At 62.3% G+C, this 56,863-nt stretch carries 48 protein-coding genes (1 of these 48 cut by a window edge); 12 read left to right on the top strand and 36 right to left on the bottom strand.

Going from position 1 to position 56,863, the window contains the following annotated elements:
• The 6 genes from iolD to iolC form a co-directional block, all read right to left on the bottom strand.
• Positions 1–1,892 carry the 5' portion of a 3D-(3,5/4)-trihydroxycyclohexane-1,2-dione acylhydrolase (decyclizing) gene (gene iolD / locus HX869_RS03510; RefSeq protein ID WP_178902742.1) on the bottom strand. The gene continues 40 nt to the left of window position 1, outside the view, so 1,892 of the gene's 1,932 nt are visible here — the first part of the coding sequence; the start codon lies at positions 1,890–1,892; its stop codon lies beyond the left edge, outside the window.
• 10 nt (positions 1,893–1,902) lie between these two features.
• Positions 1,903–2,718: a TIM barrel protein gene (locus tag HX869_RS03505; RefSeq protein ID WP_178902741.1), complete on the bottom strand. Its 816-nt coding sequence runs from the start codon at positions 2,716–2,718 to the stop codon at positions 1,903–1,905.
• Positions 2,719–2,745: 27 nt separating this feature from the next.
• Positions 2,746–4,248 (bottom strand): CoA-acylating methylmalonate-semialdehyde dehydrogenase, encoded by a 1,503-nt coding sequence (locus HX869_RS03500; protein WP_178902740.1) that lies wholly within the window; start codon positions 4,246–4,248, stop codon positions 2,746–2,748.
• A gap of 22 nt (positions 4,249–4,270) precedes the next feature.
• A complete protein-coding gene (gene iolB / locus HX869_RS03495) occupies positions 4,271–5,065 on the bottom strand; it encodes a 5-deoxy-glucuronate isomerase (protein WP_178902739.1) in 795 nt (264 codons plus the stop codon).
• Positions 5,062–5,955: a myo-inosose-2 dehydratase gene (iolE, locus tag HX869_RS03490; protein ID WP_003214685.1), complete on the bottom strand. Its 894-nt coding sequence runs from the start codon at positions 5,953–5,955 to the stop codon at positions 5,062–5,064. The genes iolB and iolE overlap by 4 nt, the downstream gene beginning before the upstream one ends.
• Before the next feature lie 150 nt (positions 5,956–6,105).
• Positions 6,106–8,043, bottom strand: a complete 1,938-nt coding sequence (gene iolC / locus HX869_RS03485; RefSeq protein WP_102605499.1) for a 5-dehydro-2-deoxygluconokinase — start codon at positions 8,041–8,043, stop codon at positions 6,106–6,108.
• Positions 8,044–8,346: 303 nt separating this feature from the next.
• Here iolC and HX869_RS03480 point away from each other — a divergent pair, with 303 nt between their 5' ends.
• Positions 8,347–9,243 carry a MurR/RpiR family transcriptional regulator gene (locus HX869_RS03480; RefSeq protein WP_003214679.1) on the top strand — a complete coding sequence of 299 codons (897 nt, stop codon included), beginning with the start codon at positions 8,347–8,349 and terminating at the stop codon, positions 9,241–9,243.
• 142 nt (positions 9,244–9,385) lie between these two features.
• Here the strand turns inward: HX869_RS03480 and HX869_RS03475 are convergent, their stop codons facing one another.
• The 10 genes from HX869_RS03475 to HX869_RS03430 all read right to left on the bottom strand — a co-directional run bounded on the left by HX869_RS03475 (position 9,386) and on the right by HX869_RS03430 (position 23,385).
• Positions 9,386–11,089: an AMP-binding protein gene (locus HX869_RS03475; protein WP_008437152.1), complete on the bottom strand. Its 1,704-nt coding sequence runs from the start codon at positions 11,087–11,089 to the stop codon at positions 9,386–9,388.
• Between the two features lie 31 nt (positions 11,090–11,120).
• A complete protein-coding gene (locus tag HX869_RS03470) occupies positions 11,121–12,419 on the bottom strand; it encodes an acetyl-CoA C-acetyltransferase (protein WP_177123338.1) in 1,299 nt (432 codons plus the stop codon).
• A complete protein-coding gene (locus tag HX869_RS03465; RefSeq protein ID WP_178902738.1) occupies positions 12,416–13,306 on the bottom strand; it encodes a MaoC/PaaZ C-terminal domain-containing protein in 891 nt (296 codons plus the stop codon). The genes HX869_RS03470 and HX869_RS03465 overlap by 4 nt, the downstream gene beginning before the upstream one ends.
• 2 nt (positions 13,307–13,308) lie before the next feature.
• The gene (locus HX869_RS03460) at positions 13,309–14,652 is read right to left on the bottom strand and encodes a 3-oxoacyl-ACP reductase (protein WP_087694129.1); all 1,344 of its coding nucleotides are present in this window, start codon (positions 14,650–14,652) and stop codon (positions 13,309–13,311) included.
• Between the two features lie 159 nt (positions 14,653–14,811).
• The gene (locus tag HX869_RS03455; RefSeq protein ID WP_177041717.1) at positions 14,812–17,349 is read right to left on the bottom strand and encodes an acyl-CoA dehydrogenase; all 2,538 of its coding nucleotides are present in this window, start codon (positions 17,347–17,349) and stop codon (positions 14,812–14,814) included.
• A gap of 284 nt (positions 17,350–17,633) precedes the next feature.
• The gene (locus tag HX869_RS03450) at positions 17,634–19,079 is read right to left on the bottom strand and encodes an outer membrane protein transport protein (protein WP_177117207.1); all 1,446 of its coding nucleotides are present in this window, start codon (positions 19,077–19,079) and stop codon (positions 17,634–17,636) included.
• Between the two features lie 450 nt (positions 19,080–19,529).
• Positions 19,530–20,015 (bottom strand): alkane oxidation protein activator PraB, encoded by a 486-nt coding sequence (praB, locus tag HX869_RS03445; protein ID WP_177022784.1) that lies wholly within the window; start codon positions 20,013–20,015, stop codon positions 19,530–19,532.
• Between the two features lie 131 nt (positions 20,016–20,146).
• Positions 20,147–20,641 (bottom strand): alkane oxidation protein activator PraA, encoded by a 495-nt coding sequence (praA, locus tag HX869_RS03440; RefSeq protein ID WP_008437144.1) that lies wholly within the window; start codon positions 20,639–20,641, stop codon positions 20,147–20,149.
• A 146-nt stretch (positions 20,642–20,787) separates the two neighbouring features.
• Positions 20,788–22,068: an alkane 1-monooxygenase gene (locus tag HX869_RS03435; protein WP_178902737.1), complete on the bottom strand. Its 1,281-nt coding sequence runs from the start codon at positions 22,066–22,068 to the stop codon at positions 20,788–20,790.
• Positions 22,069–22,386: 318 nt separating this feature from the next.
• Positions 22,387–23,385, bottom strand: a complete 999-nt coding sequence (locus HX869_RS03430; RefSeq protein ID WP_177047375.1) for an alpha/beta fold hydrolase — start codon at positions 23,383–23,385, stop codon at positions 22,387–22,389.
• Positions 23,386–23,688: 303 nt separating this feature from the next.
• Between HX869_RS03430 and HX869_RS03425 the strand changes: the two genes are divergently transcribed.
• From HX869_RS03425 to HX869_RS03415, 3 genes are read left to right on the top strand one after another with little or no spacing between them, the layout of a single operon-like run.
• Entirely contained in the window at positions 23,689–25,224 is a 1,536-nt protein-coding gene (locus HX869_RS03425) for an NAD(P)/FAD-dependent oxidoreductase (protein ID WP_178902736.1), read from the top strand.
• Positions 25,221–26,120, top strand: a complete 900-nt coding sequence (locus tag HX869_RS03420) for an SDR family oxidoreductase (protein WP_178902735.1) — start codon at positions 25,221–25,223, stop codon at positions 26,118–26,120. Before HX869_RS03425 ends, HX869_RS03420 begins: the two co-directional genes overlap by 4 nt.
• Before the next feature lie 15 nt (positions 26,121–26,135).
• Positions 26,136–26,978 (top strand): metal-dependent hydrolase, encoded by an 843-nt coding sequence (locus tag HX869_RS03415; protein WP_003214649.1) that lies wholly within the window; start codon positions 26,136–26,138, stop codon positions 26,976–26,978.
• 6 nt (positions 26,979–26,984) lie between these two features.
• Here HX869_RS03415 and HX869_RS03410 read toward each other — a convergent pair whose 3' ends face one another.
• Positions 26,985–27,623: a ribonuclease T2 gene (locus HX869_RS03410; RefSeq protein WP_003214647.1), complete on the bottom strand. Its 639-nt coding sequence runs from the start codon at positions 27,621–27,623 to the stop codon at positions 26,985–26,987.
• Between the two features lie 36 nt (positions 27,624–27,659).
• Positions 27,660–28,640: a Gfo/Idh/MocA family protein gene (locus HX869_RS03405; protein WP_087694134.1), complete on the bottom strand. Its 981-nt coding sequence runs from the start codon at positions 28,638–28,640 to the stop codon at positions 27,660–27,662.
• A 141-nt stretch (positions 28,641–28,781) separates the two neighbouring features.
• On the opposite strand from HX869_RS03405, the gene HX869_RS03400 reads away from it, so the two are divergent.
• On the top strand, positions 28,782–29,144 hold the full coding sequence (locus HX869_RS03400; RefSeq protein ID WP_102369305.1) for an NUDIX hydrolase: 363 nt from the start codon (positions 28,782–28,784) through the stop codon (positions 29,142–29,144).
• Here HX869_RS03400 and HX869_RS03395 read toward each other — a convergent pair.
• The 9 genes from HX869_RS03395 to HX869_RS03355 all read right to left on the bottom strand — a co-directional run bounded on the left by HX869_RS03395 (position 29,141) and on the right by HX869_RS03355 (position 41,561).
• Positions 29,141–29,854 carry a transporter substrate-binding domain-containing protein gene (locus HX869_RS03395; protein WP_003214641.1) on the bottom strand — a complete coding sequence of 238 codons (714 nt, stop codon included), beginning with the start codon at positions 29,852–29,854 and terminating at the stop codon, positions 29,141–29,143. The genes HX869_RS03400 and HX869_RS03395 overlap by 4 nt on opposite strands.
• Positions 29,847–32,498 (bottom strand): aconitate hydratase AcnA, encoded by a 2,652-nt coding sequence (acnA, locus tag HX869_RS03390; RefSeq protein ID WP_178902734.1) that lies wholly within the window; start codon positions 32,496–32,498, stop codon positions 29,847–29,849. The genes HX869_RS03395 and acnA overlap by 8 nt, the downstream gene beginning before the upstream one ends.
• Positions 32,495–33,688 (bottom strand): ornithine--oxo-acid transaminase, encoded by a 1,194-nt coding sequence (rocD, locus tag HX869_RS03385; protein ID WP_177041700.1) that lies wholly within the window; start codon positions 33,686–33,688, stop codon positions 32,495–32,497. The genes acnA and rocD overlap by 4 nt, the downstream gene beginning before the upstream one ends.
• A 166-nt stretch (positions 33,689–33,854) precedes the next feature.
• A complete protein-coding gene (locus HX869_RS03380; RefSeq protein ID WP_178902733.1) occupies positions 33,855–34,973 on the bottom strand; it encodes a succinylglutamate desuccinylase/aspartoacylase family protein in 1,119 nt (372 codons plus the stop codon).
• 207 nt (positions 34,974–35,180) lie between these two features.
• A complete protein-coding gene (locus HX869_RS03375) occupies positions 35,181–36,434 on the bottom strand; it encodes an OprD family porin (protein ID WP_008437109.1) in 1,254 nt (417 codons plus the stop codon).
• Positions 36,435–36,542: 108 nt separating this feature from the next.
• Positions 36,543–38,186: an ABC transporter ATP-binding protein gene (locus HX869_RS03370; RefSeq protein ID WP_008437107.1), complete on the bottom strand. Its 1,644-nt coding sequence runs from the start codon at positions 38,184–38,186 to the stop codon at positions 36,543–36,545.
• The gene (locus HX869_RS03365) at positions 38,183–39,061 is read right to left on the bottom strand and encodes an ABC transporter permease (protein ID WP_102604802.1); all 879 of its coding nucleotides are present in this window, start codon (positions 39,059–39,061) and stop codon (positions 38,183–38,185) included. Before HX869_RS03365 ends, HX869_RS03370 begins: the two co-directional genes overlap by 4 nt.
• The gene (locus HX869_RS03360; RefSeq protein ID WP_003208135.1) at positions 39,058–39,999 is read right to left on the bottom strand and encodes an ABC transporter permease; all 942 of its coding nucleotides are present in this window, start codon (positions 39,997–39,999) and stop codon (positions 39,058–39,060) included. The genes HX869_RS03365 and HX869_RS03360 overlap by 4 nt, the downstream gene beginning before the upstream one ends.
• A gap of 2 nt (positions 40,000–40,001) precedes the next feature.
• Complete coding sequence (locus HX869_RS03355; RefSeq protein WP_178902732.1) at positions 40,002–41,561, bottom strand: ABC transporter substrate-binding protein; 1,560 nt, start codon at positions 41,559–41,561, stop codon at positions 40,002–40,004.
• Positions 41,562–41,950: 389 nt separating this feature from the next.
• On the opposite strand from HX869_RS03355, the gene HX869_RS03350 reads away from it, so the two are divergent.
• Positions 41,951–42,865: a LysR substrate-binding domain-containing protein gene (locus tag HX869_RS03350; RefSeq protein ID WP_003208132.1), complete on the top strand. Its 915-nt coding sequence runs from the start codon at positions 41,951–41,953 to the stop codon at positions 42,863–42,865.
• 25 nt (positions 42,866–42,890) lie between these two features.
• Positions 42,891–44,321 carry a serine hydrolase gene (locus tag HX869_RS03345; protein ID WP_178902731.1) on the top strand — a complete coding sequence of 477 codons (1,431 nt, stop codon included), beginning with the start codon at positions 42,891–42,893 and terminating at the stop codon, positions 44,319–44,321.
• On the opposite strand, the gene nadE is transcribed toward HX869_RS03345, so the two are convergent.
• The 3 genes from nadE to HX869_RS03330 are packed head-to-tail and all read right to left on the bottom strand — an operon-like array spanning position 44,301 to position 47,002.
• Positions 44,301–45,116: an ammonia-dependent NAD(+) synthetase gene (gene nadE, locus HX869_RS03340; protein ID WP_177080211.1), complete on the bottom strand. Its 816-nt coding sequence runs from the start codon at positions 45,114–45,116 to the stop codon at positions 44,301–44,303. The two genes, HX869_RS03345 and nadE, sit on opposite strands and share 21 nt — an antisense overlap.
• Before the next feature lies 1 nt (position 45,117).
• Positions 45,118–46,344 carry a nicotinate phosphoribosyltransferase gene (pncB, locus tag HX869_RS03335; protein ID WP_178902730.1) on the bottom strand — a complete coding sequence of 409 codons (1,227 nt, stop codon included), beginning with the start codon at positions 46,342–46,344 and terminating at the stop codon, positions 45,118–45,120.
• Positions 46,345–46,354: 10 nt separating this feature from the next.
• Positions 46,355–47,002: a nicotinamidase gene (locus HX869_RS03330; protein ID WP_003208124.1), complete on the bottom strand. Its 648-nt coding sequence runs from the start codon at positions 47,000–47,002 to the stop codon at positions 46,355–46,357.
• 147 nt (positions 47,003–47,149) lie between these two features.
• On the opposite strand from HX869_RS03330, the gene HX869_RS03325 reads away from it, so the two are divergent.
• Positions 47,150–47,857 (top strand): NUDIX hydrolase, encoded by a 708-nt coding sequence (locus HX869_RS03325; RefSeq protein ID WP_008437074.1) that lies wholly within the window; start codon positions 47,150–47,152, stop codon positions 47,855–47,857.
• A 163-nt stretch (positions 47,858–48,020) separates the two neighbouring features.
• On the opposite strand, the gene HX869_RS03320 is transcribed toward HX869_RS03325, so the two are convergent.
• Complete coding sequence (locus HX869_RS03320) at positions 48,021–48,794, bottom strand: L-iditol 2-dehydrogenase (protein ID WP_003208119.1); 774 nt, start codon at positions 48,792–48,794, stop codon at positions 48,021–48,023.
• 22 nt (positions 48,795–48,816) lie between these two features.
• Positions 48,817–50,127 carry a sugar ABC transporter substrate-binding protein gene (locus HX869_RS03315; protein ID WP_177069038.1) on the bottom strand — a complete coding sequence of 437 codons (1,311 nt, stop codon included), beginning with the start codon at positions 50,125–50,127 and terminating at the stop codon, positions 48,817–48,819.
• A 214-nt stretch (positions 50,128–50,341) separates the two neighbouring features.
• Here HX869_RS03315 and HX869_RS03310 point away from each other — a divergent pair, with 214 nt between their 5' ends.
• Positions 50,342–51,289: an AraC family transcriptional regulator gene (locus tag HX869_RS03310; RefSeq protein ID WP_177047422.1), complete on the top strand. Its 948-nt coding sequence runs from the start codon at positions 50,342–50,344 to the stop codon at positions 51,287–51,289.
• Here the strand turns inward: HX869_RS03310 and HX869_RS03305 are convergent.
• Positions 51,259–52,068 carry an aminoglycoside phosphotransferase family protein gene (locus HX869_RS03305; RefSeq protein WP_008437070.1) on the bottom strand — a complete coding sequence of 270 codons (810 nt, stop codon included), beginning with the start codon at positions 52,066–52,068 and terminating at the stop codon, positions 51,259–51,261. The genes HX869_RS03310 and HX869_RS03305 overlap by 31 nt on opposite strands.
• 224 nt (positions 52,069–52,292) lie before the next feature.
• Here HX869_RS03305 and HX869_RS03300 point away from each other — a divergent pair, with 224 nt between their 5' ends.
• Together HX869_RS03300 and HX869_RS03295 are read left to right on the top strand one after the other, a co-directional pair.
• Positions 52,293–53,249 (top strand): nucleoside-specific channel-forming protein Tsx, encoded by a 957-nt coding sequence (locus HX869_RS03300; protein ID WP_178902729.1) that lies wholly within the window; start codon positions 52,293–52,295, stop codon positions 53,247–53,249.
• Between the two features lie 20 nt (positions 53,250–53,269).
• Positions 53,270–54,307 (top strand): purine nucleoside permease, encoded by a 1,038-nt coding sequence (locus tag HX869_RS03295; RefSeq protein ID WP_178902728.1) that lies wholly within the window; start codon positions 53,270–53,272, stop codon positions 54,305–54,307.
• 142 nt (positions 54,308–54,449) lie between these two features.
• On the opposite strand, the gene HX869_RS03290 is transcribed toward HX869_RS03295, so the two are convergent.
• The 3 genes from HX869_RS03290 to HX869_RS03280 form a co-directional block, all read right to left on the bottom strand.
• On the bottom strand, positions 54,450–55,409 hold the full coding sequence (locus tag HX869_RS03290; RefSeq protein ID WP_102369314.1) for a zinc-binding alcohol dehydrogenase family protein: 960 nt from the start codon (positions 55,407–55,409) through the stop codon (positions 54,450–54,452).
• Between the two features lie 30 nt (positions 55,410–55,439).
• Complete coding sequence (locus HX869_RS03285) at positions 55,440–55,613, bottom strand: DUF1427 family protein (protein ID WP_003208108.1); 174 nt, start codon at positions 55,611–55,613, stop codon at positions 55,440–55,442.
• Positions 55,614–55,702: 89 nt separating this feature from the next.
• Positions 55,703–56,467: a helix-turn-helix domain-containing protein gene (locus HX869_RS03280; protein WP_102369315.1), complete on the bottom strand. Its 765-nt coding sequence runs from the start codon at positions 56,465–56,467 to the stop codon at positions 55,703–55,705.
• A gap of 116 nt (positions 56,468–56,583) precedes the next feature.
• Between HX869_RS03280 and HX869_RS03275 the strand changes: the two genes are divergently transcribed.
• A complete protein-coding gene (locus HX869_RS03275; protein WP_003208104.1) occupies positions 56,584–56,826 on the top strand; it encodes a DUF6555 family protein in 243 nt (80 codons plus the stop codon).
• The last annotated feature ends 37 nt before the right edge of the window (positions 56,827–56,863 follow it).

The raw sequence follows: 56,863 nt of genomic DNA, 5'->3' as shown, positions 1-56,863 counted from the left end.
TTGGCCACCGCATCGGTGCGCGCGCTGGTGGACACCTGCGCCACACCGACGCGCCACCACGACAGGTATTTGTGGATCATGGTTTTCGGCAGGACCTTGACATCAATCAGCGTCGACACGGTTTGCGTGCGCGCATCGGCCAGCGCCGCCTGCAACTGCTCCACGGTGTTGACCTTGTAGGTCTTGCAACCATAGGCCGCCGCACTCATGGCGAAGTCCACCGGCACAAAACCGCCGTCGAGCTTGCCGGTCTCGGGGTTGCGGAAGCGGAACTCGGTGCCGAAGCTGTCCATGCCGTGTTCCATCTGCAAATTGTTGATGCAGCCGAAGGTCATGTTGTCCAGCAGCACCACGTTGATCTTGCGCCGCTCCTGGATCGAGGTGGCCAGCTCCGAGTGCAGCATCATGTACGAGCCGTCGCCCACCAGTGCGTACACCTCGCGCTCGGGCTCGGCCAGCTTCACGCCCAATGCGGCGTTGACCTCGTAGCCCATGCACGAATAACCGTATTCGACGTGGTAGGTGTTGACGCCCTTGCTGCGCCAGCTGCGCTGCAAGTCACCCGGCAGGCTGCCGGCAGCGGCGACGATGATTGCGTCGTCGGCCAGGGCTTCGTTGAGCTCACCGAGTACGCGGCTTTGGGTCAGGCATGAACCGGTCAGCTCGATAAACTCACACAGCACCGCCGGGTCCATGTGGTCGTTGATTTCAGGGACGAAGTTTTCAGTCTGGTATTCCGCCTGGTAGATCCGGTCGACCTCGACGTCCAGTTGCGCCTTGGCATCCCGTGGTTGATCGCCCCAGCTGGAACGATAGTCGCCCAGGGCTTCAGCCAGAGCTTCCAGGCCGACCTTGGCATCCGCCAGCAGCTGCACGCCATCGAGTTTCAGTGCATCGCAAGGGCTGATATTGAGGTTGAGAAACTGCACCTCGGGATGCTTGAACAGTGACTTCGACGAGGTGGTGAAATCGGTATAGCGCGTGCCGATACCAATGATCAGGTCGGCTTCCGGTGCCAGCAGGTTTGCCGCCAGGCAGCCGGTTTCACCGAGGCCGCCGAGGTTCAGCGGATGGCTTGAAACCACCGCACTCTTGCCCGCCTGGGTTTCCGCGAACGGAATATCGAAGCGCTCGGCGAAGGCTTGCAGCGCGGCATTCGCCCCGGAGTATTTGACCCCGCCACCACACACGATCAGCGGTTTGCGCTTGCCCTTGAACGCCGCCACGGCATCCCCCAGCATCGCCTCGGTCGCCGGGCGACGGTCGATACGGTGCACGCGTTTTTGCAGGAAGTAATCCGGGTAATCCCAGGCTTCGCCCTGTACATCCTGCGGCAGGGCCAGGGTCACGGCGCCGGTTTCCGCCGGGTCGGTGAGCACGCGCATGGCGTGGATCGCCGCCGTCATCAGCTGTTCCGGGCGGTTGATGCGGTCCCAGTATTTGCTGACCGCACGAAACGCGTCGTTGGTGCTGATGCTCAAGTCGTGGAACTGTTCGATTTGTTGCAGTACCGGATCGGGCTGGCGACTGGCGTAGACATCACCGGGCAACAGCAGCAACGGAATCCGGTTGGCGGTCGCGGTCGCCGCGGCGGTCAACATATTCGCCGCACCCGGCCCCACCGAGGAGGAGCACGCGTAGATCTTGCGGCGCAAATGCTGCTTGGCAAAACCAATCGCCGCGTGGGCCATGCCTTGTTCGTTGCGGCCCTGATGCACCACCAGGTCGCCGCTGTCCTGCTCCAGGGCCTGGCCCAGGCCCAGCACATTGCCGTGGCCGAAAATCGTGAAGATGCCCGCGACAAATTTGCTCTGCACACCGTCGACTTCGATGTACTGGTTATCCAGAAACTTCACCAGGGCCTGGGCCATGGTCAATCGGGTTGTGGTCATGAGGTGCCCCTTATCGTTTCTGCAGGTGGGCGATACTCGCCCCCAACGCCTGCTTGATATCTGCCAGGCCGTGCACGCTTTCGGCGAACGGTTCGAATGACAGGTGGCCGCTGTAGCCGGTGCTGAGCAGCGTGTCGATCTGCGCGGCATTGCCGAGGATGTCAGCCTCGCCCACCAGCACGCGGTGGCCGTCGCGGATCGAGTTCAGCGGTGCGTCGGCATCTTCCACACCGGAGATATGCACCAGCCCGGTCAGTTCGGGGAAGAACTCATGTTCACTGGCCAGGTGGTGGTGGAAGTTGTCATGCACCACGCGGAACACATCCAGCCCGCCGATGGCCTTGATCGCATCCACTGCCACGCGCTTGCGGCGCAGGGAGCATTCTTCAAACCCCAGGGGTTCGACAAAACCGAGAATCCCGTATTCCCGCAGGATCGGCGCCAGTTCACTCAAGGCGGTGCGCAAACCGGCCGCGCGCTGGGCTTCGTTGCGCGAGTCGGCGCGGTCGTTCAACGGGCACATCACCAACGCCTGCGCGCCGCATTCGCGGGCATAGGCCGCCAGCTTGATGGCCTGGGCGCGGCGTTCGTCATTCCACACATCGAAGGGGTACAGCGCGTTGATCGACAGCACCGTGATGCCATGCACCGCGCACAATTCGCGCACGCGGCTGGCAGGGGTGCCGTCTTCAATCTCGACGCCCTTGAGGTCGTTGCGGATCTCGATGGCGTCGCATTTCAGGGTCACCGCCAGCTGGATAAAATCCGCCAGGGAAAGGCTGGGGGCGACCATGCGGTTCAGGGCAAAACGTAGAGGCGACTTCATTATTGTTGTGCTCCACACTCGAAAACGTTACTTGGCAGTTGGCATGCTGAATTCAGGGCCCTTGGCGATGCTGTCGGGCCAGCGTTGCATGACGCTCTTGTAGCGGCTGTAGAAACGAATGCCTTCTTCGCCATAGGCGTGGTGGTCGCCGAACAGCGAGCGCTTCCAGCCACCGAACGAATGCCAGGCCATCGGCACCGGAATCGGCACGTTGATGCCGACCATCCCGACCTTGATGGTGCGGGCAAAGGCACGGGCAATGCCGCCGTCGCTGGTAAAGCACGACACGCCGTTGCCGAACTCATGGGCGTTGATCAAAGCCATGGCGCTGGCAAAATCCGCCACCCGCACGATGCCCAGCACCGGCCCGAAAATCTCTTGCTGGTAGATGCTCATTTCGGTGGTGACGTTATCGAACAAGGTCGCACCGACGAAGAAACCACCCTCCGCGCCCGGCACCTTGAAGCCACGACCGTCGACGATCAGCTTCGCGCCCTGGGCCACGCCCTGGTCGATAAACCCTTCGACCTTGGCCTTGTGTTCGGCGGTAACCAGCGGGCCCATCTCGCTGTCTTTTTGCATACCGTTGCCGACCTTCAACTGGTCGATACGCGGCAGCAGTTTTTCGATCAGCCTGTCGCCGACATCGCCCACCACCACGGCAATCGAGATCGCCATGCAGCGCTCGCCGGCCGAGCCATAAGCCGCGCCGATCAAGGCGTCAGCCGCCTGATCCAGGTCGGCGTCGGGCATCACGATCATATGGTTCTTCGCCCCGCCCAATGCCTGCACACGCTTGCCGCGCTGGGTGGCCTGCTGGTGGATGTACTCGGCAATCGGGGTGGAACCGACGAACGAAATCGCCTCGATATCCGGGTGCTGCAACAGGCCGTCTACCGCGCTCTTGTCACCCTGCACCACGTTGAACACACCGTCGGGCAGCCCGGCTTCGGTCAGCAGGCGGGCCATCAGCAAACTGGCGGACGGGTCGCGCTCCGACGGCTTGAGGATGAAGCAGTTACCGGTGGCCAGCGCCAGCGGGATCATCCACAGCGGCACCATCACCGGGAAGTTGAACGGGGTGATGCCGGCGCACACGCCCAGTGGCTGACGCAGGTTCCAGTTGTCGATGCCGCCGCCGATGTTGTCGCTGAAATCGGTTTTCAACAGGTTTGGCGCGCCGCAGGCGAACTCGACGATCTCGATACCACGGGTGACTTCGCCCTTGGCGTCGGAGAACACTTTGCCGTGTTCGCGGCTGATGATTTCAGCCAGCTCATCGTGGTGCTGGTCGAGCAATTCCTTGAACTTGAACAGCACCCGCGAACGGCGCAGGGATGATTGCTCGGACCACGCCGGGAAGGCTTTCAGCGCCGACGCCACGGCCTCATCGACGGTCTTCTGGCTGGCCAGCCCGACGCGGGCCTGGACTTCGCCGGTGGCCGGGTTGAACACATTGCTGAAACGCTCACTGGCGCTGTCGTGCACCTGGCCGTTGATGTAATGGCCAATTACCGGGGCGTTGCTCATTATTGTTCTCCGTCGAAAGTGCTTAAAGATCCAGCAGCCAGCTGTGCTGCGGGTCGTTATGGAAATGCCAGGCGCGCTTGGGGCCGGCCATCACGTTCAGGTAGTAGGACTCGTAGCCATACGGCACGCTGACGGGGTGATACCCCTTGGGCACCACCACCAGGTCGCTGTTTTCCACGGCCATGGCCTGGTCGATGCTGCGGTCGTCGGTGTAGACGCGCTGGAACACAAAGCCCTGGGGCGGGTTGATCTGGTGGTAGTAGGTTTCTTCGAGAAAGCTCTGGTGCGGCAGATCGTCGGTGTCGTGCTTGTGGGGCGGGTAGCTCGACGAGTGACCGGACGGTGTGCGCACTTCCACCACCAGCAGCGAATGGGCAGGCTCGCTGTCGGGCAGGATGTCGCACACGTAGCGGGTGTTGGCGCCCTTGCCACGTACGCTGCGCTTGCATTGCTCGGGGCGAATCAGACGGGGTGCCAGACCTGCGTCGGTTGAGCCGGGAGCGGCGCAGACGGCAATTTGCACGTCGCTCAGCGCGGTGACCTGGGCGTCGGTGTCTGGCGGCAAATAAGCGGCGAAGGGCGACTTGTCTTCGAACACCGAGTGGCGATCACCGAGGTTTTCCCAGTTGAAGCCTTCGCCCTGGATAGTCACCCGGCCGCTGAGCAGCACCAGGCACAGTTCCTTGTCGCCGGCGGTGACTGGCAAGGTTTCACCCAGGCTCAGGCGGTAGGCGGCGAAGCCCACGTATTCCAGGCGCCCTTCTTCCAGCGCCACCATGGTTTGCCCGCGCTTGCTGCTTTTGACCAACAGGCTCATTGTCCAGTCCTCTCGCTCAACAGTGCGCGCAGGGTGTCGTAACCCTTCTTCGCATAGATGTAGCTCGGCGCCACGGCAGGATCCTGCTCGGCCTCCACTACCAGCCAACCCTGGTAATTGGCGGCCAGCAGCACGTCCAGCAGCGCGGCGAAGTCGATATCGCCGTCGCCGGGCACGGTGAAGGTGCCGTTGACGATGCAATCCGGGAAGCTCCACATCTGGTTGCGTGCCAGTTGCACCACCGGCTTGCGCACATCCTTGAAGTGCACGTGGCAGATGCGGGCGATGTGTTTGCGCAGCACCTCGATAGGCTCGCCGCCACCCATGTAGCAGTGGCCCGAATCAAACAGCAGGCCGACTTCCGGGCCGGTGCGGCGCATCAGTTGGTCGATGTCTTCCGGGGATTCGACGTAGGCGCCCATATGGTGGTGGTAGGCCAGGCGCACGCCCTGGGACAGGGTGAAGCGCGCCAGTTCGGTGAGTTTGTCGGCGTATTCCTGCCAGGCCTGTTCGCTGTGAAAACGCGGGCGTTCGATCAGGCGCACCGGCGAACCCTGGATCGAATCGGCGACTTCTCCATACACCAACACGTTGGCGCCGTTTTCACGCAGCAGTTCGACGTGGCTGGCGATGGCTTCGATTTCTTCCGCTACCGAGCGCCGGGCCAGGCGACTGGAGTACCAGCCGGAGACCAGTGCCAGGTCGTAGGGGCGCAATACATCGCCGACACCTTTGGCGTCCTTGGGGAATTTGCCGTTGAGTTCAAAGCCTTCGTAGCCGATGTCCTTGCCTTCGCTGAGGGCCGTGCTCAACGGCGTTTCACCGCCCAGGGCCGGCAGGTCGTCGTTGCTCCAGGAGATCGGGTTGATGCCAATTCGGATAGCGGGCATGGCTGCACCTATTATTGTTTTTTCAGAGTTGCCTGAGATCTGCTTTATGTGGGAGCGGGCTTGCTCGAGAAGGCGGTGGTTCAGTTGATGTATCAGTCGACTGACACTCCGCTTTCGCGAGCAAGCCCGCTCCCACATTTGATTGCGTGTTTAGCTTCGAGAACTGCGCCAAGCCTTAATCAATTGCTCAAAGATGCACTGCACCTGCTCAATCAAGGCTTGATCGTCAATCTCCCCCGCCAGCCAGGCTCGGCTCGGTTCCTGGAAGATCGTGCGACCCACGGCGAACCCGCGGCAGGTCTGGCTTTGGCTGGCTTGCTGGAAGCCATCGGCCAGGCATTCGGCGGAAGCGTTCAGGCCCAGCAGCACCACGCCCCGGCAGTAGGGATCGCGCTCCTGGATAAGCTCGTCGAGCTTTTTCCAGTCTGCGGCCGACTGCGCCTCGATCTTCCACCACGCCGGGTAGATGCCCAGGTTGTACAGGCGCTTGAGACTGCGATAGAGCACGTCGGGATAGGTGGACGGGTGATCCTTGGGGGGCACGACTTCCAGCAGCAGCTCATGGCCGCTGACCAGGGACGCCTGATACAGGGCCTTGAGTTGCGCTTCCTGTTCCAGGCGCAGCAATGGCTCGTCATCGGGGTGAAATTGCACCAGGCACTTGATGATCTGCTCCCGGGGCCAGGCAATCAGGTTGCTGCCCACCGAGCGCCCGTGTTCAAAGGCCAGCGGCCGTGAGTTCTGGACTTCCACCGGGCGGGCGATCCACCAGCCGCGACCGCTGGCGGCGTTCAGCGCGTCCTGGCCGAAGCGTTGGTCGGCCAGAATCCCGACGTCAGCCTCGACGCCCTGCTCCGCCAGTTTGCTTTCAACCCGTTCCACGGCCTGGATAAACAGTTGCTTGAGGGCGCTGATGCGCGCCGGGTCCTGGCCGCCCTTTTGTGCCAGTTCCACCAACTGCCAGCGGTGGTCGAAGGCAAATACAAACAGCTGCTTCCAGACCTTACGCGGCACGCTGACCTGGTGCAGGCGTTGCAGCACCGCGTCCTGGTCCGGGCGGGTAATCGGCACCGGGCTGTTGAACAGGTAATCGAGTTCGGCGCGGGTCGGCATGGCCGGCGCGCAGGCATGGCGCGACACCACCAGGCCGCCGCAGGCATTCGCCAACTGGCTGCAGCGCTCGTCGCTGGCGTCTTCAAGCCAGCCGCTGAGGAAGCCGGACATGAAGGCATCGCCGGCGCCCAGCACGTTGAGTACTTCCACCCGTACCCCGGGGTAGATCGCGCCGTCTTCAAGGCGGGCCGGGATATCGCCGTGGATCACCGTGCAGCCCTGGGGGCCAAGCTTGACCACCAGGGTGGCCGAGGTCAGGCCACGCACCGTGCGCAATGCCGTGAGCAAATCTTCACTGCCACCGGCAATCAGGAATTCTTCTTCGGTGCCGACGATCAGGTCAAAACGCGGGAGGATTTTCTGCACGTGCTGGCTGACATTCTGGTCGGCCACAAACCGGGTTTCGCCATCGGCCTTGCCGGCCAGGCCCCAGAGCACCGGGCGGTAGTCGATGTCGAGCACGCGTTTGACGTTGTGCTTCTCGGCGTAGTCCAGGGCCTGGATGCTGGCCTTGTACACGCCGTCGGTGGAGAAGTGGGTACCGGTGATCAGCAACGCCTTGCTGGAAGCAATGAACGCTTCACTGATGTCTTCGGCGCGCAGGGCCATGTCGGCGCAGTTCTCGCGGTAGAACACCAGCGGGAAGGTTTCGCGGTCCTTGAGGCCCAGCAGCACCAGGGCGGTGAGGCGTTCCGGGTCGACCTTGATGCCGCTGACGTCACAGCCTTCGCGGGCCAGGGACTCCAGCAGGAAACGCCCCATGTGGTCGTCCCCTACCCGGCTCAACATCGCCGACTTGAGCCCCAGCCGCGCAGTGCCGAACGCGATGTTGGCGGAGGAACCGCCGAGGTACTTGGCGAAGCTCGAGACATCCTCCAGCCGTGCACCCACTTGTTGTGCGTAAAGGTCGACGCCCAGGCGTCCCAGGCAAATCAGATCCAATTGACGCCCACTGGCAAAACGAGTCTGGCCCATGCTGGCTCCTGTTATTTTTATCAGCCTGCGTGTGCCGTCGCGGTGGCGGCATACGCTCTTGGTGCAAGCAGACTAGAACGTCTGGTGACACCAATCAATATTTATTCTATAAATATTTTTTGTGGAATATATTTTCCAATACGCCATCATCGGTATGTCCCAGCCGCAGTGCATCGTTTCAGCTGCACCGTGGGGCGGGATGCCGAGGTATTTTTTTGCGCCTACCCTGTAGACTTGCGCACATCGACTTATTGTCAGGGGCGCCTCGACGCGCCCTATAAGAACAAGCCAGAAGGATTCCCTATGTCCCAGAGCGCCCCGGAAGACGCACTCGCCAGCCCGCCGCTGAACGCCGAGCGGTTGTTGCAGCTGATCACCGATGAATACGAGAGCCTGCCGCGCCAGCTCAAGCGCATCGCCAGCTACATGAGCCAGCAGAGCGACCGGATCATGGTCGACCGCATCAGCGACATCGCCCGTGAATGCGAAGTGCACCCGTCGGCCATCGTGCGGTTTTCCCAGCGTTTCGGGTTCAGTGGTTTCAGTGAAATGCAGGCGCTGTTCCGCGAGGCCTACACCCACAAGACCACGCCGGTGCAGAACTACCAGCAACGCATCCGCAGCATGATCGCCAACAAGTCGCAGAAAGCCAGCGGCGGCGACCTGGCGCGTGAGTGCGTGAATGCCACCCTCTCCGGGATCGAGCGCCTGGGGCTGGAACTGGATGACGCAGCCTTCGACAAGGCCGTGGACCTGGTGGTGAATGCCGACAATATCTACGTGGTGGGCGTGCGCCGCTCGTTCGCCGTGGCGGACTACCTGGTGTACAACCTGCAGCACACCAACAAGCGCATCCATCTGGTCTCGGGGTTGGGCGGCAGCTATCGTGAGCAGATGCGCAGTGTGCGGGCCAACGACCTGGTGATTGCCATCAGCTTTACGCCGTACGGCAAGGAAACCCAGCACTGCCTGCGGATTGCCCAGCACCATCAGGCCAAGACCCTGATCATTACCGACAGCAACCTGTCGCCCCTGGCCAAGCGGGCGAGCACGGTGCTGCTGGTGAATGAAGGCTCGTCGTTTGCGTTCAGGTCACTGAGTGCGACGCTGTGCCTGTGCCAGGCGTTGTTTATTGCCGTGGCGTATCGGCTGGAATTGAAGGTCGATGAGATTCATGAGCAGGTGGGATTCGACGACTGACTGCGACCGTTCAGTCACCAAAGATCAAATGTGGGAGCGGGCTTGCTCGCGAATGCGGTCTGTTAGTCAACATCTCCGTCGACTGTTCCACCGCATTCGCGAGCAAGCCCGCTCCCACATTTTTGACCGCGTTCACTCAGACTTAGCGCAGTGCCCGGCGCAGCACCTTGCCCACCGTCGTCTTGGGCAATTCCTGCGTACGAAACTCCACGAACCGCGGCACCTTGTACCCCGTCAGGTATTCCCGGCAATGCGCCAGAATCTGCTCCTGGGTCAAGCTTGGGTCCTTGCGCACCACGATGATTTTGACCCGCTCGCCGGTCACCCCATCCTCAACCCCGATCGCCGCCACTTCCGCCACGCCCGGATGCAACGCCACCACGTCTTCGATCTCGTTGGGGTACACGTTGAACCCGGACACCAGGATCATGTCTTTCTTGCGGTCCACCAGGCGGATGAAGCCCTGCTCATTCATCACCCCGATGTCCCCGGTAGACAGCCACCCTTCGGCATCCAGCACCTCGGCGGTTTCCGCCGGGCGTTTCCAGTAACCCTGCATCACCTGCGGGCCGCGTACTTGCAGTTCGCCCTGCTCGCCCAGTTCCGCCAACTCACCGTCCTCACGAATGAACCGCACCCAGGTCGACGGCAACGGCACGCCGATACTGCCGGTGAATTCCATCTCGCGCATGCGTGAGATGTCGATGGGGCTGATGCTCACCACCGGCGAACATTCAGTGAGGCCGTAGCCTTCGATAATCGGCAAGCCGGTGACTTCCTTCCAGCGCTTGGCCACAGCGGTATGGGTGGCCATGCCGCCGGCGATCACCATGCGCAAATCGGAAAAATCCCGGGCGCAGAATTCCTTGTTTTCCAGCAGGCCGTTGAACAGCGTATTCACCCCGGCAATCCCGTTGAAACGCTCCTTGCGCAGGATCATCTGCACCCGCTTCACATCCCGTGGGTTGGCGATCAGGATGTTGCGCCCGCCCAGGCACATGAACATCAGGCAGTTCACCGTCAGGGAAAAGATGTGGTACAGCGGCAGCAGGGTGACGTTGGTTTCCTGCTGGTTCTGATCGAGCTGATCACCGACCCACGCCTTGGCCTGCAACAGGTTGGCGATGATGTTGCGGTGGCTGAGCATGACGCCCTTGGCATCGCCGGTAGTGCCGCCGGTGTATTGCAGGAAGGCCAGGTCTTCGCGGTTCATCGGCACGGCGAGATGGGTCTGCCCGCGTCCCTGTTTCAACACCTGGTTGAAACGCACGGCCCCCGGCAGGTTGAAACGCGGCACCTGCTTCTGCACGCTACGCAGGATAAAGTTCATCGCCGCGCCCTTGAACGTGCCGAGCAGGTCACCGATGGCCGCGATCACCACACGTTTGACGGTACTGGCGGCCACCACTTTCTCCAGGGTGTGGGCGAAGTTTTCGAAGATCACCAGGGTCTCTGCGCCACTGTCCTTGAGCAAATGCTGCAGCTCCCGGGCGGTGTACAGCGGGTTGACGTTGACCACCACCGCGCCCGCGAGGATCGTGCCCAGCAGGCAGATCGGGTACTGCAAGCAGTTGGGCATCATCAGCGCCACCCGGTCGCCCTTCTTCACACCCTGGGCTTGCAGCCACGCAGCAAAGGCGATGCCCTGCACCTCCCAGTCGGCATAGGTCATTTCGGTGCCGATGCTGACGTAGGCCACGCGGTCGCGGAATTTGTGCAGGTGCTCCAGGAACACCTCGCGCAACGACGGGTAGTCCTCGATGCCCGCATCGATGTCTGCCGGTACGCCGGGCAGGTAAGCGTTCAACCAAAGGCGTTCGGTCTGTTCCAGGCTTACAGCGTTCATGGCAGTCTCCTTGTTGTTTTTATGGTGGGAACTACTTTTCGACGATAGCGGTAATGCCCAACCCACCCGCCGCGCAGATCGAAATCAGGCCGCGGCCGCCGCCACGCTGGTGGATCGCCTTGGCCAGTGCCGCGAGTTGCCGGCCACCGGTGGCGGCGAAGGGGTGGCCGCAGCCGAGGGAGCCGCCGTTGACGTTCATCTTGCTGCGGTCGATGCTGCCCAGCGGCGCGTCGAGGCCCAGGCGGTCGCGGCAGTAATCCGGGTCTTCCCAGGCCTTGAGGGTGCACAGCACCTGAGCGGCGAAGGCTTCGTGGATCTCGAACAGATCGAAGTCGGCGAACGTCAGGCCTTCGCGCTTGAGCATGCGTGGCACGGCGTAGGCCGGCGCCATCAGCAGGCCTTCGGTGCCGTCGACGAAATTCACCGCAGCGGTTTCACCGGTTCGCAGGTACGCCAATACGGGCAAGCCGCGTTCGGCGGCCCATTCCTCGCTGGCCAGCAGCACCACCGACGCGCCGTCAGTCAGGGGCGTGGAGTTGCCGGCGGTGAGCGTGCCGTTCTGGCGGTCGTAGGCCGGGGACAAGCCGGCAAGTTTCTCCAGGCTGGCGTCGGCCCGCAGGTTGTTGTCCCGGGCCAGGCCGCGATACGGGCTGATCAAATCATCGAAGAAACCCTGCTTGTACGCCGCATCCAGCCGCTGGTGGCTGGTGAGGGTCAACTCGTCCTGGGCCAGGCGCTTGATCTGCCAGCGCTTGGCCATTTCCTCGCAGTGTTCACCCATGGACAAGCCGGTGCGCGGCTCGCCATTGCGCGGCAGCAGCGGCTTGAAAAACATCGACGGGCGCACCCCCACCAAGGCCTTCAACCTGGCGCCGGTGCCCTTGGCGCGGTTGGCTGAAAGCAAGGTGCGGCGCAGGGACTCGTTGATGCCGATGGGCGCGTCGGAGGTGGTGTCGGAACCACCGGCAACGCCCACTTCGATCTGCCCAAGGGCGATCTTGTTCGCCACCAGCAACGCCGCTTCCAGGCCGGTGCCGCAGGCTTGTTGCAGGTCGTAGGCCGGGGTTTCGGGAGACAGTGTGGTAGACAGCAGGCTTTCCCGGGCCAGGTTGAAATCCCGGGAATGCTTGATCACCGCACCCGCGGCAAACTCGCCCAGGCGCAGGCCGTGAAGGTTGTAGCGGTCCACTAGGCCTTGCAGGGCGGCGACCAGCAGATCCTGGTTGCTGTCATGGGCGTACACGGTGTTGGAGCGGGCGAACGGGATACGGTTGCCGCCGATAATCGCCACGCGGCGCGTCGGGGCCGGGTTGAAACTGTAGTCACTCATCGATCGGTCTCATTCCAGATAAACAGCCCACGCATATGGGGTTTGTCACCGGCGAAATTACGCACTTCAAACTCACGGCGCGGGCCGGTTGGCGGAACGTTCCACAGCGCCACCTGGCCGGGCAGGAAGATCGGCAGCTTGAAGTCGCAATGGGCCTCGGCCTGGTCCAGTCCGCCGGGGGGTTGCTGGGCGGCCAGGGCGCGGCCAAGGGTCCACATGCCGTGGGCGATGGCCCGGCGAAAACCGAACAATCGGGCGCCGATCACCGAGGTATGAATGGGGTTGAAATCCCCCGAGACCCTGGCGAAACGCCGCCCCAGATCCGCCGGCAGCACCCAGCGTTGAGTGCGCAGCAAACCTTCTTCCTGCAAGGGCAACGCGTCGTCCCACGGCTCGCCAACCGGCGCGTTTACGTCACGGCGCAGGTACAGGCTGTCGCTCTCCCATATCAGGGCGCCCGCGCTGTAGGCACGGGTGGCGATGCTCAGGGCCTGGCCCTTGGGATGGGCGACCCAGCGTTCGCAATACACCTCCAGGCGCAAGGCCTGGCCCGCCTCCAGCCGTCGATGCTGGCGGATGCGATTGGCCAAATGCACCATGCCGCTGGCCGGGTACGGGAAACTCGGGCGGGTCAGCAACATCAGGTGCAAGGGGAACGCCAGCACATGGGGATAGGACAGCGGCACGCCTTGCTCACGGCGGAAACCACAGGCCCGACCGTAAGCCGCGATCCCTTGGGCAGACAGCTCGACGGCCGAACGCACCAGGCGTTCTTTCGGCAACGTCGGCTCGCCTTCCAGCTTCGGTTTGCGCAGCCCCAATACCCCGTCCAGCAACAGCCGCGAGCGCGAGGGCGGCAGGTCAATGATCTGCGTCACATAGTCCATGCTCAGGCTCCCAACAGGCTTTGGCCGCAGACCCGCACCACTTGGCCATTGACCCCGCCGGATGCCGGATGCGCCAGCCAGGCGATGGTTTCTGCCACGTCGATGGGTTGCCCGCCCTGGGACATCGAGTTCATCCGCCGCCCCGCTTCGCGAATCATCAGCGGTATCTTCGCGGTCATCTGGGTTTCGATAAAGCCCGGTGCCACGGCATTCACCGTCACTTGCTGCGCCGCCGCCTGCGGGGCCAGGCCTTGTACCAGGCCGATCACCCCGGCCTTGGAGGTGGCGTAGTTGCTTTGCCCGAGGTTGCCGGCGATACCGGAAATCGATGAGACACACACGATCCGCCCGCCCGGATTCAGGCCCTGGCTTTCCAGCAGCGCCGTGCTCAGATGCAACGGTGCTTCCAGGTTGACCGCCAGTACGCTGCGCCACGCGGTCTCAGTCATCTTGGCGATGGTCTTGTCGCGGGTAATCCCGGCGTTGTGCACCACCACGTCGAATGCACCGTGTTGGCTGACATGGGCGTGCAACTGCTGCGCGGCATCGGTGGCGGTGATGTCCAGCGCCAGTGCGGTGCCTGCGACACTGCCGGCCGCCTGTTGCAGCGAATCCTGGGCCTGGGGCACATCCACGCAGACCACATGGGCTCCATCGCGGGCCAGCACCTGGGCGATTGCCAGGCCGATGCCACGGGAGGCGCCGGTGACCAGGGCACGGCGGCCGCCGAGGGGTTTGTCCCAGTTGATTTCGGTTGGGCTATCGACGGTTTTTTCGAGGCGCACCACCTGCCCCGAAACATAGGCCGAGCGCCGCGACAGGAAGAACCGCAGGCTGCTTTCCAGCCCGTCCTCGGCACCCGGTGCGACGTAGATCAACTGCACGGTGATCGCCCGGCGCAACTCCTTGGCCAACGAACGCACCAGGCCCTCAAGGGCACGCTGGGCAATGGCCTGGGGCAGGTCCTTGCACAACTCCGGCGCGGTGCCGAGCACCACCACCCGGGCGTGTTGCCCAAGGCGCCTGGCGTTGGCGTGGAAGAATTCGTAGAGCTCGTCCAACTGCTTGAGGTCGGCGATGTCGCTGGCGTCGAACACCGCGCCCTGGACCTTGACCGTGGAGGGCGCCTTGAGGGTCGCAGCGGTGGCGGTCACTGTGTCGGTGGCGGTGAAGATGCGCTGGATTTGCGCCCCCAGGCGCCCTACCCCCGCGACGATTACCGGGTTGGCCAGGCCTTGCTGGCCGCTGCGGTGACGTTGCAGTGCCAGGGGTTGGGGCAGCCCGGCAGTGCGGGCCAGCCAGGCTCCCCAGGGGGAGTTGACGAAAGAAAGGTAGCTGTCACTCATGGATAAACTCACTCACAACACGGTGTTGCCATGGAAACCCGATCCTTGTAGGAGCTGGCTTGCCTGCGATTGCGGTGTGTCAGCCAACACATCTGGCACTGAACCAACGCTATCGCAGGCAAGCCAGCTCCTACAGGGGTCGTGTTCCTCCAGTTCCAGTCAGTTGACCGGCGCGTTTTCGCCTTGGTTGGCGCGGCGTCTTGCGCTCGGTTTGGCGGCCTGTTCCAACGCTTGCTGGCGCTGTTGCAAGGCTTCCAGCAAACCGAAGTCCTGCGGGAAGTCGTCCACCTGGATCGCGTGATCGCCATATTCCACATAGCGCGCGAGCAAGCTGTCGTCTTCCTCGCTGATCAGGTCCAGCGCCCGCGCCTTGACTCGCCACGGAGTAAACGCCGCACTGGAAATCGGCATTGGCTCGATCAGGCCTTGCTTGATCGCCCCCTTGAGCCGCGCCTCGATCAGCTCCACTTGCGGCAACAGGCGCAAGGCCAGCTCGCCGTAAGCCAGCTTGTCGATTTCCGGCCGAGGAATGTAGGAATTGCCCAGCAAGCGGTCGCGGGTTTCCCCCGGCACCTGCACCAGCTCCGCCACTTGCGCCAACAGGCGATCCGACGGTTTGCGCTGTGGAATACCGAACGGGAACGTCAAGCCACGCACCACCGCCGCCGCGGCTTTCGACGGGTAGTTGTCGAGCACTTCGGCCAGGGCCTCATGGGCGCGCAGCAACGCGTCCTGGGCCGCCCAATGCACCAGCGGCAAATCTGCCTGTGGCCGGCCATCATCCTCAAAACGCTTGAGCACGCAGGACAGGATGTACAGCTGGGACAGAATGTCCCCCAGCCGCCCGGTGATGCTTTCCTTGCGCTTGAGGGCACCGCCCAGCACGCCCATGGAAATGTCCGAGATCAACGCCAACACCACCGACAGCCGATTGGCCTGGCGGTAGTAGGACGCCAGCGCCGGATCGGTCTTGCCCGGCACGGAAATCAGCCGTCCGCCCGTCAGCGAATACACTGCGGCACGCACGGTATTGGCCAGCACGAAGCTCAGGTGACCGAACATTGCGCTGTCGAAGTCCACCAGGGCCTTGCGCCGGTCCGTATTGCGCGCCGCTTCCATCTCGCGGAACACATACGGATGGCAGCGGATCAGGCCCTGGCCGTAGATGATCAGGCAGCGCGTCATGATATTCGCGCCTTCCACCGTGATGGCGATGGGGCTTTGCTGGTAGGCCCGGGCGAGGAAGTTGTTGGGGCCCATGCAGATGCCCTTGCCGGCCACGATGTCCATGCCGTCGTTGACGATGATCCGCGCCCGCTCGGTAACGTGATACTTGGCGATGGCCGAGATCACCGAGGGTTTTTCACCGGCATCCAGTGACGCCACCGAGACCTTGCGCACCGCGTCGCAGGCATACAGATGCCCGGCCATGCGCGCCAGGGGCGCCTGCACGCCTTCGAACTTGCCGATGGGCAGGCCGAATTGCTTGCGCATCGCCGCATAAGCGGTGGTGCCGCGCACGGCCACCTTGCCCAGGCCGACGTTGGCCGACGGCAGGGAAATCGCCCGCCCGGCGGCCAGGCATTCCATCAACATGCGCCAGCCGTTGCCGACTTGTTCGCGGCCGCCGATCACCCATTCCAGCGGGATAAACACATCCTTGCCGGTGGTCGGGCCGTTCTGGAATACCGCGTTGAGTGGCCAGTGACGCCGGCCGCTGTTCACCCCCGGATGGGTGGTGGGGATCAACGCGCAGGTGATGCCCAGGGAACCCGGCTGGCCGAGCAGACCGTCCGGGTCTTCGGCGCGGAAGGCCAGGCCGAGCACGGTGGCGATTGGGCCGAGGGTGATGTAGCGCTTGTCCCAGGTCACACGGAAACCCAGCACTTCCTCGCCTTCGTGCATGCCCTTGCAGACGATGCCCAGGTCTGGAATCGCCCCGGCGTCGGAGCCGGCATACGGGCTGGTCAGGGCGAAGCACGGGATGTCTTCGCCGCGGGCCAGGCGTGGCAGGTAGTAGTTGCGCTGGGCGTCGGTGCCGTAGTGCAGCAGCAGTTCGGCCGGGCCCAGGGAGTTGGGCACCATCACCGAAATCGCCGCCGCCGAGCAGCGGGTCGAGAGCTTCATCACCACTTGCGAATGCGCATAGTGGGAGAAGCCTTTGCCGCCGTATTGCTTGGGAATGATCATGCCGAGGAAGCCGGCATCCTTGGTGTATTGCCAGCCTTCGGGGGACATGTCCTGCCAGACCTGGGTGGTTTCCCAGTCGTTGGACATGTCGCACAGGGTCTCGACTTCGTTGTCGAGGAAGGCCTGTTCTTCAGCGCTGAGGCTGGCCGGTGCGGCTTGCAGCAGGCGTTCCCAGCGGGGTTTGCCGCTGAACAGCTCGGCGTCCCACCACACGGTGCCGGACTCGATGGCAGCACGCTCGGTGTCGGACATCGCCGGCATGATGCCGCGAAAAAGGCCCAGGGCCTTGCTGGTCAACAGCGCGCGGCGTAGGGGCTTGATTGTCAGCAGCAGCGCGGGCAACACCACCAGCACCGCCACCACGCCGGCGCCGAAACCGGCGACTGCGTTGAACAGGTAACCGACCGCCAGCCAGACCAGGCCGGCACCCAGCCAGAGGGTGGCAGCGGCTTGTCGATACGCCAGGGCGATCGCTGCTGCGAGTCCCGCCAATAACCAGATAACCATGGGGATACCTCTACTCAATTCAGGGTACGGCAAACGCCCGGGCAGATCGGAATGACCTGTGACGTAAAGCCACACTACAAACTTGAAAAGATAAATTCAAATTTTGTTTTGAAATTTTTATTTAATGCTTGGGCAAAAAAAATAGCGGCTGAACGGGGTCAGCCTTGCAGGTTAAGCGCAAGGATTCGACATCGGGCGCCAGGGCTACCCATCAATAGACGACAGCGTGGAGCCGGGCAGCAAGATGCGCTGGCTGCCCTTCTCCACGACTGCCCTCGACAACCTTAGAACTTATAGGTTGCCGACAAGCTGACCACATCCCCCGAGGATTCAGCCTCGCCGTCCAACTGCGCCGCACCGAGACGATCAACGTTCTTGGTCTTCAGGTTGACCTTCTGCACGAACTGGTGCGAGTACGCGGCATCCACCGACAGGCCAGGAACAGCCTTGATGTCATAACCGGCACCAAATGCCAGGAAGTAACGGTCACCGTCCGGGATTCGCGGGTCCCGGGTAGAGTTGCGGGTAGGTGTCTGGTCGTAAGCCACACCGGCGCGCAGGGTGAGTTCGTCGGTGGCTTTGTAGTCGCCGCCAATCGAGGTCATCCAGGCGTTTTTGTAGTTGTAGGGAATGGCAACAATGGTGGTGCCCTGGGATTTGAGCGTCAGGTCCTGGAAGGAAGACCATTCAGTCCAGGTAGCACTCACCCCCAACGTCCAGCGGTCGTTGAACTGGTGAACCCAGTCAACCGAAGCGGTAGCCGGGATATCCAGTTGGGTACTGGCGTGGGCACCGTCCGGGAACAGCTTGAGACCTGGGTAGGCGATTTCAACCAGAGTTTCGCCGTTCGGACCGATCGGATTGGTCATCGCGTTACGGCCGACGGCATCTGTATAGATGTTGTATTTGCCGGTCATCTTGTTTTTGATCTTGGCGTGATAGTTCAAGCCAAGTGTGTCTTGCAGCGTCGGCTTCCAAACCACGCCACCAAACCAGCCCACAGAGATGTTATCGACTTTCACGCGCATCAAGGAATGCCCCAGCCCCGTGGGGAGACCCGCGCCGCCAAGTCCTGGAGACACATCCGCAGCGGCCAGCAAATCAACGTTCTGGCTGACGAACCCTTGACTGCGCTGGACGATGGCACCACCACCGACCGAGAACTGATCATTGACCTTGAACGACAGGGAACCGGTCAGACCGATGGTCTCGATTTTGGTATCAACCGCGAAATCCCGCAGTTTGGAGTCTTCGTTCCAAGTGGTTTTCATACCCTGTGGCACGACCTGGCTCAGACCAAAGGCGAAACGGTCGCCCATGGGAATCACCAGAAAACCCGTCGGCAGCCAAGCGGTGAAACCGCCTTGCCCACCATTGTTAGTGTTGAGGACCGGGTCGCCCGTATTGCCCAGGTCATCCAGTACGGGCGTATTGGTCACCGGGTTGCCCGCGTAGTCATAGGCCTGGCCGGTGTATTTGATCTTGATCCGAGCATAGTCAACGGTCTGCTGCGCGATGGTTGAATCGATAAAGGCCATGGCTGCCGGGTTGTTGTACGCGGCACTGGGGTCATTTTTGAACAGTGAACCACCACCAAACGCACGACCCCATCCTGGCGCGCCGAAGGTCGGTGTGGAGAACCCACCCGCCTGCACTTGCCCCGTGGTCATCAGGCCCCCCAGCAGGGCCAGTCCCAGTAACGTGTGAGCGTGTTGTTTCTTATTGTTCATGCGGTACTCCTTATTATTATTTACACCCGGCCCCTGCCGGTGGGTCGTGTAACCACAGAACGTCTTTCAAAGAACGCCTGTCCTGGAACGGTGTATCGGTATTCAGGAATGGGTGGTGAGCGAGCCGGTCAGCGTGGCGTTCAACGACACCAAAGTGCAGTAGCCACTCATGGCTTGATTGGTTGCGCTCAACACGTGGGTAGAAACGTCGACGGCAGCTTCAACACAACACTGCCTTTGGTTACGCTGAACGGACCCGGCGGGCTGAAACCCGCCGCAACCGCAATGAATGAGGCAACGCCCAGAGCCGCTGACATCGAACCCAGGCGTGCTGTTTTCACAAGGCTTTGCATTGTCATGTTCCCCAGACAATAAATACCGTATCCAACCGGTGCCTCACACGAGGCACCGGTCTTTCAACGGGGTGATCAGCCCTTTACGGAGTCGCGCTTACGGGTTAACGGTCAGCGTTGGGGCAACGACACTCAGCGAAACCACGGTGCAGTTGCCGGTCAGCGCCTGATTGGCTGCCGAAAGCGTTTTGGTGCCTGGAGTCCAGGTAACAGCGATGGTGGTTGGCCCGCAGTTGGTGGCCGGGATCGAGGTGATCTTGTAGCCGACGTTGGTTACGCTACCGGTGGTACCCGTTGCAGCCGTCAGTACCCAAGGCAGGTTGGTCAGCGTTGGCAGGCCACACAGACCGCCACCGGTCAGGGATGCGCCATTGATCGAGGCCACGCCACCGCTAACGTTGCCGGTAAAGGTGATGCCGCAGGTCACGGCTGCACCGAAGGACGAAGGCGACTTCACGACGATGGTGCCAGCGTTGGTCGAGAACGGACCATCCGGGGAGATGGAAGCCGCGCTGGCCATGGAAGCTGCGCCGAAGCACACTGCGAAAGAAGTTGCACAAACGAGGGTTTTCAAGCTTTTCATTATTTTTCCTCACATGTTATGGCGAGTCATTTCGCCAGGGGTAATGGCCATGATCGAGAGGTCACGGTGAATCTGCAGAACTTCCCTTTCCAGCCAAATTTCAATTCAATTACCGCTACAACATCCCACTGTTACTCAACAACTTTGAAACTCGGCGGCATCTTGATCGACACCGTCTTGATCTTGCAGTCTTCGCCGATAGGCACATTCGACGCTTCCAGCTTGCCGGTGGCGTTATCCCAGGTTCCATCGGCAGTAGAAGGCCCGCACTTGCCGCCCAAACCAAAGGCATGCACATCCACGGCGATCTTCGACATCGAGCCGCTCCTGGTATCTTTAGCCACCAATACCCACGGCAAGTTGATGGCTTCGACCCGGCTGCACTTGAGGCCGCCGTCGAACTCAACTTTGTCGACATTTACTGACGACCCATCCGCCGCCACTTTGCCGGCGACCTTGATGGTGCAATCCGCGCTGATCAGCGCGCCTTTGGAAAAGCTGATGGGGCCCTGGGCAGTAAACGCGCTGCCGGCAGGTTCGATACGGGCGGCCTGGGCCTGGTGGTAAACGATCAGGCCCAGGGCGGCCAATACAATGTGCGTGGTGAACTTGGCAGGGGTTTGCATGGTGTACGTCCTTCCCTTAATTTTATTTTTGTTCGGGTCAAACAACTGTCTTGCAACTAAGCCGTACTCGAAACCGGTAAAGCCTGGGCGATGAAAACCTGCGCGATACACAGATCCCGAGTACGCCCTACAACTGACTGCTTTCGTTAGAAGGGTCTGGTGGTGTTGCTGTACTTCTCCAGGTACTTCAAACGCTGTGAAGGTTGAAGATTGGTCAGGGTGATATCCCCGGCGTAATGATTAAGTACCCGGTGATCCATGCGTCGTCGCCACAAGTACGGCACATACGCCCAGACAATCATGCTGGCATAACCGTATGGGAGTTGCGGCGATTCATCAAAATGACGCAGTGACTGATAACTTCTGGTTGGGTTGGCGTGATGGTCGGAGTGCCGCTGCAGTTGGAACAGAAAGATATTGGTGACAATCCGATTACTGTTCCAGGAATGGCGTGGCGAGCAACGCTCATAACGACCGTTGGGCAACTTCTGGCGTTTCAGGCCGTAGTGCTCGACATAGTTCACCACTTCCAGCAGCGAGAAACCGTAGATGCCCTGGATGATCAGGAATGGAATCACTGCCGCGCCCAGCCAGGCAATCATCGCGCCCCACAACACCACGCTGTACATCCAGGCGCTGAGTACGGCGTTCTTCCAGTGCCAGGCCGGCAGGCCGAGTTTGCGCAGGCGTTCACGCTCCAAGTTCCACGCCGAGCGGGCGCTGAACCATACCGAGCGCGGCAGGAAGGCCCAGAAGCTCTCCCCCAACCGCGAACTGGCCGGGTCTTCCGGGGTGGCGACGCGCACGTGGTGGCCACGGTTGTGTTCGGTGTAGAAGTGCCCGTAGAAGGTCGGCGCCAGGGTGATCTTGGCCAGCACGACTTCCAGCAGGCGCGGCTTGTGCCCCAGCTCATGGGCGGTGTTGATGGCAATGCCGGTGGCAGCGCCAGTGGACATCGCCATGCCCAGGTAGGTGAACCAGCTGATTTCACCGTGCAGCTGGGTGCGAGCGGTGATGAACGCGGCGGCCTTTGCCAGCCAGCTTGATGAGTCCAGTGTGGCGGTCGCCTGTAGCAGACCGCCGCCGATGATCCAGTCGATGCCACCGGCCGCCAACCACCCGGTGATCACCACCGAGGAGATGACAAACAGCACGCCGGTGTAGACGATCCAGCGGTAGTAGCTTTGGGATTCGAGGTTGCTGACGGCGGACTCGGGCGGGTTGCTGACGTCTTCACCCAGCAGGCCGTCGATCAGCGGGATCAGGCCGAAGATCACCAGCACACCGACCCACCACAGTTGTTGCACACCGGTAGTGATGGCCAGGGCGCCAGAGAGCATTGGGGTTGCCAGGGGCATGATGCCGAGCCACCACAGGTGGCGCTTGCCGTCGGTCCAGACGTTCGGGGCAGCCAGGGTCTGATTCATGACAGCCTCCGCACGAGGCAGGTAGGCAGGGAGCAAAAATCAACACTGGACAGGTACACGGAGCGGTGACTGCCCCGAGAATTCAACCATGCGATAAAAGGCGTTTTTTTCATTATTTTATTCGCTCTTAGGCATTTCAAAAATTGTTTCAAATTAGACATTGAAATAATTTTTTTAAATAAATAGCGCGGAATCGTTAGGTCGTCAACTAGTTTCTTGAACCCTTTTGAACGTGACCGGGCAGTCTCTTTTTCAGCCGTTTGGTCAGGTGTCTAGGGCAAGCATTGACGAGTTCGAACCGCGGTTTCAGTCGCACAATTATTTACTCGCCAACGCAAACGGCGGGTGCAACACCGTGGCGCTTTCCGGCGGCCGGACGCGCTTGGCTATCTGCTCGACCACCGCCGCGACACGCTCGGTGGCCGTGATCGGCAACATATGCCCGCGCCCTTCCACCAGCTGCAGCTTCAGGCCCGGCACCAGGCTGGCCAGGGCCTGCCCGTGTTTGCGGAAATCCAGCACCTTGTCCTGCGCGCCATAGATCAGCCCGATCGGCAACGTCAGCTGCGGGTAGCGCTTGACCATGTCCGGCAGGAAATCGTTGACCAGGTTGATCTCGGTGGAGGCGGCATAGAAGTTCTCGGGCCGCATGCCCAACAAGCCGCCGCCACGGGTGGCGAAGTCTTCCGGGGCCGGGTCGGGGGCAAACACGCCCTTGACCACCGAGCCTTTGGTCAGCAATCCGATCGGCATGGTCAGGGTGTGCGACATAAAGCGTCGCAGCCATCCCGGGCGTATCGCCAACGACATAAACACCAGCGGCAGCAGGCGCTGGGGATGGGTCAGGGGCGCCACCAGGATCAATCCGGACACCGCGTGGGGATGGTCCAGGGCCAGTGCCAGGGAGATCGCCCCGCCGAGGGAATGCCCCAGCACCAGCGGCTTATCCAGGTCCAGCGTCTGGATAAAGCTGGCGACTTGCCGGGCCTGGCCAGGCAGGTCCGCGGCCGTGCCGGAATGCCGGGTGGAATAACCCGACCCCGGACGATCCACGGTGATCACTCGAAAGTGCTCACGCAATTGGGCAGACAAGGCGTACGTCAAGTTGCGACTGCTGCCCATCAGCCCGTGGATCATCACCAGCGGTGGGCCCTTGCCCTCGTCTACATAATGAAAGCGCTCGCCGTTGATCTCCAGAAAGCGCCCGTTGATCGGAACAGCAGCCTCTATACGCCGTGTCATCCGGGCACTGAAGGCCCACAACACTACGCTTAACCCTACACACACACCCGCAGCGACAACCCACTCGACAGCCATAGCTCGGTCCTCTGCATCCCTGCGTTGCTGGCGGCCCGACCGGTATTGGTCAAGGCCTCAGCCATCGTCCACCCTGGACCTTAACTGTGTGCGTACAAGCTCTCGTCCGTCGGATAAGTCGCACATGAGGAACTGGGTCGTAGCCTAGACGATATTTTCAGGTAGATTATTTAAAATCTTTTTTAAAATAAATAATTCAATTTTCCTTTGCAATGGTGTTCTATCTAAAAAGCCAAAACAAAAACAAGGAGCACATCCGATGTCGACACCCGTAAGGCGCCACCGGCCCACGAGGGACAGCCTATGAATGCCCATGACACCATCGACATCGCCATCATCGGTTCCGGATTTGCCGGGCTGTGCATGGCGATCAAACTCAAGGAAGCCGGGTTCCACGACTTCTTTATTGCCGAACAGGCCGATGCTCTCGGCGGCACCTGGCGGGACAACCACTACCCCGGTTGCGCCTGCGACGTGCAATCCCATGTCTATTCGTTTTCCTTTGCGCCCAACCCGGACTGGACCCGGCAATTTGCGCCACAGGCGGAGATTCGCGCCTACCTGGAGCAGTGCGCCCGGCGCTTCGAACTGGCGCCGTTCCTGCGCTTTGGCATGGGCCTGGAGAAGGCGGTATTTGATGAGGCGCAACAGCGCTGGAGCCTGAGCTTCAGCAATGGCCGCCAGGTCAGTGCGCGGGTGCTGGTGTCGGGAATGGGCGGCCTGTCGCGCCCGGCACTGCCGGATATTCCGGGCCTGGACAGCTTCAAGGGCAAGCGCTTCCACTCCCAGCAGTGGGACCACGAGTATTCATTGAAGGGCAAGCGCGTGGCGGTGATCGGCACCGGCGCCAGTGCCATTCAGTTCGTGCCGCAGATTGCGCCGCAGGTGGCCCACCTGGACCTGTTCCAGCGCACCCCGCCGTGGATCATGCCCAAGCCCGACCGGCCGATTTCACGCTTCGAGCGCTGGGCATTCAAGCACCTGCCGTTCACCCAGCGCCTGGTACGCGGCGCGTTCTATTGGACACTGGAAGGTCGCGTGGTGGGCTTTGCCCTGCACCCGCGCCTGATGACAATGGTGCAGAAAATCGCCGTGCGCCACCTGCACAAACAAGTGGCCCGCCCTTCCCTGCGCAAGACCCTGACGCCGGACTACACCATCGGCTGCAAGCGCGTGCTGATCTCCAACGACTACTACCCGGCCCTGTCCCGCAGCAATGTGCAGGTGGTAACCGACAACGTGCTGCGCATCGAGGCGGACGGGGTGATCACCGCCGACGGCATCAAGCACCCGGCTGACTGCCTCATCTTCGGCACCGGCTTCCAGGCCACCGATCCGCTGCCCCGCAACTGCATCATCGGGCGCCACGGCATCGACCTGATGGACACCTGGCAAGACGGCGCCCACGCCTACCTGGGCACCACGGTGCCGGGTTATCCGAACCTGTTCCTGATCGTCGGCCCCAACACCGGGCTGGGGCATAACTCGATGATTCTGATGATCGAGGCGCAGGTCACCTACATCCTCGATGCCCTGCAGCAAATGCAGCGTCATCGCATCGCCACGGTGGACGTCAAGCCGGCGGTGGAACTGGCCTACAACGCCAGGCTGCAGGAAAAACTCAACGGCACCATCTGGTCCACCGGCGGCTGCAAGAGCTGGTACCTGGACCCACGCACCGGCAAGAACACCACGCTGTGGCCCGGCTCCACCTGGCGTTTCAAGCAGGTCACCCGGCATTTCGCCCTCAAGGACTACGTCGCCAGCCTGGTGCCGATACCGTCCACCGCGCGCCCGGCCGCAACGCCCCACACCACCGCAGAAGGGAGCCTGTCATGAAGTCATTCAACGGCCGCGTGGCGGCCATTACCGGCGCCGCTTCCGGCATGGGCCGCGCCTTGGCCCTGGCGTTGGCGCGTGAAGGCTGCCACCTGGCGCTGGCGGATAAAAACAGCCAGGGCCTGGAGCAGACCGTCGCACTGATCAAGGCCCAGGTGCTTGCACCGGTGCTGGTCACCTCGCAGGTGCTGGACGTTTCCGAGCGCCAGGCCGTAGAAGACTGGGCCGCCCGATGCGCCGCCGAACATGGCCAGATCAACCTGATCTTCAACAACGCCGGCGTCGCGCTGTCGAGCACCGTCGAAGGCGTGGACTACACCGACCTGGAATGGATCGTCGGGATCAACTTCTGGGGCGTGGTGTACGGCACCAAGGCCTTTTTGCCGTACCTCAAGGCCAGCGGCGATGGGCATGTGGTCAACACTTCCAGCGTGTTCGGCCTGTTCGCCCAGCCGGGCATGAGCGGCTACAACGCCACCAAGTTCGCCGTGCGTGGTTTTACCGAGTCCTTGCGCCAGGAACTCGACCTGCAAAAAAGCGGGGTCTCGGCCACCTGCGTGCACCCTGGCGGGATCCGCACCGACATCTGCCGCAGCAGCCGGATCGACGCCAACATGACCGGCTTCCTGATTCACAGCGAACAGCAGGCCCGGGCCGACTTCGAAAAGCTGTTCATCACCGACGCCGACCATGCCGCCAAAGTTATCCTGCAAGGCGTACGCAAAAACAAACGCCGCGTGCTGATTGGCCGCGACGCCTATTTTCTGGACCTGCTCGCGCGCTGCCTGCCTGCCGCCTATCAAGCACTGGTGGTGTTGGCCAGCAAACGCATGGCGCCCAAGCAACGCAATGCGCCCTCGCCCGTCCTTGAAACCAACGAAGAGCACCGTCTCTGAACTGGAGTACCGACCATGCTGCCGATTCGCCGCGACCTCCGTTTTGCCCTGCCGGCCGAACGCATCAAGGACTGGCATGAACAAGGCCCGTTCATTACCCACTTTTTCAACGCACTGTCGTTGCTGTTTCCCCAGGGCGAACTGTTCTTCATGGACAGCGTGCGTCACTACCGCCAGCGCATCGAAGACCCGGAGCTGAAGAAAGAAATCCAGGGCTTCATCGGCCAGGAAGCCATGCACAGCCGCGAGCACGTGGCCTACAACGACCTGCTGCAAGCCGCAGGGCTGCCGGCGAATACCCTCGACCGTCGGCTGAAGATGATCCTCGACGCGCAAAAGAAATACCTGCCCGCCTCCTTCAACCTGGCGGTGACCATTGCCCTGGAGCACTACACCGCGATGCTCGCGGAAATCCTCCTCAGCGACCCGTCGCGGTTCGGGGATTCGGTCAAGGGTTACCAGCAGATGTGGTACTGGCATGCCCTGGAAGAAACCGAGCACAAGGCGGTGGCGTTTGATGTGTGGAACAGCGTGATCAAGCCCGGGCCCAAGCGTTATCTGCTGCGCACTTCCACCATGCTCATCACCACGGGGCTGTTCTGGCTGACGATCCTGGACTTTCACCTGCGCCTGTTGTTTGCCGACCGGCGTTCGGGCGGGCATTTGAAGGGCTTCTGGCGGATGCTCAAGTTTCTGTACGGGCCCAAGGGCGTGTTCCCGCGCATGGCGCTGCCCTGGTTGCATTACTTCAAGCCCGGGTTCCATCCCTGGGACCACGACAACCGGGCACGCCTGGCGGGTATTGACCGCCTGGTGGAGGAGATCGAGCAGGCCCATAAAGGTTATGGGCCCGCCTGAGTCCGCTTAGCGCTGGGTCGGGATCCGAATATCGCCATCCCGGCACTGGCTCTTGACGCTGCGCGGGCAGCCGGCAAACGCCAGGTCCTTGGTCAGGCACACCCGCACCTCGGTCAACACGGCACCCTTGCAGATCACCGCAAGGCCATGGTTGCCCATGGCCGGGTTGCTCTCGCGAAACAGCGCTTCGATGTCCCGCGCGCCCAGGCCGCTTCGGACATTGAAGGGCTCAAGCTGCTGCGGGATCTTGACCACGCTCAGCGCTGCATCGGTCTTGTCCAGGTAAGCCGAAGCCTCAAGGCCGCTGCAGGTGCCGTGCTTGGCCCATTCATGCCTGAGCAGTTTGGGCGACGGGAACAGTGTCCTGCCCCGGGCGAAGTCTGCATCCGACAAGCGCGACTGCGGCTCACACGAAGCCGGCCAGCCGCCCTTCGCGTACTGCGGCCACAGCCCATGCAGGACAAAACCGTAGCCCTTGCCCGAACACTGCTGGTCGTCCGGGTGCGTCAGGCAGAAGGTCGGCGACCAGGACAGCGACAACACATAAAAGTCAAACTCCCCGGCCTGCCCCTGGGCCCGTGGTGCTGCTGTCGCGGCCCCGGCCAACGCCAGGCAAAGCACAATCCAGGCTGCTTTCATTTTCATCCGTTCATTCCTTAAAAAGACAAAATTAAAGCACCGCTAGACCGCCAGGTTGGGGTTACGTTGTAGCACCCGGTCCATGACCCGGTCGGTCTTCAACGCCTCGATCGCCAGTGCCGGGTGTTTGCTCTCGCCACGAATATGCGCATTCATCCCCAGCACGTGATGCCACTGGATATGTGCATGGTTGGGCACCTCCAGCACCTCGCTGGTCTCGCCCTCAAGCCGCAACGGCGCCTCATCGAACACCGAAAACGTGATGCGGCCCTTGCTGCCGATCATCTCCACCCGGTCTTCGCGCCGGTCGGCGACAAAGTTCCAGCAGCCCATGCCCAGCGCGCCCGAGGCGAACGTCCAGCAGGCGGTGACGGCATCTTCGGCGGCGTAGCGCCCGGCCTGGCGCGCGGTAAACCCGGCCACCTCGACGATATCCCCGACCAGGTACTGGAACAGGTCAAAACCGTGGCTGGCCAGGTCGGCAAAATACCCGCCGCCGGCAATCGCCGGGTCGGTGCGCCAGTTGGCACTGCTGGCATCGTCTTCCGAAGGCGGCTTGCACAGGGTCCAGGTCAGATGACGCAATTCGCCGATGCGCCCGTCCTGCAGCCAGTCCCGCACCTGCTGGAAGCGTGGCAGGGAACGCCGGTAATAGGAGACAAACAGGTGCAGCCCGGCCTGTTCGAAGGTGCGCTGCATCAGCGCGCTTTGCTCGGCATTCAGGGACATGGGCTTCTCGACGCAGCAATGCTTGCCGGCAGCGGCCACCATCAGGCTGTATTCGAGGTGGCTGTCGGGCGGTGTGGCGATGTAGACCGCGTCTACTTCCGGGTCGTCGATCAGCGCCTGGGCGTCGGTGTAGAAACGGGCAATGCCGTGGCGTGCCGCATAATCGCGCACGGCCTCCTCGCGCCGCCCCATCACGGCCACCAGCGCAGAACCTGGCGCTTTGTAGAAGGCGGGTCCACTCTTGAGTTCAGTGACATCGCCACAGCCGATCATGCCCCAGCGTACGGTGTTCATCTGCATCTCCTTCAGGTGAGTTTTTTTCGATGGGGCAGTATCGGTGTTTTCCGGCCCCCTCTCCACCCTGCCGGATAAAGACTGAGCATGACAATTGCATTACACTTTTATGACAATCATCCAGCTGCGGGGGCACAGACGATGAAAATAAGGGCCACGGTGATTTGCGAGCACGACGGGCACATCCTGTTCGTGCGTAAAGCCCGCTCGAAATGGGCATTGCCCGGCGGCAAGGTCGAGCGCGATGAGCGGCCAGTGGGCGCGGCCGCGCGGGAGCTGGAAGAGGAAACCGGGCTGAACGTGGACGGTTTGCTGTTATTGCAGGAGCTGAAGGCCAGCGACACCCTGCACCATGTGTTCGAGGCGTCGGTGGTGAATATCGAAGATGCCCGGCCCCTGAGTGAAATCAAGGAATGCCAGTGGCATCCCTACAGTCGCCTGGATGACCTGGACACCACCCAGGCCACCCAGAAAATCGTCAAATCCTTCCTGCGCCGTCTCTAAGGCGCCGCCAGTTCCGGGCTTTGCCCGCTGCACAACAACGCCTGTCTTACCAGACCATTGGCTTTCTGCCGTTCGACAAAGGATTTGACGAACGCGGCAGCGGCTGCGTGCGCTACCGGTACCGCGACCGCCTGGCTGATGCTCATGAAGTCATCCTCCAGCAGGCGCCAGCGCTCATCCAGCCGGGTTCGCAGGTAATCCCGAACCCCGGCCGCGGCGTTCAGGCCTTGCTCGATAAACAGGTCTACGGCACCCGCCGAGGTCGGCGCGCGTACCAGTTCGGCATGCTGCACCGTGCGGCTCAGGTACAGGTCATACGCGGCACCCTGGCCGACGGCGATGCGTTGGCCCGGAGCATCGAGTTGGGTCACGCTGCCCAGGGGTGAATCCACCGCCACCAGGTACGTACCCTTGATGATCACGTAGGGCGCGCTGAAGGCGATTTCCTGCTCGCGCACCGGTTCGATGGCCAGGAATGCCACGCGCCAGCGGTCATCGCCCAGCGCGGCGAAGACCTTGCCCGCCGCATCAAAAGTGATCAACTCAAGGTCGACCGCCAACTCATCGGCCAGGGCCCTGGCCAGCGCCACCGACACGCCCTGGGGCTGGCCGTCCTCGCCACGCTGGGCCAGCACCGGGTTGCCAAAGTTGATGGCAGCCCTGAGCACACCCTCGGGGGCCAGTTGTTGCAGTACCTGCGGGTCAATCATTACGCGCTCCTAGAACAGTTCTTTGCACGGTCTTGCGAATGACGAAGGGCAAGACGCCGCCGTGTTCAAGGTAACCAACCTCCTGCAACGAGTCGAGGCGCAAGGTCAGGGGGGTACGCGTGGTCTCACCGGTGGCGCGGTCAATCTGCAAGGTGATCGGGTTGTCGCCGACCTGCAACGCGTCCAGGCCGAGGAAGCTCAGGGACTCACTGCCGTCGAGGTTCAAGTCCTGCACCGATGCGCCTTCATCGAACACCAGCGGCAACACGCCCATGCCGATCAGGTTACTGCGATGGATTCGCTCGATACTGCGGGCCACCACCACCTTGATCCCCAGCAGGGTCAGGACTTTAGCTGCCCAGTCGCGGCTGGAGCCGGCACCGTAGTTGATCCCGGCGAACAACACGGTGGGTGTACCGGCGTAGCTCTGCGCGGCGAGGTACAGCGGCAGGTAGTCGCTGCGGTCGGCATTCCAGGCCCAGACACCCTGGCGCGGGGGCTGGTCGCAGGACAGCAGATTGTTCAGGCGCGGGTTGGTAAACGCGCCGCGCACCATCACTTCGTGGTTGCTGCGCCGGGTCGAATACTGGTTGAGGTCCGCCAGCGCTTCACCGCGCTCCCGCAGCCAGTGCCCGGCCAGGCTGTCGGCCGGAATCGTGCCAGCCGGGGAGATATGGTCGGTGGTGACGTTATCCCCCAGCACCACCAAAGCCCGGGCGTTGCTGATGGCCAAGGACGCGGCCGGCACCGGCGTTACCCCGGCAAGGTACTGCGGGCGGCGCAGGTAAGTGGAGGCCGGGTGCCAGGCAAACTGCACGCTGGCGTCGGCTTCCAGCGCCTGCCAATGGTGAGTGCCTTGCCACAGCAGTGCCTGGCGCTGGTGAAACAGCGCCGGGCGCACCACCGCCGCCACTTGCGCGGCCACCTCGGCTTCGCTGGGCATCAACTCATGCAGGAACACCGGCTGGCCGTGGGCATCCATCGCCAGCGGTTGGGCCGACAGGTCGGTGTCGATGCTGCCGGCAATCGCATAGGCCACGCACAACGCGGGCGAAGCAAGGTAGCCGGCAGGGACTTTCGGGTTGACCCGGCCTTCGAAATTGCGATTGCCCGAAAGCACCACCACGCCTTTCAAGCCCTGCTCGGCGAAGGTCTCGACATGGCGTTCGAGGCTGCCGGAATTACCGATGCAGGTCATGCAGCCAAAGCCCGCCAGGTCGAAACCCAGCGCGGCGAAATCCTCCAGCAAGCCGGCGGCTTCCAGGTAATCGGCCACCACCCGTGAGCCTGGCGACAGCGACGTCTTGACCCACGGTTTGCGCGTCAGCCCACGGGCGCGGGCGTTGCGGGCGAAGAGCCCGGCCTGGATCATCTGCGCCGGGTTGGCGGTGTTGGTGCAACTGGTGATGGCCGACATCACCACCGCGCCATGGGTGATCGGCACCTGGAATGACGGCTCGAAGAAATCCTGCTTTTGCGCGCATACATGCTGATGAAACGACGCCCCGGCCTGGGCCAGGGACTGGCGCTGATGGGGCTGATGCGGGCCGGCGACACTCGGTTCAACCTGCGCCAGATCCAGCTCGATCAACTCATCGAACACCGGCTCGGGATCGTCGTCCCGGCGCCACAGAGATTGCGCCGACATGTAGGCCGAGACCTTGTTGATCAAGGCCTGCGGGCGCGCACTCAGGGTCAGGTACGCCAGCGTCTCGTCATCAAACGGGAAAAACACCACGGTCGCACCGTATTCCGGCGCCATGTTCGCCACGGTGCCCCGCGCCGCCCAACTCAGGGACGCCAGGCCCGGTCCGGTGAACTCGACAAACTTGCCGACCATGCTGCGCCGGCGCAGCAGTTCAGTCACCGTCAGTGCCAGGTCAGTGGCCGTCACGCCGTCGCGCAACGCATTGGTGACGCGAATGCCCACCACCTGCGGATAAGGAATCGGCACCGGTTCGCCGAGCATCGCCGCCTGCCCTTCCAGCCCGCCAACGCCCCAGCCCAGCACGCCGATGGCATTGATCATCGGCGTGTGGCTGTCGGTGGCGACCATGCAGTCGGGGTGCAACAGCACGTGGCCGTTGCGCGGCGCGCTTTCCCACACCACCTGGGCGATGGACTCCATGTTCATCTGGTGGATGATCCCGGTGCCCGGCGGGATCACCTTGAAGTTATCCAGGCTGGCCTGGGCCCACTTGATAAAACGGTAGCGCTCGCTGTTGCGGCGAAAATCGATGTCCAGGTTGGCATCCACCGCGCCCGCCTCGGCGTAGTGCTCGACGATCACCGAATGGTCGATGGTCAGCACCGCCGGGATCGAGGGGTTCACCGCCCGGGGATCACCGCCCAGTTCGGCCACCACATCGCGCATGCCGGCGAAATCCGCCAGGGCCGGCAGGCACGTGGTGTCGTGGAACATCAGCCGGTTGGGCTGGAACGGCACCTCGCAATCCGGCCCTTCGCCGATGGCCCGCGCCGCTACCTGTGGCAACGAAGCCGGGGCGCAGCGGGCAATGTTTTCCAGGAGAATGCGCACGGAATACGGCAGGCGCTGCAGTTGCGTCGGGGTCAGCAACTGGTGCAGGTCGATCCAGGCAAAGCGCTGGCCGTCGATGTCGAGGTGACTGAGATACTCACTCATAGCTGTTTGAATACCCGCTCGATACGCTCAAGGCCCCAGTCCAGTTCTTCGCGGGTAATGGACAACGGCGGTGCGATGCGCAGTACGTTTTCGTGGGTTTCCTTGGTCAGCAGCCCTTCGGCCAGCAGCGCTTCGCAGATGGGCCGCGCATCGCGGTCCAGTTCCACGCCGACCCACAAGCCACGCCCGCGAATCTCGCGGATGGCCGGCGAGTGCATGGCCTTCAGGCGCTCCACCAGGTAGTGGCCCAGTTGCGCGCTGTTATTGATCAAGCCCTCCTCTTCCAGCACCTTCAACGCTTCCAGGCCAATGGCCGCCGCCAACGGGTTGCCGCCGAAGGTCGAGCCGTGGCTGCCGGCGTCGAACAGGTCCATGATCGAATGATCAGCGACGAACGCCGACACCGGCATGATCCCGCCGCCCAGGGCTTTGCCGAGGATCAATGCATCGGGGCGAATGCCTTCGTGCTGGAAGGCAAACCACTTGCCGGTACGGCCCAGGCCGGACTGGATCTCATCGAGGATCAGCAAGGTGTTGGTCTGGTCGCACAGCTGGCGCAGTTCCCGCAGGAAACCTGCGGGCGGCACGCGAATGCCGGCCTCGCCCTGGATCGGCTCGATCAGCACCGCGCAGGTGTCGGCGGTAATGGCCTGGCGGAAACTCTCGATGTCACCGAAGCGCGCCTCGGTGAAACCGTTGCAGAATGGGCCGAAGTCGGCCTTGTAGTCCGCCTCCGACGAGAAGCCGACGATGGTCGAGGTGCGGCCGTGGAAATTGTTGTCGGCCACCACGATGTTGGCCTGATTGGCCGGGATGCCCTTGATCCGGTAGCCCCAGCGTCGCGCCGCCTTGATCGCGGTTTCCACAGCTTCGGCGCCACTGTTCATCGGCAGGGCCGAGTCGAAGCCCGTGATGCGGCACAAGGTCTTGAGGAAGTTGCCCAAGGGTTCGCTGTAGAACGCCCGGGACACCACGCTGATCTTGTCGATCTGCGCCACGGCGGCGGCGCGGATGCGCGGGTGGACATGGCCGTGGCTGACGGCGGAATAGGCCGACATCATGTCCAGGTAGCGCTTGTCATCATCGCCAATGGCCCAGACGCCCTCGCCCTTGACGATCACCACCGGCAAGGGGGAATAGTTGTGGGCGCAGAATTGGTTTTCGAGGGTGATTGCCGGGTTGGGGTGCATGGTGGGGATGTCCTGCCGAATAAATAATGAATGAACAACAAAGACCCAATGTGGGAGCGGGCTTGCTCGCGAATGCGGAGGGTCAGCCAACATCTCCGGCGACTGACCCTCCGCATTCGCGAGCAAGCCCGCTCCCACATTTTGACCGTATTCCATAGCTGGCAAATCAGGCGCTGAGTAGCTTGCCGCTGCGAATCGGCGTGGCACCGGACACCCGGCCCAGCGGGTCGCCCGGCTTCACAAAGCGCACGTCGCGGCGCATGTACAACACGCCGGTGTTGTGGCTGCAAACCGTGGTGGCCTGCCCACTGTGGGGATCAACGATATCGAACAACGCCTGCCCGGCCTCGATGCGACTGCCCACCGCCGCCCGGTGTACCAGCACCCCGGCGCACGGCGCATAAAACTGTTCGCTGCCGGCCAACGGCGTCGCCGGGTTACGCAGGGCCGGCAATGGCCGTGGCGTGCCTTCAACCGCGCCCAGGTGGGTCAGGTAATCAATGATCGCCGTGGCGTCATGTTCTGCCAGTTCATAGGACACATCCCGCTGGCCACGATGCTCGACGGTCACCGCCACGCTGCTGTCCGGAATCGGAAACCGATCGCCAAACCGCTCACGCAGGTTGACCCACAGCAGGTACAGCGCCTCATCGAACGAATTGGCCTGGGAATCGGTGGCCATCAACGAGGCTTCAGAGCCGATGTAGCGCGCCAGCGGCTCCACGGTCGCCCACACTGCCTCGCCGGTGTACACATGCATCGCCGCTTCGCGGGAGCAGTGCAGGTCCAGCACGATGTCGGCATCGTGGGCCAGCAGCATCAGGGTGCGTTGCAGCGACTGGAATTCGTCCAGCGGCGCCGCGTCCAGCAGACATTCGCCCCAGGCCTGGCGGATCAGTTGGCGGTTGGCGTCGATGTCCTGGCCCAGCAGGTGCTCGATTTTGTCGGCGATTGCCTGGTACGGCACCGGAAAGCCCCGGTTGTAATTACGCCCACTGCCCAGTTCGAAACGCCCGCTGGGCGCGCCCATGATGTATTGGCTCAGCCCGGTGGGGTTGGCCACGGCCACCAGCACGATTTGCGCATTCAGCCGGTTGGCATTTTCCAGTACTACCAATTGCCGGCGCAGGTGCGCGGCCACCAGCAGCGCCGGGGTTTCGTCGGCATGCAGCGCCGCCTGGATATAGATTTTTCGACTTGCACCCATTGCACCGTAATGCTCACTGTCCACGTGCCTGTGGGTACCTGGTGTCGCTTGCAGCAAGGGGTGTGATTTAAGTTTCATAAACCGGAAATCTCGATATTCGAGTGATGAACGCTGAAGAAATATTAACGAGCCGGCGTGATCGTCTGTAAGGGCGGCCCACACTATCTTGATCTGGTAATCCGATCAGTGTGGGAGCTGGCTTGCCTGCGATGGCGGTGGGTCAGCCAGCCTATTCCGTGACTGACCCACCGCCATCGCGGGCAAGCCCGCTCCCACAGTGGGTGGTTACCAGAGCGCCAGGGTGTAACCCAGCATCACGCGGTTCTCGTTAACGTCGTTGAAGTAGTTGCCTTTGCTCAGCGCATTGCGCCAGCGCATCGACACGCCCTTGAAGGGCCCGTTCTGCACCACGTAGCCCAGGTCCAGGTCACGCTCCCACTCGCGGCCTTCGCGGTTGAAACCGAGCACTTCAGCCGAATCACCCTTGGCGTACTTGATCCCAAACAACAGGCCGGGCAAGCCGAGATCGGCGAAGTTGTAGTCATAGCGGGCGTGCCAGGCGCGCTCCCTGGTTTGGGTGAAGTTGCTGAACTGGTACTCGGTGAACAGGTAGGTGATGGAGCCGTCCAGGTAGGTAAACGGCGTGGTGCCGTATTGCTGCTGGAAGCCGCCGCCGATGCTGTGGCCGCCGTACTGGTAGGTCAGGCGGCTGCTCAAGGCGCTGTTGTCGACCTTGCCCGCCAGGCCCGCGCCGTCCTTGTCCGACTTGAAGTAGCGCACGTCGGTTTTCAGCGTGCCCGGCCCCAGGCCGAAGTTGTTCTTGAAGCCCACATATTGCTGCTGGTAGATGCTGTCCAGCGCCGCGAAGTGGTAGCTGAGCAAGGTGTTTGGGGTCAGCGAGTAGTCGCCACCGGCAAAGCGAAACTGGTCGCTCAGGGCGGTGCTCTTGTAGACCTTGCTCACCGTGGTCAGCTTCATGTCTTCGTAGTTGGTGGAGTCACGGTCCTTGGCCTGGTCGATCTGCCCGAGGGTGATTTTCAGGTTGCTGATATCGTTGGACACCAGCTGGGTGCCGCTGAAGGACTGCGGAAACAGACGGCTGGTGTTGGGTTGCAGGATCGGAAGGTCCGGCACCAGGTAGCCCACACGCAGCTCGCTTTTGGCGAAGCGGGCCTTGGCGGTCACCCCAAGCTTGGAGTACTCGTCGGAGACATTCTTGTCGCTGTCACGCTGCAGCAAACCGGTGCCGGACAGCCCCGGGCTGGAGTCGAGTTTCACCCCCAGCATGCCGGTCAGGTCCAGGCCGAAGCCCACGGTGCCTTCGGTGAAACCGGACTTGATACCGAGGATAAAACCTTGGGCCCACTCGGCGCGCATCGACTGGGAAGCGGCCTCGCGGTAGTCACGGTTGAAGTAGTAGTTCTTCAAGTCCAGCGTACCGCTGCTGTCCTTGATGAAGTCTGCATGGGCCAGTGACGGGACCAGCCCGCTGCTGACAACGCCGACGCCGGTGATGAGTTGAGTCAGGGATTTTTTCATTTTTTTAGCTCCTGGCAGTGGGGGGTTGGTGTTTTTATTGTTCTTCGGGCATGGCTTCGCCGTTCGCGCAAATCGGCGATTTGCGCGGCGGGTGACGTCAGTCCTGGGTTACAGCGCTAGCGGTACGGGGCCCTGGCGGATGCGGTAGCCACCGTTTTCAAGTTTCTCCAAGGGGCTGGCGGCGGCCAGCAGCTTGCGGGTGTAGGGGTGCTGCGGGCGGTCGAAGATCTCGTCGCGGGCACCCATTTCCACCACCCTGCCCTCGCTCATCACCGCCACCCGGTGGGCGATGCGTTCCACCGCCGCCAGGTCGTGGGAGATGAACAGGCAGGCAAAGCCGTACTGCGCCTGCAGGCGTTCGAACAGCTCGAGGATCTGCTTCTGGATGGTCATGTCCAACGCCGAGATCGGCTCATCGGCAATCACCAGTCGCGGGTGCCGCACCAGCGCCCGGCCAATGGCCACCCGTTGACGCTGGCCACCGGACAACTGGTGCGGGAAGCGGTCGACAAACTGTTCCGCCAGGCCGATGTCCACCAGGGTTTTCGCCACCCGCTCACGACGCTGCGCGGGCGTCATGCCGGGCACATGGCGCAGGGGTTCGGCGAGGATGTCGCCAATCTTCATGCGCGGGTCGAGGGACGAATACGGGTCCTGGAAAATCATCTGGCATTGCAGGCGATGGTCACGGTTGCCAGCCTTGAGAATGTCCACGCCCTCAAACTCGATGGCACCGGAACACGGGCTGTTCAGGCCGACAATCGCCCGGCCGAGGGTGGTCTTGCCCGAGCCGCTGCCGCCCACCAGCGCCAGGGTTTCCCCCGGGGCGATGGACAGGTTGGCCGCATGCACCACCCGCTTGAACTGGCTGCGGCCCCACAGGCTGCGCGGCCCCGGGTGCTCGATGCACACATCCTTGACCGTCAGCAACGGCCGGTCCGCCTTGGGCAAGGCTGCCAGGGTGCCGCGCCGCGGCAGGGCCTCAAGCAGTTGCCGGGTGTACTCGGCCTTGGGCGCCAGCAGGATCTGCTCGATGGTGCCCTGCTCCACCGCGCGGCCTTCGCGCATCACCACCACTTTGTCGGCGTAGCGCGCCACCAGCGACAGGTCGTGGCTGATAAACAGGATCGCCGTGCCCTGCTCGCGGGTAAGGTCGAGCATCAGTTTCAACACGTCCAGTTGCGCCAGGCAATCCAGGGCCGTGGTGGGCTCGTCGGCAATCAGCAAGGCCGGGCGCAGCAGCATCACCGAGGCGAGCATGATGCGCTGGCGCATGCCGCCGGAGAACTCGTGGGGAAACGCCGCCAGGCAACGCTCGGCGTCCTTGATGCCGATATGCCCGAGCATCTCCAGGCTGCGCTCGCGGATCTGCGCATCGCTCAGCCTGGTGTGCAGGCGCAGGCCCTCGGCCATTTGCTCGCCGATGCTCATGGACGGGTTGAGGGACACCATGGGTTCCTGGAACACCATGCCGATCTTCGCCCCACGCAACTGGCGCAGTTGCTCAGGCGCAAGGCTGCCCAGGTCATGGCCCTGGAAACGCACCTGGCCGCTGCATTGTGCAAGCGGCGGTGGCAACAGGCCGATGGCGGCGCGGGCGGCCATGGTCTTGCCGCTGCCGGACTCGCCCACCAGCGCCACGATTTCGCCGGGGGCGATGGTGAAGCTCAGGTCGTTGACCGCCAGCGGGCCGTTGGCCCCCACGCGGATTTTCAGCTTGTCGACTGCCAGAAGGATGTCAGTCATGGTCATTTACTCATCCGCGGGTCGAGACGATCGCGCAAGGCATCGCCGCACAGGTTGAACGCCAGCAACGCCATGGCGATGCAGACACCGGGAAACAGCCCCAGCCAACTGGCCGTGGCGATATACGGCCGGCTGGCGGCGAGCATGTTGCCCCAGGTGGCGGCCGGCGGCGGGACGCCCAGGCCGAGGAAGCTCAGGGAGCTTTCCGCCAGGATCGCCCAGCCGAACATGCTGGTGGCCAGCACGCACACCGGCGCCACGCAGTTCGGCGCGATGTGCCGCAGCATGGTGTACAGCTCGGAGTTACCGATCACCCGCGAGGCTTCGACAAACTCTTTCTCGCGCAACGACAACACCGTGCCGCGCACCACCCGCACCACCGACGGTGTGTAGGCCAGGCTCAAGGCAAACACGATGCCGTACAGGCTCGGGCCGATGATCGCCATCAAGCCCAGGGCCAGCAGGATCCCGGGAAACGCCAGCAACGCATCGTTGACCATCATCAAGCCCCGGTCGACCCAGCCCCGCAGGAACCCGGCCAGCAGGCCCAGTACCGTGCCGGCGGTGATCGCCAGCGTCACCGTCAACACACTCACCCACAGGCTGGTGTGCGCGCCGATCATCAGGCGGCTCAGCACGTCGCGACCGTACTCGTCAGTGCCCAGCCAGTGCGCGGCGGTGGGCGCCTGCAAGCGCGCCAGCAGGTTCAAGGCCAACGGGTCATGGGGCGTCCAGACCAGGCCCAGCAAGGCCATGATCAACAACAAGGCCAGCAGCAGCGCGCCGATCAGCGCGTTTAGCGGCGGCATACGCCAGGCCCTGGGGGCACGCGCCGGTGCCGGCAACAGCACCTCGGGTGCGGCAGGTAGAGGCTTATTCATAACTTAACCCTGGGGTCGAAGAGCGGGTACAGCAGGTCCACCAACAGGTTGACCAGCACATAAACAAAGGTCACCAGCAGCAGGCAGCCTTGCAGCACGGGGTAGTCCCGGGCGTAGATGGCGTCGACCATCAGCCGGCCGATACCTGGCAGGGTGAACACGGTTTCGAGCACCGCGATGCCGCTGAGCAGGTTGCCGAGGATCAGGCCGATCAGGGTCAGGGTCGGTGCAAACGAGTTGCGCAGCGCATGGCGCCACAACACCGCCCGCTCCGACAAACCCTTGGCGCGGGCATGGGTGATGTATTCCAGGCGCAGCACTTCAATTGCACTGGCCCGGGCCATGCGGGTGATCGCGCCGAGTTCCACCAACGTCAGCGTGACAATCGGCAGCACGATAAAACTCAAGGCCTGCCACGGCGATTGGCCGAATGACACGTAACCCACCACCGGCAGCCAGCCGAGCTTGATGCCGAACGCGTAGAGCAACAGCAGGCCCAGCCAGAAACTCGGGATCGACAGCAACAGGGTCGCGGTGGAGACCACGCCAAAGTCCAGGGAACTGTTCTGTTTCCACGCCGAGAGCAAGCCCGCCGGTACCGCAATCAACGCCGCGAGCAACACCGAGACCAGCACGATCCCGGCACTCACCTGGAAGCGGTCAAGGATCAGCGGCAACACCGCTTCATTGGTGGTGATGGAATGCCCGAGGTCGCCGCTGAGCACCGCCTTGAGCCAGATCACAAACTGCAGCGGCAGCGGCTGGTCCAGGCCCAGGGACGCACGGGCGACCTCCAGGCTGTGGGCATCGGCCATGTCGCCGAGCATCAGCAGCGCCGGATCACCGGGCACCAGGCGGATGATCGCGAACACCATCAGCGAGATCAGCAGCAAGGTCGGGATCGACATCGCCAGCCGTTGAAAGATGAAACGCAACATCCTCAGTTACTCCCGGTCGCAGGGACGCTGACGGTCCACAGGCGCGGCTTGGACACCGGCCAGGTGCGCAGGCCTTTGACGTAATCACGGCTGGCGGCGATGGCATTGCCGTTGTACATCGGGATCATCGGCACGTCCTTGAGCATCTGCTGATGCAGTTGGTCGAACAGCGCCTGGCGCTTGCTGATATCGCCTTCGCGCTGGGCTTCACGCAGCCATTCCTGGGCCTGGGGGTTGTCCCAGACCTTGCGCGCTTCCTTGTCCTTGTCGCCGGCCATCGAGTCGAAACTCAGGGCCGGGTCAAGGCGTTCGGAATACGGGAACGCCATCATCTGGTAGTTGCCGGTCTGGTAGCGCTCCAGCTGAGTGCCCCACTCCAGGGTTTCCAGTTCCAGGTTGATGCCGCTGGCCTTGGCCATGGCTTGCACGAACACGCCCATGTCGAAGATCGCGGCGTAGCGCTTGTTGACGATCAGTTTGATTGGCTGGCCTTTATAGCCGGCTTCCCGCAGCAGTTGGGCGGTCTTGGCCGGGTCGAAATCGAAGCCCTGGTTCTCGATTGCCTGGTGGTAGTGGCTGCCACTGGCGACCATCGAATTGTTGGCCTGGGAACGGCCACCGGTCAGGGCGGCGACGATTTGGGCGGAGTCCAGCGAATGGGCGATGGCCTGGCGCAGGCGCACATCTTTGAGCAAGGGGTCGCGGGTCTGGAACAGCAACGCGTTGACCGACATGGTGCCGCTGGAGGTGACCTTGATGCCGGGGTTGGCAGCCAGTTCGGTGGCGTCCAGCGGCGTGACGTCAATCAGCAGGTCGACGTTCTTCGACAGCAAGGCCGCCTTGGCCGCCGCCGGGTCCGGGATCACCAGCAGGCGCACGCGGTCGAGGGTCGTGGTTTTATTGCCGGTGTAGCCATCCGGCTCTTTCTCGTCCCGCGGGGTGTAGTTGGCGTTGCGCAGCAGGTCGATGTATTGGCCGGGCTTCCACTCGCCCAGGCGGAACGGGCCGGTGCCGATGGGGGCTTTCCACTGGCCGTCGACCACCGAGTCGGGGTGCAGGATGCCGCTGCCACCGCACTCCGGCAGCGCGGTGCTGGTGAGGAACAGGCCGTTGGGCTTGTCCAGGGTAAACACCACGGTGAGTGGGTCCGGGGCGCTCATGTCGACGATTTTCGCGCCGCCATGGCCGTCGAATTCAGGGGCGCAGCGCCATTGGGTTTTCGGGTCGAGGTAGTGTTTCCAGGTCCACAGCACTTCGGCGGAGGTCAGTGGCGCACCGTTCTGGAACTTGACCCCGTTGCGCAGGTGGAAGGTGTAGCGCAGGCCGTCGTCGGACACCTGCACGTCTTTGGCCAGCAGCGGGCCGACGGTGGCATCTTCACGGAAGGCCACCAGTCCTTCGGTAATGTGCAAGATGACGGCGTCGGAATTGGTGTCACGGTTGACGCCTGGCTCGGTGCTGCGAATGTCGGCGTTCAACGCGACTTTCAATAGATTCTCGGCGTGGGCAGTGCCCACCAGCGCGGCGGACAAGGCGCCAGCCAGGAATAAAGTCTTGTTCATGATAAATGCACCTTGAATGATCCTTACGCTTGGGTTCGGACGCTGGCAGGACCCAAAAAGAGGCACGGCCGAACACCTGAATAGTTGTTGTTGTTTTAGTCGCTGATTACGGTTTGCGAATGTTCCTGGACCGATCTTATTCGCCACCCAATCAACTTGAGAAGAACGCTCCGAGTGATCGGGCTCGGTTTATCCGATCATCAACCGTCCGTGGGTTGCCCTGGCGTTACCGTACCGAGAAATCAGGGCCTTGAGCTGGAAAAGATGGGGTTTTCCTGATCAAAAATAATGATCGCGATCATCCAGACCGATCTGTGCTCACCTATAGTCATCAGATAAGCTGGCTGGCATTCAATGGTTTAAATGCAGCACTGAGCGAGCCCACCGTCATGACCCTCACCCATCTTCGCGCGTTCTGCTCCGTGGTTGAAAAAGGCAGCTTCCGCTCGGCCGCACGTCAGTTGGATGTGGCCCAAAGCACATTGACCCAGTCAATCCAGACCCTCGAAAAGGAACTCGGGGTGGTGCTGCTGCAACGCTCCAACCAAGGCATCAACCTGACCCCGGCCGGCGAGGTGTTCCTGGCCCGTGCCCGTTCCATCACTCTCGACTGCGAACGTGCCCTGCTCGACCTGCAACCCTGGAAAGGCGAGCCCGAAGGCCATATCGCCCTGGGCGTCACCTCCGAACCCTTGGCCGAATTGCTGCTGCCGGTACTGAGCAACTTCACCCAGCGCTTCCCGCGCATGCAGGTGCACGTGGCCAGCGGCACCACCAAGGGCCTGGTGGAAAAAGTCCGCGATGGCCGCCTGGATTTCGTCTTGTGCCCGCTGGCGCCCAACGTGGCCGATATCGACCTGGCCATCGACCGCCTCTACAGCTCAAACGCCGGCATCATTGCGCGCAAGGGCCACCCGCAGGCCCACGCAAAATCCGTGCAAGCCCTCACCGACTGCCAGTGGATCAGCGTACGCCCGGCCGGCGTAGTGGGCGGCGCGGAGAACCGCTTGATCGAGCTGTTCCGTACCCAGGGCCTGGCGCCACCAAAGATTGCGATCACCACTGATTCGTTGCTGGAAACCCTGCACATCGTATCGGAAACCGATTACCTGACCATCGAACCGCGCATGCTGCCGGGGATGAAGCTGTTCTCCAGCGCCCTGACCACCATCGCCATCGAAGAACCGCTGGCGACCCGCGATGTATGCCTGATCAGCCGCCGTTCGTCGCCGCTCACCAGCGTCAGCCAGGAACTGACCAGCATGCTGATTTCCTATTCGCGGCTGGTGCACCGCAGCCGTTGATTTCCCTCCCCCTACGAGCCTGTTTATGCCCATGTCCTACGATGGTTTGTCCCGCGCCAGCGCCAGCAGCGTCGGCGTTGATCCCGAGCACCTGATTGCCTTTCTCGATGAAGTGAAAGCGGCCGGCCTCGACCTGCAAGGCCTGATGCTGCACCGCCACGGCCACGTGGTCGCCGAAGGCTGGAGCTGGCCGGTGGACCCCAACGAGCCGCGGGTATTGCACTCGGTGGCCAAGAGCTTCACCGCCTGCGCCATTGGCCTGGCCGTGGATGAAGGCTTGCTGAAACTGGATGACCGGCTGGTGGCGTTCTTTCCGGAGTGTGTGCCGGTGGATGCCGACCCGCGCCTGGCGGACATGACCGTAGAACACCTGCTGACCATGCGCACCGGCCACGCCGCCAATACCTCGGGTTCAGTGTGGCGGGGTATCGAGACCAGCTGGATTGCCGAGTTCTTCAAGATACCGCTGGCCTATGCACCGGGCACCACCTACGTCTATACGAGTGCGGCCAGCTACATGCTCTCGGCGCTGATCAACAAGGTCACCGGGCAAACCTTGCACGCGTACCTCAAGCCCCGGCTGTTTGTACCGCTGGATATCCATAATGAAAGCTGGGACATCGGCCCCGATGGCGTGAATCCCGGCGGCAATGGCTTGAAGGCGCCGACCTCGGCCATGCTCAAGCTGGGTGTGCTGCATGCACAAGGCGGCGTGTGGCATGGCAAGCAGGTTCTACCGGCGGCCTGGGTTGCAGCGGCCACCCGGCCACAAGGCGGGCCGGACAGCCGCTACGGTTATCACTGGATGATGAAACCGGCACACGCCTTCAGCGCTGTCGGGGTGTTTGTGCAGATGGCGATGGTGTTCCGCGAGTACGGTGCAACGCTGGTGGTGATCGGCGGGATGAAGAATTCGGCGGAGCTGATTCCGTTTGTCGAGCGGCATTTTCCGGCGGCGTTTGGCGATGATTGCACGGTCAAAGCCGAAGCGGATGCACGGTTGGAGCAACGTCTGGCGAGCATGGCACAGCGGCCTGAGTTGCTTTCAGCGTGTGCAGGGCCGAGAGATTTCACGGGCGTGTATCAGGTAGAGCCCAACGGCCTGGATGTGCAGCAATTGGCGTTCGCCGTCGAAGGCAATGTACTGCGCTTCCAACTGACCGACAGCAAGGCGACTCATGCCCTAGAGGTGGGGATTGATCACTGGATCGCCGGCACCACCAACATGCCGGGCCGGGCGTTGCACCACGGTTATGAGTTCAAGGATGCGCAGATCGTTGCCGGCGCGCGCTGGCTGGATACCAGGACGCTGGAGATGACCTGGATCTACCCGCAAACCGCGTTTCGCGATCGGGTGGTGTGCGGGTTTGACGGTGACCGCGTGAGCGTGGCGCGTACGGTCAACGTCAACAGTGCCGGGAAGGAGCAGGAAGTCTTAGTCGGGAACCGCCGGTAATGCTCGCTTGTGGGCGGTCTTGAGGTAGGCGCTCTCGACAATCGCCCTCACCCGCTCACTCACTGCCTCGCCCATCAGGTAGCGGTCGATCTCGTCATAGCTGCAGCCATACGCCAACTCATCCGGCTTGCCCGGTGCCAGTTCTTCCAGGTCGGCAGTCGGTGCCTTGGCCACCAACTGCCGTGGCCCGCCAAGGGCGCTGGCCAGCAGGCGCACCTGGGTCTTGGTCAGCCCTGAGAGCGGCGCCAGGTCGCAGGCGCCGTCACCGAACTTGGTAAAAAATCCCATCAGCGCCTCCGCGCCATGGTCGGTGCCCACCACCAGGCCGTTGTGCAGGTTCGCCACGGCGTACTGCGCCATCATCCGCGCCCGGGCCTTGACGTTGCCCTTGATAAAGTCGATGCGTTCGGCGCTGGCTTGCGCGGCAGACAGGCTGCCCATCAGCCCGTCGACGCAGGCGGCGATGTTCAGCGTCTCGATCCGGTCCGGTGCGATAAAGTCCAGGGAAGCCTGGGCGTCGCGCTCGTCCGCCTGGGTTTTATAGGGCAGGCGCATGGCAATAAACCGCGCCTCGTAGTCTTCGTTGCGCAGTTGTTCCACTGCCAGTTGGCACAGGCGCCCGGCGGTCAGTGAGTCGACACCGCCACTGATGCCCAGCACCAGCGCATGGAAGCCGGACTGGCGCAAGGTGCCCTTGATGAAGTCGATGCGCCGTTGCAGCTCAGCGCCCTCGCCTCCCTTGCCGAGCAGCCGGTTGATCTTCAGTTCTTGTGCGATACGTGCCTGAGTGTCCATGTCACACCCCCAGTTGCGGATTGACGTTGCCGACGTTGAACACCTGCGCCGCATACTGCAGGAACGAGGCGTCTTCGCAGACGTTCTTGATCGGGTCATCGGAGAATTTCACCACCGGCTCACCGTGCACCCGCACCAGTTTCATCACGATGCTCAGCGGCTCCACTCCGTCGACATCACAGGCCAGGCTGGTGCCCATGCCAAAGCCGAACTTGGCCTTGCCCCGCACGTGCCGCAGGATCGGCAGGCATTTCTCGAAATTCAGGCCATCGGAGAACATCAGGCCCTTGGTCATCGGGTCGATGCCCAGCTCCTTGTAGCGGGCCAACACCTTGTCGGCCCAGACGATCGGGTCACCGGAGTCCTGGCGCAAACCGTCGTACAGCTTGGCAAAGTACAGGTCGAAATCCTTGAGGAAAAAGTCGGTGCTGATGCAGTCGGTCAGGGCGATACCCAAGCGCCCACGGTATTCGCGCACCCAGTTTTCCAGCGCCGCATTCTGGCTTTCCCGCAGCCGCCCCAGTTGCTGGTGCACCATCAGCCACTGGTGGGCCATGGTGCCGATCAGCGGCAGGTCGAATTCGTAGGCCAGGTGCGCATTGCTGGTGCCGATGAACTGGCCGGGAAAGTCGCGGCGCATGATGTCGACCACTTCACGCTGGGCCTTGAACGACAACCGCCGGCGGGTGGAGAAGTCCGAGACACGCAGGTCGGCCAGTTCGTCGCGGGTGAGGTTTTTCTCCAGCCAGTCGAATTTCTGGTAGAGCTTGCGGGTGACGTCTTCGAGGCTGACGTCGGGGTATTTGTCGCGGTTGCGCAGCTCGCTGACCAGGGCCAATACCGGCTGTTCGAACATGATGCAGTGCAGCATCGGGCCGACCACGCGGACGTTCAGTTGGCCGTCGATTTCACTGACGTGGATATAGCGCAGGTTGAAGCGGAACAGCCCCAGGAAGCGCTCGAAATCCGGGGTCAAGTACTCACGGCGCTGGTTGAACAGAAAGCGCAGCTCGCCTTCGCGCATGCTGAGGCCGGCGAGTTTTTCCAGCTCCACCCGCAGCTCGGGAATCAGGTGCCCCAGTTTCTCTCTGGAGCGGACGATGACCTGGTATTCCACATCGACATTCGGGTGCTGGTGCAACACGGCCTGCATCATGGTGAAGGTGTAGTAGTCGGTGTCCAGCAGGCCCTGGATCACAGCGTTTTCGTAGTCGTATGCACTTTCCATGAGGTACTCCTTAACGCGCGGCCATCGCGGCCAGTTCTTCCCGATTGCGGGTAATTACAACGCCTGCTTGTTGCAAATGGCTGACCGCCTGCACACCGCCCTCCTCGCTGATGCCACGGCATGCCGGCAGGTGCAGGATCACCTCGAAACCGGCCTTGAGCAGTTGCAAGGCGGTGGTCTTGACGCAGTAGTCCAGGGCCAGGCCGCCGACAATCACACGCTGGATGCCTTGGGCATTGAGGTATTCGATAACGCCGGTGGAGAGTTTGTCGTGGAGGTCGTGGTAGCAGGCGCCGTAGGGATGCAGGTCGGGTTCGACGCCCTTCCAGATGAAGTAGTCGTAGTCATAAGGCGTGGGCAATTCGTCCAACAGGGTGAAACCTTCAGTGCCGGGCACACAGTGGGCGACCCAGGTGACATCGGCATGTACCAGCCCGGTGGGTTGCAGCATCTCGCTGTGCTGTTGCACCACCCAGGGCGCGTGCGGGGTATGGGCGTCCTTGCTGCCGACACGGCGCGCGGCGAGGCTGGCCATGTAATTGAGCTCGGCGCCGATCTGGTCACCGCCAGCGACCGGCAATTCGTTGGGGCACAGCGGTGTGAAGCTCTTCTGGGCGTCAACGTCGAATGAGGCGATAGCGTTCTTAGAGACGGTCATGGTCGTGTTCTCCTGTGGCCTGGGTATAAAAGTACACGTCATGTACTTTCATAGCAAGAAACATTTTGTTATCTATGCTGGATCAAGTACACGACACACCCGTTTGATCCGTTAGACTGTGCCCCACCGCTGCCAACAGGACCCGACATGCCAGACCACGCCCCAACCCTTAGCGCCTACCTGCACACCGTGGACTTGTGCGTGCTGTTCTATTGCCGTGCATCCGGGGAACTGAAGATATTGCTCAACCAGCGCGACGCCGAGCCCTTCGCCGGGCACTGGGCCTTGCCCGGTGTAGTGGTGAATGGCGGCGTGCAAGATCTGAGCCTGCAGGATGCCGTGGAGCGGTTGCGGGCCAGTGACAAGGTTGGGTTGCCGCTGGCCTGGTATGAGCAAGTGGGGACGGTGGGCGATGCGTTTCGCGATCCGCGCTGCTGGTCGTCGTCGACCTATTACCTGGCGATCGTGGCTGATGAGGTGGAGCTGGGGGGGCATCAAAAGTGGTGCTCTGTTGATGCCGTGGCGACTGGCGGGGTCAAGCTGCCCTTCGATCACAACGCGATTGTGGCAGCGGTACAGGAAAGGCTGTTTTCCAAGTCGCTATACAGCAGCTTGCCATTGATGTTTTTGGGCAATGAGTTCAGTGCGCCGGAGGCGACTACGATCTTTTCGCTGGTATTGGCGCGGCCGGTGCTGAAGACCAGTATTCGCCAGCGGTTGCTGAAGTTGACCGAGGCCGGTTTTTTGCGGGAGACGGGGCGCAAGAAGCATGGCGAGGGCGGACGGCCGCAGGCGACAGTGGAGAATCTGAAGCCTGGGGCAGTGTACTTCTTTGATCGCAGCTTTGCCGAATAAGACCAAGCCCCCTTCCCGGGGCAATGAAGATCAACTGTGGGAGCGGGCTTGCTCGCGAATGCGGAGTGTCAGTCGCCGGATAGATTGACTGATACACCGCTTTCGCGAGCAAGCCCGCTCCCACAGTTTTTGATCTGCGATGGTTCGAGGAGCTGCGTCCCGCTCAATTCATCCAGTTGCCGCCGTCGACGTTGTAGGTCTGGGCAACCACGTAGTCGGCTTCTTTGGACGCGAGGAAAACCGCCATTCCGGTCAAATCCTCGGCAGTCCCCATCCGCCCAAACGGTACCTCTGCTCCTACGCGCTTTTTCTTCTCGCCCAACGGCAGCCCTTCGTGCTTGGCAAACATCGCGTCCACCCCGTCCCAATGCTCGCCGTCCACCACTCCCGGCGCGATGGCGTTCACGTTGATGCCCTGCTTGATCAGATTCAGCCCCGCCGATTGCGTGAGGCTGATCACCGCCGCCTTGGTCGCGCAGTACACCGCCACCAGAGGCTCACCCCGGCGCCCGGCCTGGCTGGCCATGTTGATGATCTTGCCGCCATGCCCCTGCTTGATCATCTGCCGGGCCGCCGCCTGCAAGGTGAACAACGTACCGGCGACGTTGATCGAGAACAGCCGGTCGAAGCTCTCGCGGGTGATGTCGGTGATGGGCGCCAGGTCGAACAAGGCGGCGTTGTTGATCAGAATGTCGAGCTTGCCGGCCTGCGCCACCACGGCGGCAATCGCGGCATCGATGGACGCCTGGTCGGTGACATCCATCGCCACCGCGTAGGCCTTCGGGCCCAGCTCCGTGGCGGTGGCCCGCGCCCGCTCCAGGTTGATGTCGGCGATGGCAACGGTCGCGCCTTCGTTGATGTAGGCCTGGGCAAACGCCCGGCCAATGCCCCGCGCGCTGCCGGTGACCAGCGCACTTTTACCTTCCAGTCGTTTCATCAATGCAGTGTCCCTGAGGTGATTATTTCGGGTAGCCGGCGCGTTTCATTTCACGCTCGGTGGTGGACTGCGCCTCGGCCAGTGCCTTGTCGACCGTCATGCCGCCGGTGAGCGCTGCCGAAAACAGCTTACCCACCGAGGTGCCGATGGCCTGGAACTCGGGGATCGTCACGTATTGGATGCCCACGTACGGCACGGGTTTGGCCGACGGGTGCGCGGGGTCGGCGTGTTGCATCATCTGCAAGGTCACCTTGGCGAACGGCGCTGCGGCCAGGTACGCCGCGTTGTAGGTGGACTGGCGCGTGCCCGGCGGTACGTTGGTGATGCCGTCCTTATCCGCTACCAGCTGGATGTATTCCTTGGAGGTGGCCCAGGTGATAAAGGCTCTGGCGGCGTCCTTGTGCTTGGAGGTGGCCGGGATTGCCAGGGACCAGGCGTACAGCCACGACGAACCCTTGTCGGTGACCTCGGTGGGTGCGGCGGCAAAACCCACGCTGTCGGCGACTTTGCTTTGGGTTTTATCGGTGGTGAACGAGCCGGCAACGCTGGCGTCGACCCAGATCGCGCATTTGCCGCTGTTGAACAGCGCCAGGGTTTCGTTGAAACCGTTGCTGGAGACGCCCGGCGGGCCATAGTTTTTCAGGGTGTTGACGTAGAAGTTCGCCGCCGCCGTCCACTCGGGACTGGTCAGCTCGGGTTTCCATTGTTCGTCGAACCAGCGTGCACCAAAGGCGTTGGCCATGGTGCTCAGCAACGCGATGTTTTCACCCCAGCCGGCCTTGCCCCGCAGGCACATGCCGTATTGGTCCTTGGCGGGCTGGTTGAGCTTGGCGGCGAACTCCCCCAGCTGGGTCCAGGTCGGATGCTCGGGCATCGCCAGGCCGGCCTGCTTGAACAGGTCGGTGCGGTAATAGGTGACGGTGCTTTCGCCATAGAACGGCAACGCGTAGAGGGTGTTGTTCACCGACAGGCCCTGGCGTACCGCGGGGAAGATGTCTTCCACGTCGTAGTCGGCGGGCAGCGGCGTGATCGGCTCCAGCCAGTGTTTGGCACCCCACAGCGGGGTTTCATAGGTGCCGATGGTCAGTACGTCGAATTGGCCGCCCTGGGTCGCGATGTCGGTGGTGAGGCGTTGGCGCAGGACGTTTTCTTCGAGCACCACCCAATTGAGTTTCACCTCGGGGTGCTGCTGTTCGAACACCTTGGACAGGCGCTGCATGCGGATCATGTCGCTGTTGTTGACCGTGGCGATGGTCACGGTTTCGGCAGCATGTGCGGCCATCGCGAGCGTGAGGCCGGAGAGCAGGAACAGCGCTTTCGGAATCTTGAGCATGGCGGTTTCCACTTATTGTTTTTGTTGTTGACGGCCCGATTACAGCAGCTTGCCCAACGCCGGACAAACGACTGGCGGATGCCCGGCTGATACTTTTTTAACCGCATCGCCAAGATCAAAAAAGTATCAGTGGAGGGCAAAACCCGGGGTAGCGGCTACTTGAACAAAGGGCGTATTTTGGTGCCATTCCAAAAAGCCCAGAAGGGCCAAGCCCATGCCTGCAAGCCGATCCGCCCTTTTCGAGCAGCGCCCCGCCGAGCTGGAAGTGATTCTGGCCGAGCCCGAGCATGGCTTTCGCTGGTACGAACATGACTATCCGTTCGAGCTGGCCCGCTGGAACCATCACCCCGAATTTGAAATCCACCTGATCCGCCAGGGCAGCGGCAAGCTCGTGGCGGGCGACTATATCGGTGCGTTTGGCGCCGGCCATGTCGCACTGATCGGCCCCGACCTGCCCCACGATTGGATCGGCGACCTGGCCCCCGGCGAGTACCTGACGGGGCGCGATGTGGTGTTGCAGTTCGACGGCGCCGCATTGCTGGCCCTGCGCACCACGCTGCCTGAGCTGGGCGACCTGCAAGGCCTGTTTGACCGGGCCCGGCGCGGCCTGGAATTCACCGGTGAAACCGCCCTGAAGGCTGCGCACCTGCTGGAGTCCATCGGCCCCGCCGAGGGCCTGGCGCGCCTGATTCTGTTCATCCAGTTACTGCATACCTTGGGGCAGGCACCCTCCGGGGAAGCCCATTGCCTGGCCAGTGCCTGCTACACGCCAAGCCTGGATGCCCGCAGCTCGGAGCGTATCCACAAGGCCTTCGAATACCTGATGACGGAATTGACCGGCGACCTGCGGCTGTCGGTGATCGCCCAACGGCTGGACATGAGCGAACCGGGCTTCTCGCGTTTTTTCAAGCGCGTCACCGGTCACGGCTTTATCGACCTGATGCGCAAGTTCCGGGTGCAGCGCGCCTGCCGCCTGTTGCTGCAAAGCGAGATGTCAGTCGCCGATATCTGCTTTGAAGTGGGTTACGCCAACCTCTCCAACTTCAACCGGCACTTTCGCATCGAGATGAACCAGACGCCCAGCGAATATCGCCGGGAAACCGCGATGTACCTGTTTAACCGCAATGGCGATCAGGCGCTGCCGTTTACCAAGGCGCATTGAGCCAGGCGCGCCACTTCCAGCTCCCCATCGGCGCGGTGTCGCTGGTCATCCTCCAGAAACCACGCCGCCGACAAACCGGCGTGCGCCACCACCCATTGCAACAGGCGCTGGCGCTCCAGGCCCGCAGCCCCGGCGATGATCTCGACCTGGCGTGTAAATCGCGCCGGATCGGTGCAAGTGGGCAAATCCGGATTGCAGATCAAATTCGCGTAGTCATAGCCACGCTCGCCGGCCACCCGCTTGGGATCAATCGCCAGCCAGCCCCGGGGGCCGAAATCGAGGATGTTGTCGTGGTGCACATCACCGTGCAGCACCACCGGTTCCTGAGGTGACGCCAGCAGGCTGCGCGCCGTGGCGGCACACTCGCGTATCCGCCCGCCTTTACCCTCAGCGGCGAGCCACAGGGAGCGGAACCAGAGCTCCAATGAGTGCAAGCCCGCCGGTGGCGACGGGCGCGGCGCATGCAACAACGCCACGGTGGCGCAGGCAATGCGGCTGGCTTCATCGTCCTGGCCGTTGAGGGCCATGTGCATCAGCGAACCCGGGCCGGTTGCGCGCTCCATCACCACGGCATCGCCGTCATGGAAAAACACGCGGGCGGCGCCCTTGCCGGCCCACCAAGTCATCAACTCGCCGCCGAGCTTTTCCTCGGGCTCGCGGGCGATCTTGAGCATCGCCGGCTGCCCGTCCCAGCGCACCGGCAGCAGGTCGCTGCCGGGGGTGATGATGGCGTCACCCTCGGGTGTCAGGTTCCAGCGTTTCAAATAGTGATCGAACATCGGGCGACTCCCAGTGCGAGGTCCTGCAGGATGCCACACACGCCTTTACCCGGTCCGTTACGTTTCTGACCAAAAGGCCGACTATTTCCCACTTTTCTCAATTCCTTCATGCAATTGACACAAATTGGTACAACCTGTGCAAACGTTTGCGGAACGAACTTGGCAACCAGGTTCACCTCAACCCGAAGAATCGGGCCCCAACCGCGTACGAACAGGGATTTTCAATGCAACCCACTTCCAGACGATCCGCGTCGGCTACCCCTTTTGCTGTTTCCCTGCTACTGGCTGCCGTTACGGGAGTACTCAGCGGACCCATTTTGGCGCAGGAAAAACCCACCGATGACTCAGCACAGGGCGAAGCCCTGGCCCCGGAAACCAGCCCGTCGAAAAAAGGCGTGTACCTGTCGGACTGGTTCAACCAGGACCTGACGGTGATCGGCAGCAAAGACATCAGCTTCGGCCCCAAACCCGCCGATGACGTGTACCTGGAGTACGAATACTTCGGCCGCAAGGGCCCGTTCGAACTGTATGGCTACGTCGACATCCCGAAGATCTTCGGGATCGGCAACAGCAACGACAAAGGCGCGTGGGACCACGGCTCGCCGGTGTTCATGGAGCACGAACCGCGCATCTCCATCGACTACCTGGCCGGTCGCAGCCTGGCCATCGGCCCGTTCAAGGAATGGTATGTAGCGTTTGACTGGATCTACGACCACGGCAGCAACAAGGACAACCGTGCCAACACCTTGTACAGCGGCCTGGGCACCGACATCGAGACCCACTCGCGGGTCAACCTGTCGGCCAACTTCTATGGCCGTTACCAGTGGGAAAACTACGGCGCCAGCAACGAATACTCATGGGACGGCTACCGTGCGCAGATGAAATACATCGTGCCCATCGGCAGCTTCGACAATGGTGCGTCGCTGACCTATATCGGCTTCACCAACTACGATTTCGGCTCGGATCTGCACAAAGACAACCCCGCGCGCACCGCCAACTCCCTGGTTGCAACAAACGTGCTGTTGTATTCGTTCACTCACCTGCGTTTCACCCTGGTAGGCCGTTACTTCCACAACGGCGGCAACTGGGAAGACGGCAGCGAGCTGAACTTTGGCGACGGCAATTTCCGCGCCCGCTCCAACGGCTGGGGTTACTACGCCGGTGTGGGCTATCAATTCTGAGTGTGAACAAGGAGCAGTAGATGAAGACCTTTACCCGCCTTTCAACCGCCATCGGCCTGGCCGCCGGGGCGCTGTTGCCGCATGTCGTGCTGGCTGATGCCCCGGCCCCGATCAAGCCCAAGGTGATGCTGATCACCATGTTCGCCCCCGAAGCGCAGAACTGGATCGACCGCCTGGAACTCAAGCAGGAAGTTCGCGTGCCAGGCTTGTCGGCCGAGTATCCAGTGATCCGCTGCAACACCCAGGACGTGTGCCTGCTGGTGACCGGCATGGGCCAGACCAACGCTGCCGCCTCGACCCTGGCGCTGGCGTTGTCGCCCAAGTTCGACCTGCGCCAGAGCTACTTCCTGATCGCCGGGATCGCCGGGATCAACCCGCACCATGGCACCATCGGCACCGCCGCGTGGGCCCATTACCTGGTGGAATTCGGAACCCAATGGGAACTGGATTCACGGGACGCGCCGAAGGACTGGCCGACCGGCTATATCGGCATCAATACCAAGGGGCCGAACGAGAAGCCGCCGCTGGACTACAAGACCGAAGTGTTCGAGCTCAATCCCAAGCTGCAAGCCAAGGCGTTTGCGCTGTCGCAAAAAGTCGAGCTCAGTGAAAGCAAGGAGTCCACGGCCTGGCGCAAACACTATCCGTACGCGCCGGCCAATCAGCCGCCGCAGGTCACCCGGTGCGACACCCTGGCGGGCAATACCTGGTTCTCCGGGACGCGCCTGAGTGAGCGCGCCGAGGTCTGGACCAAATTGCTGACGGACAATAAAGGCGTGTACTGCACCACCCAGCAGGAAGACAACTCCACCTATGAGGCGTTGCTACGAGCCAGCCGTGAAGGGTGGGTGGATATCAATCGCCTGGCGGTGGTGCGGGCCGGTTCCGACTTTGATCGGCCGTACCCGGGCTACAGCGAAGTGGACAACCTGCTGAAGTATGCGGACCAGGGCGGATTTGTGCCGGCGCTGGAGAACCTGTATCGCACCGGTAATCCGCTGGTGCAGGCAATTCTGAAGAACTGGTCGGCGTGGGAAAAAGGCGTTCCCGAAGCCTGAACAAAGATCAAATGTGGGAGCGGGCTTGCTCGCGAAAGCGGTGGATCAGTGCCGAATGTATTGGCTGACACACCGTATTCGCGAGCAAGCCCGCTCCCACACAAGCCCGTTCCCACACAAGCCCGCGCCCACAATAAGCGGGTCAGGGCAGGAAGATAATCTTGTCGGCACTGCCCTGGTTCACTTGCTCAAAGCACTTCACACCGTCGGCCAGCGACACTTCTCGCAAACCGGTCGGCAGCGGCAACAAGTCCTCATCGAAGAACCGCCCGAACTGCTCCAGCATCACGGCGCATTGCTCGCAGTTGTAGAGCAGCGAATTGATCCCCACCACCGAACCACCCTTGCGATACAACGCCAGGGCCGGCAGTTGCACGTGCCCGTCCACCGGCGCGGCGATGATCGCGATACGGCCAAAAGGCGCCAGCGCCGCCACCGCTGCCGGCAACCAGAAGCCGGTGGTGTCAAAGATCACATCGGCGCCCGTACCGAACAGCGCATTAACCTGCCCTCCCAGCGCTTCCGGCTGGCCCAGTAACAAGCCCTCGAAACCCTGCTCGCGCAAGGCCTCGACCTGTTCCGGCCGACGCACGGCCCCGAGCACCTGGGCCCCACGAATCTTCGCCAGGGCCAACGCCGCGCTGCCTACCGCTCCATTGGCACCAATCACCAATAAGCGAGTACCTTTGCCGACACCGCTGCGCTCAAGGGCATCCCACGCCGTGGTGTACGGTACGCCGAGACTGGCGGCCTGGGCAAAGCTCAGATGGCTGGGCTTGTGCGCCACGCCCTTGGCCGACACGGTGAGGTACTGGGCGTGGGAACCGTCGGCGAAAAAACCCAGGTCGCGACCGGTGCCCCAGACCTCCTGGCCGACCAGTTCCTGTGGGCCTTCCACCACCACCCCGGCAAAATCACGGCCGGGAATGCGTGGCAACGTGGTGTAGGGGAAACGCCCGAGCACGTTCTTCACGTCGCTGGGGTTCAGCCCGGCAGCCTTGATCTGCACCAGGACTTCACCGGCCGCCGGCACCGGCGTGGCGACATCAACGTAAGCAAGGGCAGCGAGATCGCCGGTGGCGGAAAATTGCAGTGCTTTCATGACCAATATCCATCGAGGTTAAAAAGGGTTTCAGGAGAACCAGGCGCTGACCATTTGCCGGCCCATGGGCCAGAGCTTCTCGCCCATCAGCATGCCCATCAGCCCGATCAGGGCGATGGCAGGAGGCGCAGGCGAGCGAAAGTCCAGGGCACCGTAAATCACGCCGACCAACAGGCCGATGGCCAAGGAAATCAGGTAATTCATGGAACACTCCGCAGCAAGGGTTGATGCGGTCAGTGTAGGGGGGCTGAAACCGAAGCATCGGCCAAGTGCTTCAGGATTTCGGCCAAGCCTCAGACGGGATACTGCGACGGCGCCATCCCCAGTTCACGGCGAAACATGTCGCTGAAACTGCTCGGCGAATAACCCAGGGAACGGGCGATCGCGCTGACCGACTGGCCCTGGATCAACTCGGCCACGGCGGTGGCCAACTGCACCTGGCGGCGCCACTCGGCAAAGCCCATGCCCAGGCTGTTCTGGAACAGCCGCGCCAGGGTGCGTACGCTGGCGCCGGCGGCTTCGGCGTGCTGTTCAAAGGGAATGTCCAGGGACGGTGACGCCATCACCGCCTGGCAGGCGCTGGTCAGGCGTCGGTCGGCGCCCACGGGCAAGGCGATACGGATCGGCGAGCGCCGGGCCCGTTGCAGTTCCAGCAGGGCCAGGCCGACCACGGCTTCGTAATAGGCCTGGTCCCCCTTGTCGCCCTGCTCCACCAGCGCCACGATCAGTTCGCGCAGCAGCCCGCCGACCTCGATCACTTGCACCTGGCTGTCCAGGGTCGCTGCCAGCGCCGGGCGCAGGTAAATGTTGCGCATCTGCAAGTCCGACACCACGCGAATCCCATGCTCGACACCCGGCGGCAGCCACACCGCGCGCTGGGGCGGCACTACCAGCGCTTCCCGGGGTGTCTCGACCCACATCACGCCGCTCATGGCATACAGCAACTGGCCCCAATCGTGTTGATGGGGCTCGACATACAATCCGCGCGGATAGGTGCGCGCCAAGGGTTGCACGGGGACGGCGTGATCACTGAGGTCGGGAGGCGCGGCAAGGGCCATGGAAGACACATCGTTCAAGTATGGAGCGCCATGATAAGACGTGAACCGGATGATCCGAGTGAATTTTTACCACCTGCGCAGGGTCACTTAAAGACACAAGGAGGGTTTACGGATCCATGACTAACGCAAAACTTTTCGTGATCGACTACACGCTGCATGGCCAGCCCAAGTCATTCATCATCCGCCTGGAAAAACTCGACAACGCCGAAGCCTGGCATTGGGCGAGCTGCGACGCCGGCGTAGGCCGCATCGGGCGCTTTGCCCGTGAGCAGGTGAAGAAGACGAGCCAGCCCCAGGCCGAGAAATTCGGCATCGAAAACGTGCAATGGCGCCGCTCGGATGCGCGCCCCAGCGCGTGAAACAGTAGGAGCGAGCTTGCTCGCGAAGGTCGTTAAC

The sequence above is a fragment of the Pseudomonas sp. P7779 genome, from assembly GCF_013386315.1.
Lineage (GTDB): Bacteria > Pseudomonadota > Gammaproteobacteria > Pseudomonadales > Pseudomonadaceae > Aquipseudomonas.
This window is presented reverse-complemented; position numbering and strand designations above follow the sequence as displayed.

What these genes read in the sequence shown, in the direction of transcription:
- HX869_RS03505 (WP_178902741.1), bottom strand. Translation starts at nt 2,718, where the DNA reads ATGAAGTCGCCTCTACGTTTTGCCCTGAACCGCATGGTCGCCCCCAGC.
- HX869_RS03500 (WP_178902740.1), bottom strand. Translation starts at nt 4,248, where the DNA reads ATGAGCAACGCCCCGGTAATTGGCCATTACATCAACGGCCAGGTGCAC.
- iolB (WP_178902739.1), bottom strand. Translation starts at nt 5,065, where the DNA reads ATGAGCCTGTTGGTCAAAAGCAGCAAGCGCGGGCAAACCATGGTGGCG.
- iolE (WP_003214685.1), bottom strand. Translation starts at nt 5,955, where the DNA reads ATGCCCGCTATCCGAATTGGCATCAACCCGATCTCCTGGAGCAACGAC.
- iolC (WP_102605499.1), bottom strand. Translation starts at nt 8,043, where the DNA reads ATGGGCCAGACTCGTTTTGCCAGTGGGCGTCAATTGGATCTGATTTGC.
- HX869_RS03480 (WP_003214679.1), top strand. Translation starts at nt 8,347, where the DNA reads ATGTCCCAGAGCGCCCCGGAAGACGCACTCGCCAGCCCGCCGCTGAAC.
- HX869_RS03475 (WP_008437152.1), bottom strand. Translation starts at nt 11,089, where the DNA reads ATGAACGCTGTAAGCCTGGAACAGACCGAACGCCTTTGGTTGAACGCT.
- HX869_RS03470 (WP_177123338.1), bottom strand. Translation starts at nt 12,419, where the DNA reads ATGAGTGACTACAGTTTCAACCCGGCCCCGACGCGCCGCGTGGCGATT.
- HX869_RS03465 (WP_178902738.1), bottom strand. Translation starts at nt 13,306, where the DNA reads ATGGACTATGTGACGCAGATCATTGACCTGCCGCCCTCGCGCTCGCGG.
- HX869_RS03460 (WP_087694129.1), bottom strand. Translation starts at nt 14,652, where the DNA reads ATGAGTGACAGCTACCTTTCTTTCGTCAACTCCCCCTGGGGAGCCTGG.
- HX869_RS03455 (WP_177041717.1), bottom strand. Translation starts at nt 17,349, where the DNA reads ATGGTTATCTGGTTATTGGCGGGACTCGCAGCAGCGATCGCCCTGGCG.
- HX869_RS03450 (WP_177117207.1), bottom strand. Translation starts at nt 19,079, where the DNA reads ATGAACAATAAGAAACAACACGCTCACACGTTACTGGGACTGGCCCTG.
- praB (WP_177022784.1), bottom strand. Translation starts at nt 20,015, where the DNA reads ATGAAAAGCTTGAAAACCCTCGTTTGTGCAACTTCTTTCGCAGTGTGC.
- praA (WP_008437144.1), bottom strand. Translation starts at nt 20,641, where the DNA reads ATGCAAACCCCTGCCAAGTTCACCACGCACATTGTATTGGCCGCCCTG.
- HX869_RS03435 (WP_178902737.1), bottom strand. Translation starts at nt 22,068, where the DNA reads ATGAATCAGACCCTGGCTGCCCCGAACGTCTGGACCGACGGCAAGCGC.
- HX869_RS03430 (WP_177047375.1), bottom strand. Translation starts at nt 23,385, where the DNA reads ATGGCTGTCGAGTGGGTTGTCGCTGCGGGTGTGTGTGTAGGGTTAAGC.
- HX869_RS03425 (WP_178902736.1), top strand. Translation starts at nt 23,689, where the DNA reads ATGAATGCCCATGACACCATCGACATCGCCATCATCGGTTCCGGATTT.
- HX869_RS03420 (WP_178902735.1), top strand. Translation starts at nt 25,221, where the DNA reads ATGAAGTCATTCAACGGCCGCGTGGCGGCCATTACCGGCGCCGCTTCC.
- HX869_RS03415 (WP_003214649.1), top strand. Translation starts at nt 26,136, where the DNA reads ATGCTGCCGATTCGCCGCGACCTCCGTTTTGCCCTGCCGGCCGAACGC.
- HX869_RS03410 (WP_003214647.1), bottom strand. Translation starts at nt 27,623, where the DNA reads ATGAAAATGAAAGCAGCCTGGATTGTGCTTTGCCTGGCGTTGGCCGGG.
- HX869_RS03405 (WP_087694134.1), bottom strand. Translation starts at nt 28,640, where the DNA reads ATGAACACCGTACGCTGGGGCATGATCGGCTGTGGCGATGTCACTGAA.
- HX869_RS03400 (WP_102369305.1), top strand. Translation starts at nt 28,782, where the DNA reads ATGAAAATAAGGGCCACGGTGATTTGCGAGCACGACGGGCACATCCTG.
- HX869_RS03395 (WP_003214641.1), bottom strand. Translation starts at nt 29,854, where the DNA reads ATGATTGACCCGCAGGTACTGCAACAACTGGCCCCCGAGGGTGTGCTC.
- acnA (WP_178902734.1), bottom strand. Translation starts at nt 32,498, where the DNA reads ATGAGTGAGTATCTCAGTCACCTCGACATCGACGGCCAGCGCTTTGCC.
- rocD (WP_177041700.1), bottom strand. Translation starts at nt 33,688, where the DNA reads ATGCACCCCAACCCGGCAATCACCCTCGAAAACCAATTCTGCGCCCAC.
- HX869_RS03380 (WP_178902733.1), bottom strand. Translation starts at nt 34,973, where the DNA reads ATGAAACTTAAATCACACCCCTTGCTGCAAGCGACACCAGGTACCCAC.
- HX869_RS03375 (WP_008437109.1), bottom strand. Translation starts at nt 36,434, where the DNA reads ATGAAAAAATCCCTGACTCAACTCATCACCGGCGTCGGCGTTGTCAGC.
- HX869_RS03370 (WP_008437107.1), bottom strand. Translation starts at nt 38,186, where the DNA reads ATGACCATGACTGACATCCTTCTGGCAGTCGACAAGCTGAAAATCCGC.
- HX869_RS03365 (WP_102604802.1), bottom strand. Translation starts at nt 39,061, where the DNA reads ATGAATAAGCCTCTACCTGCCGCACCCGAGGTGCTGTTGCCGGCACCG.
- HX869_RS03360 (WP_003208135.1), bottom strand. Translation starts at nt 39,999, where the DNA reads ATGTTGCGTTTCATCTTTCAACGGCTGGCGATGTCGATCCCGACCTTG.
- HX869_RS03355 (WP_178902732.1), bottom strand. Translation starts at nt 41,561, where the DNA reads ATGAACAAGACTTTATTCCTGGCTGGCGCCTTGTCCGCCGCGCTGGTG.
- HX869_RS03350 (WP_003208132.1), top strand. Translation starts at nt 41,951, where the DNA reads ATGACCCTCACCCATCTTCGCGCGTTCTGCTCCGTGGTTGAAAAAGGC.
- HX869_RS03345 (WP_178902731.1), top strand. Translation starts at nt 42,891, where the DNA reads ATGCCCATGTCCTACGATGGTTTGTCCCGCGCCAGCGCCAGCAGCGTC.
- nadE (WP_177080211.1), bottom strand. Translation starts at nt 45,116, where the DNA reads ATGGACACTCAGGCACGTATCGCACAAGAACTGAAGATCAACCGGCTG.
- pncB (WP_178902730.1), bottom strand. Translation starts at nt 46,344, where the DNA reads ATGGAAAGTGCATACGACTACGAAAACGCTGTGATCCAGGGCCTGCTG.
- HX869_RS03330 (WP_003208124.1), bottom strand. Translation starts at nt 47,002, where the DNA reads ATGACCGTCTCTAAGAACGCTATCGCCTCATTCGACGTTGACGCCCAG.
- HX869_RS03325 (WP_008437074.1), top strand. Translation starts at nt 47,150, where the DNA reads ATGCCAGACCACGCCCCAACCCTTAGCGCCTACCTGCACACCGTGGAC.
- HX869_RS03320 (WP_003208119.1), bottom strand. Translation starts at nt 48,794, where the DNA reads ATGAAACGACTGGAAGGTAAAAGTGCGCTGGTCACCGGCAGCGCGCGG.
- HX869_RS03315 (WP_177069038.1), bottom strand. Translation starts at nt 50,127, where the DNA reads ATGCTCAAGATTCCGAAAGCGCTGTTCCTGCTCTCCGGCCTCACGCTC.
- HX869_RS03310 (WP_177047422.1), top strand. Translation starts at nt 50,342, where the DNA reads ATGCCTGCAAGCCGATCCGCCCTTTTCGAGCAGCGCCCCGCCGAGCTG.
- HX869_RS03305 (WP_008437070.1), bottom strand. Translation starts at nt 52,068, where the DNA reads ATGTTCGATCACTATTTGAAACGCTGGAACCTGACACCCGAGGGTGAC.
- HX869_RS03300 (WP_178902729.1), top strand. Translation starts at nt 52,293, where the DNA reads ATGCAACCCACTTCCAGACGATCCGCGTCGGCTACCCCTTTTGCTGTT.
- HX869_RS03295 (WP_178902728.1), top strand. Translation starts at nt 53,270, where the DNA reads ATGAAGACCTTTACCCGCCTTTCAACCGCCATCGGCCTGGCCGCCGGG.
- HX869_RS03290 (WP_102369314.1), bottom strand. Translation starts at nt 55,409, where the DNA reads ATGAAAGCACTGCAATTTTCCGCCACCGGCGATCTCGCTGCCCTTGCT.
- HX869_RS03285 (WP_003208108.1), bottom strand. Translation starts at nt 55,613, where the DNA reads ATGAATTACCTGATTTCCTTGGCCATCGGCCTGTTGGTCGGCGTGATT.
- HX869_RS03280 (WP_102369315.1), bottom strand. Translation starts at nt 56,467, where the DNA reads ATGGCCCTTGCCGCGCCTCCCGACCTCAGTGATCACGCCGTCCCCGTG.
- HX869_RS03275 (WP_003208104.1), top strand. Translation starts at nt 56,584, where the DNA reads ATGACTAACGCAAAACTTTTCGTGATCGACTACACGCTGCATGGCCAG.